Source organism: Methanomassiliicoccales archaeon (genome assembly GCA_026394375.1).
Classification (GTDB): domain Archaea; phylum Thermoplasmatota; class Thermoplasmata; order Methanomassiliicoccales; family UBA472; genus JAJRAL01.
In genome coordinates this window covers 1-55,001 of the sequence record JAPKYJ010000003.1, presented here as the reverse complement: position 1 = coordinate 55,001, position 55,001 = coordinate 1, and the positions used below count along the sequence as shown (strand labels likewise).

The 55,001-nt window shown below is 58.2% G+C and carries 65 protein-coding genes and 2 tRNA genes (1 of these 67 running past the window's edge); 37 read left to right on the top strand and 30 right to left on the bottom strand.

Translation table 11 applies throughout. The annotated features are described in order from the left end of the window. The 3 genes in view from cysE to NT137_00350 are tightly spaced (at most 51 nt apart) and all read right to left on the bottom strand, a layout consistent with a single transcriptional unit that may run on beyond the window. Positions 1-52: the start of a serine O-acetyltransferase gene (gene cysE / locus NT137_00360; GenBank protein MCX6651797.1), read on the bottom strand. The gene continues 599 nt to the left of window position 1, outside the view; 52 of the gene's 651 nt are visible here — the first part of the coding sequence; it begins with the start codon at positions 50-52; its stop codon lies off the left edge, out of view. A gap of 9 nt (positions 53-61) precedes the next feature. Continuing rightward, positions 62-976, bottom strand: a complete 915-nt coding sequence (gene cysK, locus NT137_00355) for a cysteine synthase A (GenBank protein ID MCX6651796.1) — start codon at positions 974-976, stop codon at positions 62-64. A 51-nt stretch (positions 977-1,027) separates the two neighbouring features. After that, entirely contained in the window at positions 1,028-2,704 is a 1,677-nt protein-coding gene (locus NT137_00350; GenBank protein ID MCX6651795.1) for a M28 family peptidase, read from the bottom strand. A 173-nt stretch (positions 2,705-2,877) separates the two neighbouring features. Between NT137_00350 and NT137_00345 the strand changes: the two genes are divergently transcribed. Further along, a complete protein-coding gene (locus NT137_00345; GenBank protein ID MCX6651794.1) occupies positions 2,878-3,300 on the top strand; it encodes a carboxymuconolactone decarboxylase family protein in 423 nt (140 codons plus the stop codon). A gap of 42 nt (positions 3,301-3,342) precedes the next feature. On the opposite strand, the gene NT137_00340 is transcribed toward NT137_00345, so the two are convergent. Both NT137_00340 and NT137_00335 read right to left on the bottom strand, forming a co-directional pair. Continuing rightward, on the bottom strand, positions 3,343-3,753 hold the full coding sequence (locus NT137_00340; GenBank protein MCX6651793.1) for a hypothetical protein: 411 nt from the start codon (positions 3,751-3,753) through the stop codon (positions 3,343-3,345). 62 nt (positions 3,754-3,815) lie between these two features. Next, a tRNA-Cys gene (locus NT137_00335) sits at positions 3,816-3,889 on the bottom strand. A gap of 109 nt (positions 3,890-3,998) precedes the next feature. Here NT137_00335 and NT137_00330 point away from each other — a divergent pair. After that, positions 3,999-4,877 (top strand): hypothetical protein, encoded by an 879-nt coding sequence (locus tag NT137_00330; protein MCX6651792.1) that lies wholly within the window; start codon positions 3,999-4,001, stop codon positions 4,875-4,877. Here NT137_00330 and NT137_00325 read toward each other — a convergent pair. Beyond that, on the bottom strand, positions 4,819-5,292 hold the full coding sequence (locus tag NT137_00325) for a hypothetical protein (GenBank protein ID MCX6651791.1): 474 nt from the start codon (positions 5,290-5,292) through the stop codon (positions 4,819-4,821). The genes NT137_00330 and NT137_00325 overlap by 59 nt on opposite strands. An 81-nt stretch (positions 5,293-5,373) precedes the next feature. On the opposite strand from NT137_00325, the gene NT137_00320 reads away from it, so the two are divergent. Next, positions 5,374-6,552 carry a homocitrate synthase family protein gene (locus tag NT137_00320; protein ID MCX6651790.1) on the top strand — a complete coding sequence of 393 codons (1,179 nt, stop codon included), beginning with the start codon at positions 5,374-5,376 and terminating at the stop codon, positions 6,550-6,552. On the opposite strand, the gene NT137_00315 is transcribed toward NT137_00320, so the two are convergent. From NT137_00315 to nifS, 4 genes are read right to left on the bottom strand one after another with little or no spacing between them, the layout of a single operon-like run. After that, positions 6,542-7,318, bottom strand: coding sequence for a dihydroorotate dehydrogenase electron transfer subunit (locus NT137_00315; protein MCX6651789.1), 777 nt, complete (start codon positions 7,316-7,318; stop codon positions 6,542-6,544). The genes NT137_00320 and NT137_00315 overlap by 11 nt on opposite strands. Then, the gene (locus NT137_00310) at positions 7,311-8,219 is read right to left on the bottom strand and encodes a dihydroorotate dehydrogenase (protein ID MCX6651788.1); all 909 of its coding nucleotides are present in this window, start codon (positions 8,217-8,219) and stop codon (positions 7,311-7,313) included. The genes NT137_00315 and NT137_00310 overlap by 8 nt, the downstream gene beginning before the upstream one ends. Beyond that, the gene (locus tag NT137_00305) at positions 8,216-8,635 is read right to left on the bottom strand and encodes an iron-sulfur cluster assembly scaffold protein (protein MCX6651787.1); all 420 of its coding nucleotides are present in this window, start codon (positions 8,633-8,635) and stop codon (positions 8,216-8,218) included. The genes NT137_00310 and NT137_00305 overlap by 4 nt, the downstream gene beginning before the upstream one ends. Beyond that, positions 8,632-9,831: a cysteine desulfurase NifS gene (gene nifS, locus NT137_00300; protein ID MCX6651786.1), complete on the bottom strand. Its 1,200-nt coding sequence runs from the start codon at positions 9,829-9,831 to the stop codon at positions 8,632-8,634. The genes NT137_00305 and nifS overlap by 4 nt, the downstream gene beginning before the upstream one ends. Before the next feature lie 112 nt (positions 9,832-9,943). Here nifS and NT137_00295 point away from each other — a divergent pair, with 112 nt between their 5' ends. Then, positions 9,944-11,155 carry a cysteine desulfurase gene (locus NT137_00295; protein MCX6651785.1) on the top strand — a complete coding sequence of 404 codons (1,212 nt, stop codon included), beginning with the start codon at positions 9,944-9,946 and terminating at the stop codon, positions 11,153-11,155. On the opposite strand, the gene NT137_00290 is transcribed toward NT137_00295, so the two are convergent. The 3 genes from NT137_00290 to NT137_00280 are packed head-to-tail and all read right to left on the bottom strand — an operon-like array spanning position 11,083 to position 12,507. After that, on the bottom strand, positions 11,083-11,535 hold the full coding sequence (locus NT137_00290) for a hypothetical protein (GenBank protein ID MCX6651784.1): 453 nt from the start codon (positions 11,533-11,535) through the stop codon (positions 11,083-11,085). The two genes, NT137_00295 and NT137_00290, sit on opposite strands and share 73 nt — an antisense overlap. 20 nt (positions 11,536-11,555) lie before the next feature. Next, entirely contained in the window at positions 11,556-11,993 is a 438-nt protein-coding gene (locus NT137_00285) for a hypothetical protein (protein MCX6651783.1), read from the bottom strand. Between the two features lie 40 nt (positions 11,994-12,033). After that, the gene (locus NT137_00280) at positions 12,034-12,507 is read right to left on the bottom strand and encodes a carboxypeptidase-like regulatory domain-containing protein (protein MCX6651782.1); all 474 of its coding nucleotides are present in this window, start codon (positions 12,505-12,507) and stop codon (positions 12,034-12,036) included. A 156-nt stretch (positions 12,508-12,663) separates the two neighbouring features. Between NT137_00280 and NT137_00275 the strand changes: the two genes are divergently transcribed. Beyond that, positions 12,664-14,055 (top strand): ATP-grasp domain-containing protein, encoded by a 1,392-nt coding sequence (locus NT137_00275; protein ID MCX6651781.1) that lies wholly within the window; start codon positions 12,664-12,666, stop codon positions 14,053-14,055. On the opposite strand, the gene thpR is transcribed toward NT137_00275, so the two are convergent. Next, complete coding sequence (gene thpR, locus NT137_00270) at positions 14,052-14,609, bottom strand: RNA 2',3'-cyclic phosphodiesterase (protein ID MCX6651780.1); 558 nt, start codon at positions 14,607-14,609, stop codon at positions 14,052-14,054. The genes NT137_00275 and thpR overlap by 4 nt on opposite strands. Positions 14,610-14,753: 144 nt before the next feature. Between thpR and NT137_00265 the strand changes: the two genes are divergently transcribed. Next, positions 14,754-15,692: an NAD(P)/FAD-dependent oxidoreductase gene (locus tag NT137_00265; protein ID MCX6651779.1), complete on the top strand. Its 939-nt coding sequence runs from the start codon at positions 14,754-14,756 to the stop codon at positions 15,690-15,692. A 99-nt stretch (positions 15,693-15,791) separates the two neighbouring features. Here NT137_00265 and NT137_00260 read toward each other — a convergent pair whose 3' ends face one another. Next, positions 15,792-16,031 (bottom strand): 4Fe-4S binding protein, encoded by a 240-nt coding sequence (locus NT137_00260; GenBank protein MCX6651778.1) that lies wholly within the window; start codon positions 16,029-16,031, stop codon positions 15,792-15,794. Positions 16,032-16,063: 32 nt separating this feature from the next. Between NT137_00260 and NT137_00255 the strand changes: the two genes are divergently transcribed. The 9 genes from NT137_00255 (at position 16,064) to NT137_00215 (ending at position 25,227) form a co-directional block, all read left to right on the top strand. Continuing rightward, on the top strand, positions 16,064-17,134 hold the full coding sequence (locus NT137_00255; GenBank protein MCX6651777.1) for an amidohydrolase family protein: 1,071 nt from the start codon (positions 16,064-16,066) through the stop codon (positions 17,132-17,134). After that, a complete protein-coding gene (locus NT137_00250; protein MCX6651776.1) occupies positions 17,131-17,577 on the top strand; it encodes a universal stress protein in 447 nt (148 codons plus the stop codon). Before NT137_00255 ends, NT137_00250 begins: the two co-directional genes overlap by 4 nt. Continuing rightward, on the top strand, positions 17,574-18,428 hold the full coding sequence (locus tag NT137_00245; protein MCX6651775.1) for a CBS domain-containing protein: 855 nt from the start codon (positions 17,574-17,576) through the stop codon (positions 18,426-18,428). Before NT137_00250 ends, NT137_00245 begins: the two co-directional genes overlap by 4 nt. Beyond that, positions 18,425-20,137 (top strand): glycine--tRNA ligase, encoded by a 1,713-nt coding sequence (gene glyS / locus NT137_00240; GenBank protein ID MCX6651774.1) that lies wholly within the window; start codon positions 18,425-18,427, stop codon positions 20,135-20,137. Before NT137_00245 ends, glyS begins: the two co-directional genes overlap by 4 nt. Positions 20,138-20,273: 136 nt before the next feature. Next, positions 20,274-21,467: a CBS domain-containing protein gene (locus NT137_00235; GenBank protein MCX6651773.1), complete on the top strand. Its 1,194-nt coding sequence runs from the start codon at positions 20,274-20,276 to the stop codon at positions 21,465-21,467. 55 nt (positions 21,468-21,522) lie between these two features. Further along, the gene (locus tag NT137_00230; GenBank protein ID MCX6651772.1) at positions 21,523-24,141 is read left to right on the top strand and encodes a valine--tRNA ligase; all 2,619 of its coding nucleotides are present in this window, start codon (positions 21,523-21,525) and stop codon (positions 24,139-24,141) included. Between the two features lie 62 nt (positions 24,142-24,203). After that, a tRNA-Gly gene (locus tag NT137_00225) sits at positions 24,204-24,277 on the top strand. Positions 24,278-24,414: 137 nt separating this feature from the next. Then, a complete protein-coding gene (locus NT137_00220) occupies positions 24,415-24,582 on the top strand; it encodes a hypothetical protein (protein MCX6651771.1) in 168 nt (55 codons plus the stop codon). A 318-nt stretch (positions 24,583-24,900) separates the two neighbouring features. After that, on the top strand, positions 24,901-25,227 hold the full coding sequence (locus NT137_00215; protein ID MCX6651770.1) for a hypothetical protein: 327 nt from the start codon (positions 24,901-24,903) through the stop codon (positions 25,225-25,227). Positions 25,228-25,662: 435 nt separating this feature from the next. Here the strand turns inward: NT137_00215 and NT137_00210 are convergent, their stop codons facing one another. From NT137_00210 to NT137_00190, 5 genes are read right to left on the bottom strand one after another with little or no spacing between them, the layout of a single operon-like run. Beyond that, on the bottom strand, positions 25,663-27,090 hold the full coding sequence (locus tag NT137_00210; GenBank protein MCX6651769.1) for a phage/plasmid primase, P4 family: 1,428 nt from the start codon (positions 27,088-27,090) through the stop codon (positions 25,663-25,665). Position 27,091: 1 nt separating this feature from the next. Next, on the bottom strand, positions 27,092-27,268 hold the full coding sequence (locus NT137_00205; GenBank protein MCX6651768.1) for a hypothetical protein: 177 nt from the start codon (positions 27,266-27,268) through the stop codon (positions 27,092-27,094). A gap of 17 nt (positions 27,269-27,285) precedes the next feature. Further along, the gene (locus NT137_00200) at positions 27,286-27,501 is read right to left on the bottom strand and encodes a hypothetical protein (GenBank protein ID MCX6651767.1); all 216 of its coding nucleotides are present in this window, start codon (positions 27,499-27,501) and stop codon (positions 27,286-27,288) included. Positions 27,502-27,505: 4 nt separating this feature from the next. Next, on the bottom strand, positions 27,506-27,700 hold the full coding sequence (locus NT137_00195) for a hypothetical protein (GenBank protein ID MCX6651766.1): 195 nt from the start codon (positions 27,698-27,700) through the stop codon (positions 27,506-27,508). Between the two features lie 40 nt (positions 27,701-27,740). Further along, positions 27,741-29,135 carry a ParB/RepB/Spo0J family partition protein gene (locus NT137_00190; protein ID MCX6651765.1) on the bottom strand — a complete coding sequence of 465 codons (1,395 nt, stop codon included), beginning with the start codon at positions 29,133-29,135 and terminating at the stop codon, positions 27,741-27,743. Positions 29,136-29,414: 279 nt separating this feature from the next. Here NT137_00190 and NT137_00185 point away from each other — a divergent pair, with 279 nt between their 5' ends. The 7 genes from NT137_00185 (at position 29,415) to NT137_00155 (ending at position 33,032) form a co-directional block, all read left to right on the top strand. Further along, the gene (locus tag NT137_00185) at positions 29,415-30,350 is read left to right on the top strand and encodes a hypothetical protein (GenBank protein ID MCX6651764.1); all 936 of its coding nucleotides are present in this window, start codon (positions 29,415-29,417) and stop codon (positions 30,348-30,350) included. 35 nt (positions 30,351-30,385) lie between these two features. After that, positions 30,386-30,880 carry a hypothetical protein gene (locus NT137_00180; protein MCX6651763.1) on the top strand — a complete coding sequence of 165 codons (495 nt, stop codon included), beginning with the start codon at positions 30,386-30,388 and terminating at the stop codon, positions 30,878-30,880. Further along, positions 30,877-31,407 (top strand): hypothetical protein, encoded by a 531-nt coding sequence (locus NT137_00175; protein ID MCX6651762.1) that lies wholly within the window; start codon positions 30,877-30,879, stop codon positions 31,405-31,407. The genes NT137_00180 and NT137_00175 overlap by 4 nt, the downstream gene beginning before the upstream one ends. Before the next feature lie 152 nt (positions 31,408-31,559). Next, positions 31,560-31,994 (top strand): hypothetical protein, encoded by a 435-nt coding sequence (locus tag NT137_00170; protein ID MCX6651761.1) that lies wholly within the window; start codon positions 31,560-31,562, stop codon positions 31,992-31,994. 2 nt (positions 31,995-31,996) lie between these two features. After that, the gene (locus NT137_00165) at positions 31,997-32,338 is read left to right on the top strand and encodes a hypothetical protein (GenBank protein MCX6651760.1); all 342 of its coding nucleotides are present in this window, start codon (positions 31,997-31,999) and stop codon (positions 32,336-32,338) included. Positions 32,339-32,343: 5 nt separating this feature from the next. Beyond that, positions 32,344-32,574: a hypothetical protein gene (locus tag NT137_00160; protein ID MCX6651759.1), complete on the top strand. Its 231-nt coding sequence runs from the start codon at positions 32,344-32,346 to the stop codon at positions 32,572-32,574. Continuing rightward, entirely contained in the window at positions 32,571-33,032 is a 462-nt protein-coding gene (locus NT137_00155) for a hypothetical protein (protein ID MCX6651758.1), read from the top strand. The genes NT137_00160 and NT137_00155 overlap by 4 nt, the downstream gene beginning before the upstream one ends. A gap of 437 nt (positions 33,033-33,469) precedes the next feature. Here NT137_00155 and NT137_00150 read toward each other — a convergent pair whose 3' ends face one another. Next, entirely contained in the window at positions 33,470-33,952 is a 483-nt protein-coding gene (locus NT137_00150; protein MCX6651757.1) for a hypothetical protein, read from the bottom strand. A 98-nt stretch (positions 33,953-34,050) separates the two neighbouring features. Here NT137_00150 and NT137_00145 point away from each other — a divergent pair, with 98 nt between their 5' ends. Then, a complete protein-coding gene (locus tag NT137_00145; protein MCX6651756.1) occupies positions 34,051-34,230 on the top strand; it encodes a hypothetical protein in 180 nt (59 codons plus the stop codon). Between the two features lie 445 nt (positions 34,231-34,675). Here NT137_00145 and NT137_00140 read toward each other — a convergent pair whose 3' ends face one another. Further along, positions 34,676-35,107 carry a site-specific integrase gene (locus NT137_00140; GenBank protein MCX6651755.1) on the bottom strand — a complete coding sequence of 144 codons (432 nt, stop codon included), beginning with the start codon at positions 35,105-35,107 and terminating at the stop codon, positions 34,676-34,678. A 90-nt stretch (positions 35,108-35,197) separates the two neighbouring features. Here NT137_00140 and NT137_00135 point away from each other — a divergent pair, with 90 nt between their 5' ends. The 4 genes from NT137_00135 (at position 35,198) to NT137_00120 (ending at position 37,697) form a co-directional block, all read left to right on the top strand. Then, on the top strand, positions 35,198-35,899 hold the full coding sequence (locus tag NT137_00135; GenBank protein MCX6651754.1) for a hypothetical protein: 702 nt from the start codon (positions 35,198-35,200) through the stop codon (positions 35,897-35,899). A gap of 19 nt (positions 35,900-35,918) precedes the next feature. Continuing rightward, complete coding sequence (locus NT137_00130) at positions 35,919-36,176, top strand: hypothetical protein (GenBank protein MCX6651753.1); 258 nt, start codon at positions 35,919-35,921, stop codon at positions 36,174-36,176. Between the two features lie 367 nt (positions 36,177-36,543). Next, positions 36,544-37,146, top strand: a complete 603-nt coding sequence (locus tag NT137_00125) for a UPF0175 family protein (protein ID MCX6651752.1) — start codon at positions 36,544-36,546, stop codon at positions 37,144-37,146. Between the two features lie 92 nt (positions 37,147-37,238). Beyond that, positions 37,239-37,697 (top strand): hypothetical protein, encoded by a 459-nt coding sequence (locus tag NT137_00120; protein MCX6651751.1) that lies wholly within the window; start codon positions 37,239-37,241, stop codon positions 37,695-37,697. Here NT137_00120 and NT137_00115 read toward each other — a convergent pair. Together NT137_00115 and NT137_00110 are read right to left on the bottom strand one after the other, a co-directional pair. Further along, positions 37,694-38,824, bottom strand: a complete 1,131-nt coding sequence (locus NT137_00115; GenBank protein MCX6651750.1) for a hypothetical protein — start codon at positions 38,822-38,824, stop codon at positions 37,694-37,696. The two genes, NT137_00120 and NT137_00115, sit on opposite strands and share 4 nt — an antisense overlap. A gap of 358 nt (positions 38,825-39,182) precedes the next feature. Further along, a complete protein-coding gene (locus NT137_00110; protein MCX6651749.1) occupies positions 39,183-41,150 on the bottom strand; it encodes an ATP-binding protein in 1,968 nt (655 codons plus the stop codon). Between the two features lie 327 nt (positions 41,151-41,477). Between NT137_00110 and NT137_00105 the strand changes: the two genes are divergently transcribed. Next, entirely contained in the window at positions 41,478-41,705 is a 228-nt protein-coding gene (locus tag NT137_00105) for a hypothetical protein (GenBank protein ID MCX6651748.1), read from the top strand. A gap of 1,007 nt (positions 41,706-42,712) precedes the next feature. Here NT137_00105 and NT137_00100 read toward each other — a convergent pair. Continuing rightward, positions 42,713-43,081: a hypothetical protein gene (locus NT137_00100; protein ID MCX6651747.1), complete on the bottom strand. Its 369-nt coding sequence runs from the start codon at positions 43,079-43,081 to the stop codon at positions 42,713-42,715. A 685-nt stretch (positions 43,082-43,766) separates the two neighbouring features. After that, the gene (locus NT137_00095) at positions 43,767-43,937 is read right to left on the bottom strand and encodes an AbrB/MazE/SpoVT family DNA-binding domain-containing protein (protein ID MCX6651746.1); all 171 of its coding nucleotides are present in this window, start codon (positions 43,935-43,937) and stop codon (positions 43,767-43,769) included. A 157-nt stretch (positions 43,938-44,094) separates the two neighbouring features. Here NT137_00095 and NT137_00090 point away from each other — a divergent pair, with 157 nt between their 5' ends. After that, positions 44,095-44,922: a hypothetical protein gene (locus NT137_00090; protein ID MCX6651745.1), complete on the top strand. Its 828-nt coding sequence runs from the start codon at positions 44,095-44,097 to the stop codon at positions 44,920-44,922. A gap of 5 nt (positions 44,923-44,927) precedes the next feature. After that, positions 44,928-45,434, top strand: a complete 507-nt coding sequence (locus tag NT137_00085; GenBank protein MCX6651744.1) for a zinc ribbon domain-containing protein — start codon at positions 44,928-44,930, stop codon at positions 45,432-45,434. Positions 45,435-45,661: 227 nt separating this feature from the next. Here the strand turns inward: NT137_00085 and NT137_00080 are convergent, their stop codons facing one another. Beyond that, positions 45,662-45,841 (bottom strand): hypothetical protein, encoded by a 180-nt coding sequence (locus NT137_00080; GenBank protein MCX6651743.1) that lies wholly within the window; start codon positions 45,839-45,841, stop codon positions 45,662-45,664. 615 nt (positions 45,842-46,456) lie between these two features. Then, complete coding sequence (locus tag NT137_00075) at positions 46,457-47,542, bottom strand: hypothetical protein (protein ID MCX6651742.1); 1,086 nt, start codon at positions 47,540-47,542, stop codon at positions 46,457-46,459. Between the two features lie 193 nt (positions 47,543-47,735). Here NT137_00075 and NT137_00070 point away from each other — a divergent pair, with 193 nt between their 5' ends. The 3 genes from NT137_00070 (at position 47,736) to NT137_00060 (ending at position 49,445) form a co-directional block, all read left to right on the top strand. Next, the gene (locus NT137_00070) at positions 47,736-48,524 is read left to right on the top strand and encodes an aquaporin family protein (protein MCX6651741.1); all 789 of its coding nucleotides are present in this window, start codon (positions 47,736-47,738) and stop codon (positions 48,522-48,524) included. Between the two features lie 377 nt (positions 48,525-48,901). Further along, complete coding sequence (locus NT137_00065; protein MCX6651740.1) at positions 48,902-49,225, top strand: hypothetical protein; 324 nt, start codon at positions 48,902-48,904, stop codon at positions 49,223-49,225. A gap of 46 nt (positions 49,226-49,271) precedes the next feature. Beyond that, a complete protein-coding gene (locus NT137_00060; protein ID MCX6651739.1) occupies positions 49,272-49,445 on the top strand; it encodes a hypothetical protein in 174 nt (57 codons plus the stop codon). Positions 49,446-50,294: 849 nt separating this feature from the next. Here the strand turns inward: NT137_00060 and NT137_00055 are convergent. Then, a complete protein-coding gene (locus NT137_00055; GenBank protein ID MCX6651738.1) occupies positions 50,295-51,170 on the bottom strand; it encodes a prenyltransferase in 876 nt (291 codons plus the stop codon). 550 nt (positions 51,171-51,720) lie between these two features. Between NT137_00055 and NT137_00050 the strand changes: the two genes are divergently transcribed. From NT137_00050 to NT137_00040, 3 genes are all read left to right on the top strand, one after another. Beyond that, positions 51,721-52,011 (top strand): hypothetical protein, encoded by a 291-nt coding sequence (locus NT137_00050; GenBank protein ID MCX6651737.1) that lies wholly within the window; start codon positions 51,721-51,723, stop codon positions 52,009-52,011. Between the two features lie 83 nt (positions 52,012-52,094). Continuing rightward, positions 52,095-52,619 (top strand): hypothetical protein, encoded by a 525-nt coding sequence (locus NT137_00045; protein MCX6651736.1) that lies wholly within the window; start codon positions 52,095-52,097, stop codon positions 52,617-52,619. A gap of 309 nt (positions 52,620-52,928) precedes the next feature. After that, entirely contained in the window at positions 52,929-53,486 is a 558-nt protein-coding gene (locus NT137_00040) for a TATA-box-binding protein (GenBank protein ID MCX6651735.1), read from the top strand. A 191-nt stretch (positions 53,487-53,677) separates the two neighbouring features. Here the strand turns inward: NT137_00040 and NT137_00035 are convergent, their stop codons facing one another. Continuing rightward, on the bottom strand, positions 53,678-53,959 hold the full coding sequence (locus NT137_00035) for a hypothetical protein (protein MCX6651734.1): 282 nt from the start codon (positions 53,957-53,959) through the stop codon (positions 53,678-53,680). Between the two features lie 129 nt (positions 53,960-54,088). Here NT137_00035 and NT137_00030 point away from each other — a divergent pair, with 129 nt between their 5' ends. After that, complete coding sequence (locus NT137_00030) at positions 54,089-54,589, top strand: glycosyltransferase family A protein (GenBank protein MCX6651733.1); 501 nt, start codon at positions 54,089-54,091, stop codon at positions 54,587-54,589. Positions 54,590-55,001 lie beyond the last annotated feature (412 nt).

Sequence of the window (55,001 nt, the reverse complement as noted above, 5' to 3'; positions counted from 1 at the left end):
TTGCCGCCGGATCCCGCTCCAGAACGGTGACGACGTCTTCCTTCCAGCTCATGGCGATACTTCATTTTGAAAACAGGTCCGTGCTCAAATACCTTTCTCCGGAGTCTGGCAGCAGTGTAACCACCGTTTTGCCAGGGCCAAGTTCCTTGGCCACCAGGACGGCCGCATGGACCGCCGCTCCCGAAGAGATACCGGCCAGGATCCCTTCCTCTTTGGCAAGTCGTCTCGCCATCTCCTTCGCCTCATCGTCGCTCACCTGAATGATCCTATCTAACATGCTCCGGTCCAGGACCTTGGGGACGAATCCCGCGCCGATGCCCTGTATGCCATGCGTCCCTGGGCTTCCTCCGGAAAGGACCGGCGATCCTTTCGGCTCGACCGCCACGATCAGACAGGATGAACGAGAGCGCTTCAGAACGCGGCCCACGCCCATGATGGTCCCGCCGGTTCCCACCCCGGCCACGAAAGCGTCCACCACCGGCTGGTCCTGCAGTATCTCTTGACCGGTGGTTCTCTCATGGATATCGGGATTCGAGGGGTTCTCGAACTGCATGGGCATGAATGAGTTCGTCTCTTTTCCGCAGAGTTCCTGGGCGCACGAGACCGCCCCTCCCATGCCTTCTGCCCGGGGCGTAAGCACGATCTCTGCCCCCATGGCCCGGAGCAGACGCTGCCTCTCCTGGCTCATGTTCTCTGGCATGGTGAGGATCAGCCTGTACCCCCTGACCGCACAGACCATCGCCAATCCGATGCCAGTGTTGCCGGAGGTGGGCTCGATGACGCACATGCCAGGCTTCAACCTGCCAGAGCGCTCGGCATCGTCGATCATGGCCCGGGCCACTCGGTCCTTGACCGAGGACATGGGGTTGAATGCTTCCAGCTTGCAGAACACTTCCGCCGAGCCCTCGGGCACGACGCGATTCAAGCGGACAAGCGGTGTCCGGCCTATGGTCTCCAGGATGCTGTTGCACTTCATCTCGCCACGCTCGGTCCAGAACGGAGACCACCTATTCTCCCGACGATTATTTTAACCCTGTTGCGGAGGACCGGGTCGATGCCTGCCCTTCCAGACCAGTGTACCGCTGATGATGACTGCCGCCAGGACGACACTGGCCCCTACCAGAAGGAGCGTATCGTCCCCGCTCGCCGCGGGCACGGGGGAGCCAGAGCTGATCCGCACCAAGCCCAGGAGCGCCACCTGCGTCTGCTGCTGCAAATATTCATTCGTCACCCAGCCCGTGGAATTCGCCCATGACCGACCGTCCCTTGGAGTGTGGATCCATCCCACTTCAGAGTCGTACCAGATGCCGTAATAGAGGATTGGCTGGGAGGCGAGCATCACGCTCTCTAGGACGGGGGGAACGGAGGCTATCTTCGCATCCAACCCCCAAGCTTGCTGATAGTAGCCCGCCGCCCATTCCGGGTCCAGGAACACGTCCTGGTCCGAGCCGCTGGGTTCCTCGGTCACGACGCTCACCCCCAGGTCCAAGGCGCACTGGAGCAGCACCTCGTCCAGGTCTAGCATGGAATCGGGCTCGGTGCGGGTGATGACCATGGTCCGGGCTCCTATGCAATCCAGGTTGATCACCGCCACCGCCTTGGATACCTCTGAAGGATGCATGCGCACGTAGTTGATCGATCCCACATAGCCCAACTCTTCCCCGGAGAAGGCCACGAATGTGATTGAGTAATGAGGATGGTAGCTGCCGTTGGCCTTAGCTTGGGAGAGGACCCGCGCGATCTCCAGGACCGAGGAGACGCCGCCGGCATTGTCGCAGAAGCCAGGCGTGAGCACGCTATCATAGTGCGCGGTCACCAACACCGACCTATTGGGCTCTATCTCGCCCTCGATCCTCGCGGCCACGTTGCACTGCTGAGCGTTGGCCAGTTTGCTTTCCACCTCCACGAGGGCTGTGGCATTTCCCTGCGCGATATCGCGCAGGAGCAGCCCCTCGGTGTAGTTCACCCCACCCACGGGCAGACCGAGGTACCAGAAGTATGGCCCGCTCTGGCTTCCCGGCTTCCCTCCGGCCGAGGAGCTGAACATGCCCTCCAACCCCGCCATCCAGTCATACCACCAAACGAAAACGACCGCCGCGGGACGTTGAGCGGTAATCTTGGCGATGAATGAGCTCTCCCAGGAAGAGACCCAGCGCACCTCCCTCCCGATGACAAGCACTCTTCCGGTGACGTCCACCTGATTCCATTCAACGGTGCTCAGAGGGTTCGCGCCGAGATCGGAATATGTTTCGGCTGGAGGGAGCGGAAGAACGGCCAGTGAAGCGTTGGCACCTCCCGAGGGCGTGGGCTTGCTCCAATGCTCGCAATTGAACGACATCAACTGCTCTCTGTCGTCCTGGGTCAGGTCCGAGCCGTCCCGGTCCACGACCAGCGATGGTCTGGAGGTCAGGTCCCAGGTCTTGAACGGGAAATACTCCTTGGCGGCAGATAGGCCAGCAGATACAAAGCTGGAAAGGATCCAGTCGGCGGTCTGGTTCGCTCCCAACGAGCCCGCCGAGCGAGAAGCGAAGTTCGCTTTGGCCAGGTTCTCCATGTGGGAGGCGTTGCGGGCGATGGATTCTCCTTGGATCTCATTCACCAGATCATGTTCGGCCTGGCTCATCCCTCCGGTCACTGCCAACGAGCCTGAGCTGGCCAGGGTGGACATGAAGCTCGAAATCGCTACCAGGAAGACGATGCTCACTACCAGCCCACGTCCAAGGAACGACACTCTCTTCCTCCCAAGCTGCTTCGAAGTTAAAATTGATGGGCGTCGATGCTATATGAAGCTCTTCGTTGCCAGCTTGCGAGTTCGCCCGGTCGCATGCCGAAGGAAGTGAGATAGGCTTTTATCATGGCTCGTCGAGTCTACCTACCATGGCCAAGTCGAAGGAGAAAGCCGAGAAGGCGGTCAAGGAACTGAGCGGCAAGATGTGCGGATTCACCCCGGCGACATTGCACCACATCAAACAGCACAATCCTGAGCTGGCCGTGCTCATCGGGGAGATGGACCGCATCATGGTGGAGGATGGCGCCCTAGACCGCAAAACGAAGCGACTTATCGCTCTTGCTTGCGTGGCGGTGCGCATGTGCGAGGACTGCGTCTATCCCCAGGCCAAGGTGGCCAAGAATTTCGGTGCTAGCAAGGATGAGATCGTGGAAGCGCTGCAGGTGGCCGTTTTGACCGGAGGAGTGCCCACCTGGTCAGTGGCCAAGAAAGGCATCAGCCAGCTCTTCGAGGAGTGGGACGAGGAACCGGCGGGCAGGTGCGCCCCCGGGAAAGGAAAGGGCAAACGCTGAGGTTGCATCACGTATGAGCCGTTCCCAGACCGCCGCGGATCACTAGGCGTAGCCTCGCTCTGGCAAGCATGGTCCAGGCTTTCCAAAATGCCTGATGTTGCCCTCCTGATCGTAGGAGAAGACTATATAATAGAAAAGCCACCAGTGGTTGAACTCCAGAAGACGCATGCGCGCCGAGCGCACATGCCTCTCGGGCACCACGATGACCAGCCGAGCCTTGTTGATGAGGGTGCGCAGGTACTCCTTCCTCCGCTCCTGTTTCTTCCATGACTCGCCGGTCTCCACGAACTCCTCACCGATCACGACCCCCTCATAGACGATGAGTATGTGAGCGCGGCCTTCTCCAATCATGGAGCAGGCGATCTCTGCGCCGGGAAAGGTCTCCTTGACCTCACCTTTGATCATCTCCACTCGCTTCCCGGCGACGAACTCCACCAATTCCCGGCCCTTCATGCGAAAGTGAGAACGCCCCCGCCGCTATTGATAGTTGAGCTTCCTTAGAACCGGATGGCGGATGGAGCCGGGACCGCGATTTGAACACGGGTATGCGGATCTGCAGTCCGCCACATGGCCGCTCTGTCATCCCGGCCTCGGCGTGGAACAGCCTTTACATCGTATATCAATCTTTTCCGTTGCGCCGACCTGCTGGTCCCCGAGGAAGGCAAGTATTTCCGTTGCTAGCGGATTAGAGGGCTTCGATGTTGCCGGACCACTGCAAGGACGTCTCGGTTCGGGAGGTCAATTTCGAGCTCACCCAGGAAAACATCGACAGACATGCCCTGGGAAAGAAGGCCTACACCCGCACCGATTTCATCATCCTGAGGAGCGGAGAGCAGCATGCCGTGGTCCGGGTGTTCAAGGAGGGAGGCACGGACCTCTTCCGACCCATCTGCGCGCATAAGGTCATTTCCCTGCCAGAGGACACGGTCTTCGTCAAGAACGAGGAATTGGATGTGCTGAGCCGATCGCAGATGGCCGGCGTGGCCCGACAGCACCCGGGCAAGACGGTGGTGGTGCAGGGATTGTTCAATCACGTCTCATTTGCGCAACAGACCGAGATCATCGAACTTCATGTGCTGGACGTCATTCCGCCTACTCCTTCCAAGCTCATGGTGCTGCTGGAGAAGGCCCTCTCCGCCGGTCTGGTGGACCTGCCTGTCGTTCCGGTCTTGGATGTGATCGATCTCAACCTGCTGGAGAAGCAGGTCGCCACTTCCAAGGTCATGTTCCCCTGCCGGGCGTCGGGCATCACCACCGCCAGAGAGGTGTTGTTCCTTGACGAGACACCGAGGTCGCCGAAGGATGTCACATTGGTCGGCTGCGACCTGTCCCGCCGCATCTTCCAATCGATCTACAAGGAGAAGCCGAAGTTCATCAACATGTGCGCCCGCGATCTAGCCCAGAAGGATGAGAGATACCGCATCATCAAGTGCTGCAAGGTTCGCGAAGGATTCGAACTGGAAGGCAAGACGGCGGTAGTCCCCTGGGGGGCGACGGTGAGAGAGGTGGCGGACGCGGTCAACGCGCTCTTGAAAGACGCCGAGAAGGTTGGCCAGAGGTCTTCATCGCCTTCCTAGCTCGGGCGAAGCACCGGAAGGCCTCTTCGCTCTCGCCCAGCATGAAAAGCGCCTTTCCCTTCAACTCCCAGGCGTCGACGTCTTCTTTGTATCTGGAGAGGTATTCGTCCAGCACGCCGAGGGCGGCCGTCGGCCTTCTCTCCTCCAGCAGCCGCTTCGCCCGACGAATCGACCCTTCCTCCAGCTCGATGATCGCTCTCATGGTCTCCTGGGCCTCCGTCCTTATCACCTCTATGGCACCTGGCGTCAGCCAGGGATATCGGCGCACCAGCGTCTGCATGAAATCGGATGCCTGGGGTTCGCGGAAGACGGCGGTATCGCGTTTGAATATCGACCGGGGCACGTTGATGACCAGCAGACCATGTTGGACCTGGATGAAATTGGGGTTGCCGTCGCTGCCAATGCGGAAGTCCACGGCGTCTCGTAGGCAGGTGGGGGGCATTAGCCTTGTCCCGGAACGGAAAGGTTATTTCGCACTAGGCAGTAAGGTCCACCCATGGAGCGATTCGCCCTCAGCCCCTACAATCCTAAGCTGGACCTTCACGATATCACCGTCTACGATTCGACCCTGCGGGATGGCGAGCAGATGCCTGGAGTGGCCTTCAGCCTGGAGCAGAAGGTGGCCATCGCCCGGAAGTTGGATGCCATCCGGGTCCCTCAAATAGAAGCAGGTTTCCCGGCGGTCTCGGAAGGCGAGAAGCGCACCATACGTGCCATAACCAAGCTCGGCCTGGACGCCGAAATCTTGGCCCTCTCCCGGCTGGTGAAAGGGGACGTGGACGCGGCGGTGGACGCGGGAGTGGATGTCGTCCTCCTGTTCATCGCCACCTCCGACATCCACCTGCGCTACAAGTTCAACAAACCGCAGGATTACGTTCTGGAGAAGGTCGGTGAGACCCTCGATTACTGCCGTTCTAGAGGTGTCAGGGCTGCGCTCAGCTGTGAGGACTCGACCCGCACGGAAATATCATTCCTGAAGCAGGTATACAGAGTGGCAGAGGAACGAGGCGCGGTCCGGCTGGGCATCACGGACACGGTGGGCTGCGCTTCGCCCGAGGCCATCTCCACCATAGTGAGCGAGATTACGTCCACCTTCAAGACCGGCGTCTCGGTGCACCTTCACAACGACTTCGGGCTTGCCTTGGCCAATGCCATCGCGGGTGTGAAAGCCGGCGCCAAGGCCGTGACCACGACCGTCAATGGGATAGGAGAACGGGCGGGCAACGTTCCCCTGGAGGAGTTCGTTTCCACGATGAAGTTCGTCTATGGTGTGGACCTAGGCATCGACCTGTCCGAGCTGAAGGAGCTCTCGGACATGGTAGCGGAGTACTCCAAGGTCCCGATCGCCAGGAACCATCCGTTGGTCGGGGAGAACGTGTTCTCTCACGAGTCGGGCATTCATGTGGCGGCGGTCCTGAACTGTCCCCTGACCTATGAGTCCATTCCCCCGGAGGTGGTGGGCAATAAGCGTCATCTGCTACTGGGCAAGCATTCCGGAGCGACCTACATCAGGAAGCGACTGGAGGACCTGGGGGTGGAAGCGAACGAGGAGCAGGTGGCGCGCATCCTGTTGAAAGTGAAGGCCTTGGGCGAGATCAAAGGCCGAGTGAGCGATGCGGACTTCGAGGAGCTGGTCAAAGAGGTTATGCATCCAGAGGAGCACTTCAAAGCTTGACCCGGCCGCCGCACTCGTCGCGCTTCCAGATGCCGAACTCGCTCAGATGGCGCAGCTTCTGACCCTGGAAGACCGGCCCGTCGGCACAGACCCGCAGGCCGTCGATCACACAGGAACCGCAGAGCCCAGAGCCGCATTTCATGAAGCGCTCCAGGGAGAGCTGACATGGCACATTCTTCTTCTCGCACAGCGCCAGCACGGCCTGCAGCATGCGCTCTGGACCGCAGGCGTAGACCATGTCGTAGCGCTCCTTTTCCAGGTGCTTGGCCGCCATCTCCACTACCGTACCTCTCATCCCCTTGGAGCCGTCGTCCGTGGACAGATGCACCTCTTCCGAGAGCGCTCGTGCCCTTTCCACGAAGATTAGCTCGGGGGCGGTCCTCGCCCCGATGAGGATGTCGACCCGCTTCCTGTCGCCGATGAAATCCGCCACCGGGAGCAGCGAGGCCATTCCCGTTCCCCCGCCGATGATCAATGCCCGGCCCTGCTCGACCTGGTAGCCGTTGCCGTAGGGCCCCCTAACACCCAGAAGCGAGCCTTTCTGGCATGCAAAGAGCGCTTTCGTCGCCATGCCGACCTCGCGCACCGTGATGCCCTTCTCTCCGTAGATGAAGGAGGCGGACATCGGTATCTCATCGACACCAGGTGCCCACACCATGAGGAACTGCCCTGGCATTACGGAACGGTCGAGCTCGAACCGGAGGGTGCAGACGCCCTGCCCTTCATGGGTGACGGATGTGACTGTGACCATATCTTGTCTAGCCATGGGCCACCCCCACGATGTCCCCGATATTCTCCAGGCCTTCTCTTTCCAGGTATTCCTGCAATCCCTGGACGATGACCTGGAACACGCTCAGGCCCTTTCGCCCGATGGCACTTCCGATCTGCACGGCTGTCGCCCCGGCCATCATATACTCGACGGCGTCCCTCCAGGACTCCACTCCCCCCACGCCGATGATAGGTATCTCCACCGCTTCATAGAGTTCGTATACGCAGCGCACCCCGATCGACCGGACGGCTGGACCCGATAGCCCTCCCACCTTGTTGGAGAGGATCGGTCTCTTCGCCTCGACCGAGATGACCATGGCCTTGAGGGTATTGATGGCCACGATGCCATCCCCTCCCGCCTCCTCCACCGCCTTTCCCACCTCGGTCAGACGGTGGGTGTTAGGGGTGAGCTTGGCCAGTACGGGGATCTTGACCGTCTGCTTGACCTCCCGGACGATCCTCCTCACCGCTGCGGGATCAACGCCTATCTCCATTCCCAGCCCCTTGGCGTGTGGACAGCTCAGGTTCAATTCCACTGCGGCCGCGCCGTAGTCCTGCATCTTCCAGGCCAAGAGGGCGTAGTCCTCGGGCGTCGCCGCGAACACACTTCCGATTATCGGCACCTTGGCCCCTTTCGCAACCAGCATCTCCTCCCTGTAGGCATCGATGCCTGGGTTGGGGAGACCCATGGCGTTCAGGTAGCCCTCCTCCAGCTCGACCAGGGTCGGGTTCTCGTAGCCCTTCCTCGGTTCCAGTCCCACGGATTTGGTGACGACCGCTCCCGCCCCCGCTTTGGCGATCGCCACCAGGGAGGCGCCGGTCTCACCCATCATACCCGAGGCGAGCATGGTAGGGTTCGCAAGCTCGAGCGACGCCACTCTCGTGCTCAACTGATTCATGATTTCGGATGAGGAACCTCGTACGTGGTATTGAATCCTCGTCCCTGCCTATTCCGATAATCACCCACCGCTTCCCGGAGGGCGTCCGGAGCGAGGACCGAACAATCCACCTTCTCCGGTGGCAGGCTGTCCAATGCCTCGGAAATGCCCTCCTTGGTGACCTTCAAGGCCTCCTCGATGCGTTTCCCCTTGACCATCTCCGTGAACACGCTGCTGGAGGCGATGGCCGCCGCGCAGCCGAAGACCTGGAACTTGATGTCGGTGATGATCTCGTCTTTCACTTTGATGGAGATGACCACGATGTCCCCGTCCACGTCATTGCTGAACTTGCCCACGCCGTCGGCGTCCTTCATCTCCCCCACGTTCCGGGGCTGGGTGAAGTGCTCCATTACTTTGGGGCCGTAGGCCAAGATCATCCTCCTCCCGAAGCTCCGAAGGTCATGGCACCCCGAGGAACGAGAAGCCTCAGCCTCTCCACTACCTCGGGAAGCTCTGCCAGAAACAGGTCCGCCTCCTCCATGGTGTTGAACTTGGACAGGGATATGCGCAACGAGCCTCGCCCCTCCTCGGGTCTGATCCCCAGTGCCCTCAGAACGTGGGATGTCTCTGTGCTGCGGGTGGAGCAGGCGGAGCCAGTGGATGCGGCGATGCCGCTTACGTCCAGGCTTAGGACCAGAGCCTCTCCTTCCACCCGATCGAAACGGAAATGCGCGTTGTTGCAAAGCCTTCTGTTCCTATGTCCGTTCAAGTGGCTTCCTTGGACCTTGGAGAGCGTGCCTTCGATGATCCTGTCGCGGATGCGCGACATTCTCTCCGCGCTCTCCTCCATCTCCGCCACGCCGATCTCTATGGCCTTCCCCAGGCCCACGATGCCAGGGACGTTCTCGGTGGACGAGCGAAGCCCCCTCTCCTGACCTCCACCGTACACCACTGGACGGAGCTTCACGTCCTTGCGGACGTACAGGGCACCTACGCCCTTGGGCCCATGGAACTTATGGGCGGAAATGGTCATGAGTTGGAGGTTGTCCTTGGATACATGCAAGGGAAGCTTGGTGATGGTTTGCACCGCGTCGGTATGGAATACCGCCCCCGCCTCTTGCGCAATGGCACCTATCTCCCTTATCGGCTGAATGGTCCCGATCTCGTTGTTGGCGGCCATGATGGAAACCATGATGGTCTCCTTGCTCATCGCCTCCTTCACCTTTTCCACATCCACCAGCCCCTGCCGGTCGATGGGCAGGTAGGTTACGCGGAACCCCTGGGCCTCCAGGAAATGGCAGGTGTTCAGGACGGCGTGATGCTCTATGACCGAGGTTATGATATGTTTTCCCTTGCCTTGGTTCGCATAGGCGGCTCCCTGCAACGCCAGGTTGTCCGATTCCGTCCCTCCGGAAGTGAATACTATCTCCCGGGCGGAGGCGCCTATGGCCTTGGCCGCTCTCTCTCTGGCACCTTCTAGGGCGTTATACGCCTCCCTTCCGAAGGAATGCATGCTTGATGCGTTGCCAAACCGCTCAGTGAAATAAGGCAGCATCTCCTCGAGCACTCTTGGGTCCACAGCAGTAGTGGCGCTGTTGTCGAAGTACACGCGCGGCGTTCGCTCCCTCCTCACCTGAATTCCATCTATTGCCTATTTATTGACGCCTAGGCTTTGCATTCCTTCCAAGCATCTTCGCAAGCGCGGCGAAATAAGATATAGGCAGGAGGGATGATTCAGACGTTACATGGATGTTGCGAGGATCAGGGAGGACTTCCCCATCTATTGCTCGGGGGAAAGAACGCCTATCTACCTAGATAGCGCATGCCAGACGCTGCGCCCCCGGCAGGTCATCGAGGCTGTGAACAAGTACTACACTGAATACCCGGCCTGCGGAGGAAGGAGCGTACATCGATTGGCGACGCAGGTCTCCATCGAAGTGGACGAGGCCAGGGAGAAGATGTCCCGCTTCTTGAACGCCAGCAGCCCTGACGAGATCGTTTTCACAAAGAATTGCACGGAGGCCCTCAACCTCGTGGCCAAAGGTCTGGGTCTGAAGAGAGGGGATGAGGTGCTGACCTCGGATATGGAGCACAACAGCAACCTCGTGCCTTGGCAGCAGCTCGAGCGTTTGGTGGGGATCAGAAGAGAGTTCGTGAGCACCCCTGAGACCGGCATCTTCGACCTGGAGGAGTTCAAGAAGAAGATGTCCAGGAAGGTCAAGGTGGTGAGCATGGTGCACACGAACAATGTGAACGGTGTCAGCATTCCCGTCAAAGAAGTGGCGGAGGTGGCCCACGACCATGACGCGCTGGTGCTCATGGACGGGGCTCAGGCCGTCCCGCACATGAAGGTCGATGTGAACGACCTGGACGCGGATTTCTATGCGCTCTCAGTGCACAAGATGCTCGGTCCCTCGGGCGTGGGGGTTCTCTGGGGCAAGAAGGAGCTACTTCGTCGACTGGAACCGCTCATCACTGGTGGTGGGGGAGTGAGCACGACCACCTTCGAAGGGGCGGAGCTGCTTCCTCCACCTGAACGATTCGAAGCTGGACTCATGAACTATTCAGGAGTGATAGGGACAGGAGCGGCCGTGGACTACCTTGGTCGGGTGGGCATGGAAGAGGTGGCCAGGCACGACCTGCATCTGAACCACAGGGTCACGGCGGCTCTAAAGGACGTGCCGGGACTGCAGGTGCTGGCACCCGTCGATGCCCGGAGCAGGGGAAGCATCTTCTCTTTCAACGTGAAAGGCATGAGCTCCCACGATGTGGCCATGATTTTGGATGATATGGCAGGGGTCATGATCCGCTCGGGCATGCATTGCTCCCATCCATACTTCGTTTCCAGAGGACTGAGCGGTTGCGCCCGCGCTTCCTTCTACCTCTACAACGACGACCAGGACTGCGACGTGTTCATCGGTGCGGTTAAGGAGATGGTCGCCACCTTCTCCAAATGAACCACGGTCAGAAGAGAATCGTTCTCGATCACCCGCTCCAATACCAGTTCATCGCCCGCGTCGGCGATGATCTCGTTGCCGCTGCCTGAACCCTCTCCCCGAAGGACGACGTCCTCGACGAGCGATGCTGATCTCGATACCCCTCCGTGCCTGACGATGACGATGTCCTTCTCGATGACCAGCAGGCAATCGTCCTCGGGTAGCATGTCCGCCACCCTAAGGCGGACCATGGCCGGATGATCGAGCGACCCTAGGGCGTTCATCCTTGCGGCAATGCCGTCTGCCGCATTTCGCATGGCTTGTTCCTTCGCTGTGGAATCCAGCGCCCCGAACGATGAGAGAACCAACGAGATGACGCCTACCCCCAAGACCGCCATCATCACCCGGGAAAGAAGGAATTCTAGCAGGAGCTCATCTCCATGGCGATGTAGGTGTCGTCCTCCACCTGCATGCACTCCAGGGTGATCTGGGAGTGCGCGGCGTCGATGCGCACGTTCCCGCCCGTCCATGGCACTATGGGCACCCTCGGGTCAAGGAGGAAGATGCTCCCCAATTCAGTGCCGCACCAGTAGTAACGGATGGCGGTCGATTCCACCGAATCGCGAGAGCCGCCCAGTTCTATCGCTGCACCTCCTCCAGATGACCCAACCGCAAGGTCCAAAGGCACCGTGCGAACGTTACCAGGGCCCCCCAGGAAGGCCGAGAGAGCGGCCGAGCGTATGCGCTGGACCTGGGCTTTCAGTTCCTCGATCCTGGCCGCCCTTTCATAGCCCTGGAGCGCACCCAGAACCGAAGGCAGGATGATGGAGATGAGAACGGAGGTGATCAGCAGCTTCATCGGCATCCCCTCCAGGGCTCTGCGGTCAACGGACATCGAATCACTCCGCTATGACCGGGATGGTGAGCGAGGCCGTGGAGACGAAGTTGCTCTTCACCACCGTCACGGTCACGAATGAAACGGACCGGCCGTATTTCGATACGCTCAAGGATGAGAAGCTCGCTCTGCCCTGTTGATCGGTGGTGGCGTGCGGGGTCTTGCCTTCATCCGTGGTCACCCCGCCCCCTTTGAGCACTACCGTGGCACCTTCGACGCCCTTGCCCTCGTTGTCCACGACGAAGATCACTATGTCCAGGCCATCATTGGTGTAAAGACCGTCACCGTTGGCATCGGCCACGATGATCTCCGACGGGTCCGAGTTCACGCTCGCAATCGTCCTCGGCGCTCCCAGCCCGCTGGTCCAGCCAAGGATTATCGCCATGCTTATGCCCGCGATCAGGACGATGATCATGAGCTGCAAAGGCAGCCCTTCGATCCCCCCGTTCCGATCGCTCTCGATCTGCTTCCGCCTCACCAACATAGTCATCGATGCCGATTTCGCATAACAGATGATATCCACCGCGGCTACTCGTAGCCTTACCGAGCCAAGCTACTGAAAAGCTTAAAAGCGGCGTCTATGATACCGAGAGAAACCTTACCATGCCACACCGTCCCCTGCAGAGGAATTGAAGTGTTCAAGAGATTGCTGGTCGCCAACCGAGGAGAAATCGCCATCCGGGTGATGCGGACGTGCAAGCGCCTTAACATCCCTACCGTCGCGATCTACACTGCCATCGATCAGCACTGCAAGCACGTCCACCTGGCAGACAAGGCGGTGGAACTTCACAGCGACAAGAACATGATAGGCTATCTGGACATCGACGCTATCATGGAGGTCGCCGAGAGAATGAAGGTGGACGCCATCCATCCCGGATACGGCTTCCTCTCCGAGAAGGCGGAGTTCGCCCGGCGATGCGAGGACGCAGGCATCACGTTCGTAGGTCCAAGCGCCCGAGCGATGTCTCTCTTGGGCAGCAAGCTCGACGCCCGGGAGTTCATGGAGAAGCACGGGATCCACACCACCCCCGGAACCCTCAAACCTCTGAATTCGGCGGAGGAGGCCAAGCGCGAGGCGATACGAATCGGCTATCCGATCATGCTCAAGGCCGCCGGCGGAGGCGGAGGAAGGGGAATGAGGGTGGTGGAGAAGGAGGAGGAGATGGACCAGGCCTTTGAGTCCGCCCGAGCAGAAGCGGACAAGGCCTTCAAGGACCCCCAGATCTTCATGGAGCGTCGGGTCGTGAAACCGCATCACATCGAATTCCAGATGGTTGGGGATAGCCAAGGGAACGGCTATTGCCTGGGAGAAAGGGAGTGCTCCGTCCAACGACGCAACCAGAAGCTGGTGGAGGAAACGCCTTCCTGCTCCGTGACCGAGGAGATGCGGCTGGAGCTCTTTCCCAAGATAGAAGAGGCATTGATGAAGGCGGGCTATCACTCGCTTTGCACCTTCGAGTTCCTAATGAACGCTGGCGGTGAACTCTACTTCATGGAGGCTAACACCCGTATCCAAGTTGAGCATCCAGTGACGGAGCAGGTGACCGGATTGGACCTGGTGGAAGTACAGCTCAAGATCGCCTCCGACAAGGATGTGGGAGAAGAGCTGCGTGGAGCGAAGCCACGGGGAGCGGCGATGGAGTTCCGGGTGAACGCGGAGAACCCGTTCAACAACTTCTTTCCCTCACCGGGCAGGATCGATAAGTACATCGAACCAGCAGGAGAAGGCATCCGGGTCGATTCCCACGCCTATGAGGGATATGTGGTGCCCACGGAGTTCGACCCCATGCTGGCCAAACTCATAGTCTGGGGTCAAGACCGCAACGAGACGCTCATCCGGGCGAGGGACGCCTTGGACCGCTTCACGCTGACCGGACTGAAGACCACCATCCCCTACCACCGTCTGGTGGTTCGCTCGAAGGCCTTCCGCTCTGGACACTACAGCACCGACTTCGTCAAGGAGCATCCGCCCTCGGAGCTGATAAAGCAGGAAAGCTTCGCCCTCTTCGAAGGCGATGAGACCTAGAGGCCGAGAAGAACGGTCGCCACGTCGCTATAGGTGGGGCCGCGAGGGCTGAGGACGCTCTTCTTCAATCGCAGTTCTTTCACTGGCTGCGTTCCGAACTCAATTTCCTTGTATAGGTCCGCCACCCGGGCCGCGTCCGCGGACGCTCGCGGGTCCTTGACCCTTGCCATGGTGAGGTGCGCCTTGAACTCCCGACCCTCCTTAAGGAAACCGAGGGGCTCGAGGCATGACTCCAGACGCTGCGTCATCAGTCGCAATGGCTCAGCGCCCTCCAGGCCGGCCCACACTACCTTGGCGTTCGAACGGGAGGGGAAGACCCCAGACCCCCGGACCCTGATTTCGAAAGGGGAGATGCCTTTCGCGGAGGAGCGCATGCATTCAACGATCCGAGGAACGAGCGCATCATCGATGTCGCCCAGGAACTTGAGGGTGATGTGCACCGACCCCATCTCCACCGGCTTGAGGCCACGACCTACGTCCATCAGCTCTCGGTTGAAATCGAGCAGGGGAGGCAAAGGGTCGATATCCACGGCGATGAAGGCTCGGAATCTCATGGGGAACCGGTCGATTGAGAATCGCATATCGGAGATAAGACCCTCTCGGCCCGCTGCACTGATCTTCACGAGACGAAAGGCGAGGTGAAGAGGAGCTTGTGCCAGACGACACTTTTTTAGGCGGGGGCTCCATACCGATGCTCAATGGACTGTGACCTGGTGATCCTCGGTGCGGGACCGGGTGGTCTGACCGCTGGCATATACGCCGCCATGCGCAAGCTCAAGGCCATAATCCTGGAGGCCGAAGAAGCCGGAGGCCAGCCCATGAGCATCTACCCGGGCAAGGGGATAGCCAACTACCCGGGCATAGAGAACCTGGAAGGCAAGGAGATGGCGGAGCGGCTCATCGCCCATGCCCGGGCAGCGGGGTGCGAGTTGAAGGTGAAGGAGCGCGCCATCAACATCTTGGACGAGGGAGAGGGGCTTCGGGTCTTCACTGAGAGATCATCCTACCTGACCAGAGCGGTGATCATTTCTACCGGTGCGGGCTCCAACCGTCCGAAGAAGCTCGGGGTGAAGGGCGAGGACCATTTCGTGAACCGGGGAGTGTTCTACAAGCTCCCAGACAAGAGCGAGCTCCACGGAAAGAAGATAATCTTCGTGGGAGGTGGCAACAGCGCCCTGGAGATGGCGCTCATGGCGTGCGAAGTGGCGAGTGTCTGCCTGGTGCATCGCCGCGAGTCGTTCCGTGCCGACGCCTGCTTCGTGGAGAGACTGGAGCCCTCGCATGTCCAGACCTATCTATGCTCTGAGATCGAGGAGATCAAGGGAAAGGACCGAGTGGAGAGCGTGGTCATCAAGTCTGGAGAGCCGCCCAAGTCCATAGAGATCCCGGCCGACATGGTCATCATCAACATCGGGTTCGCCATCGAGCACGAGGACGCCAAGAACTGGGGCGTGAGACTGGAGAACGGCCTGATCGTGGTGGATAGCGAGATGAAGACATCCAGGCGGGGGATCTTCGCCTGCGGGGACATTGCAGTCTACCCAGGCAAATACAAGCAGATCGTCACCGCCTGCGGGGAAGGGGCAACGGCCGCCAACAGCGCCTTCAAGTACATCCAGAAACCGTACTGGGCCTGAGTTGCCCGGGTTTCTATTGGACGCCCTGCTGACCAGATAGATGGCAAAACCTTGGGTGGGCGCATGGGCGCCCTTGATTCCCTAAGAAAACGAAAGAAATTACTTGTCGACCACGATGGCAGAGTTCGGGCACTCGTCGGCGCAAGCGCCGCAGTCCACGCAGTCCGTCTCGTCGATGACCGCGATCTCGTCCACTTTGATCGCACCCTGAGGGCAGGCATCCTCGCAGGCGCCGCACCCGACACAGTCCTCTGCCTTGACCTTTGCTGCCATTGGCATACCTCTTGCCCAGTGAGAAGAGGCATCATATAAAACCCTTTTGGGGAGCGCGGGTGGCAGATTGAAATATCCTGGGTTGCATGCATTCCACCATGCGCTGCGCCTCCGGGAAGGTCCTCACCCAAGAAGGCTTCATCGATGGGTATGTCGGCTTTGAGGATGGGGTCGTGGTGGAGGTGGCCAAGGGCCGGCCCGAAGCTTCCATCGTGGAAGGGGTCATCACCCCCACTCTGGTCAACGCGCACACCCATCTGGCGGATTGCATCGTTCCTATGGATCTCTCCATGTACCTCGAGGACCTGGTGGCGCCGCCGAACGGCCTGAAGCATCGAATGCTAGGCAGAGCGAGCGAAGATGAGATCTTACAGGGCTTTCTGCGAATGAGTGCGCTCATGCGTGGTCGAGGGGTTTCGCGCTACATCGACTTCCGCGAGGGCGGAGAGATGGGTGCCCGAATGCTCTCCCTCACCCGGGGAAAGCCCGAGCCGACCGTCATGGGCCGACCCAAGGACCTCTCATTCGACAAGGAGGAGGTGCGAAGGATACTGCAGGTCGCCGATGGCATCGGAGTGTCCAGCATCTCCGATTGGGACTATGGAACGCTGAGCGACCTCTCGTCCTTTGTTCGATCCCAGGGCAAGCGATTCGCCATCCATGCCAGCGAGAGAGTGCGCGAGGACATCGACAAGGTGCTCGACCTCGAACCTGCTTTCGTCGTGCATATGACCCAGGCTACGGGATCGGACATAGAGTTCTGTGCGCAGGCGAAGGTGCCGATCGTGGCCTGTCCCCGCTCCAACATGTTCTTCGGCAACCTGCCTCCCCTAGCCACCATGTTGGAAAAGGGAGCAATCGTGGCCCTGGGCACGGACAATGCCATGCTCGCCCTTCCTGATATCCTGGTGGAGATGGAGTTCGCGGCTAGGCTGCTCCGGATGCAGGGTGTCAAGGACGTCCGCTCGGTGCTCGATATGGCCATTTCCAGTGGCCGGAAATTATTAAATCAAAAGATACCCATAGGTATTGAACCTGGCATGCCCTGCGACTTCATGGTCACCCGGCCCCTAGGCGGTGATCCGGCCACGGACCTGGTGCTGCGAGGGAGCTCGGCCGACCCTCTCATGGTATGCATGGGACTGGAGCTATGGAGTGGACCGCGATGACACCCTTCAAGAAGATACTGATACCCACGGACGGAAGCGAGTACACCAAGGAAGCGATCAAGAAGGGATTGGAACTGGCCAAGACGAGCGAGGCCGATGTGACCGCGTTGTACGTAGTGGACCAGACCTCCTTCATCAACTTTCCCATGGATTCGACCATAGTGAGCGTCTATTCCCTTCTGGAGAATGAGGGGAAGGATGCGGTGGAGTACGTGCGCGCTCTTGGTGCAAGCATGGGCCTGAAGGTTAGCGTTAGGATCGAAGAGGGCTCGCCCTCGCGCAAGATCATCGACGCTTCTAAGGATTACGATCTGATAGTAATGGGAACGATTGGACGGACCGGCATCTCCAAGCTCCTGCTGGGCAGCACGGTGGAAAAGGTGGTGCGTTTCGCCTCCTGCCCCGTATTGGTGATACGCTTTCCTCGAGGTGAATCTATATGACCACAGTGGGCGAGGTCATGACCACCAATCCCATCGTGGCACAGGTGCCTGGCAGCCGGGACGAGGTGCTCCGCATAATGATCAAGCACAACCTCACCGGGCTGCCGGTGGTGAAGCGGACGAACGGGTCCCTTTCGGGCATGATTACCAGGCAGGACATTTTCGACAAGCCGGACGAGGACCAGCTGGCCATGCTGATGGCCCGCGATCCTCCGATAATCGGTCCGAAGGATTCGGTGGAGAAGGCGGCCAAGATCTTCTGCAATAGTCATATTCACCACCTTTCGGTGGTGGAGAAGAATCGGTTGGTAGGGATTGTCACCCCCACCGATCTGCTCGGTGTGGTGGAGAAGAGAAGCTTCGAGAAGGCGGTGGAGACGGTCATCAAGTCCACCTGCGTTCCCATCTACGAGGACACGCCTCTGGCGGTCGCCCTCATCACCCTGAAAGTGAGCAAGGTGAACGCGCTACCAGTATTGGACGATAGAGGGAGACTGGTAGGCATCCTGACCGACCGGGACATCTTCAACAATTCGTTCATCGACGGTTCGATGGTCGTGGCCGACATGGGCAGCGGGCAGGACGAGGACGAATGGAGCTGGGAAGGCCTTCGCAATGTGATGAAGCTCTGGTATGAGGTGTCCAAAATCGAGCTTCCCGGAGTGCCAGTGAGGAGCATCATGGTCAAGAACCCCACCACTGTCTTCCGCAAGACCTCGGTCTCCGAGGCGGCAAGGATCATGAGGAAGAACGACTTCGGGCAGTTGCCGGTGAGGGACTCGAAAGATCACCTCCTGGCGATGATCTACGACCTGGACGTCATCTCCGTGCTATGTGGTGAACGAGAATGAACTCAGCGGACATCCTCTCCCTGTGCAAGCGCAGGGGGTTCATCTGGCCAGCATACGAGATCTATGGCGGCATCGCCGGACTGTACGACTACGGGCCATTGGGCACGGCCATGAAGAACAACATCACCAATGCCTGGCGCAAGGCCTATACCCTGGGCGAAGGGTTCATCGAGATAGATTCGGACACCATCGGGCCGGAGGCGGTTTTCAAAGCCTCCGGGCACGTGGACCAGTTCTCGGACAAGCTGGTCACTTGCGCTCAGTGCAAAACGCCTTTCAGAGCGGACCATCTGCTCCAGGACCTGCACCCGAACCCTGGCACGCTCTCGCTGACCGGGATCGACCAGCATATCCTTGCTAAGGGCGTGAAGTGTCCAGATTGCGGGGGTGAGCTGTCCCCGGCGGAGGACTTCAATCTCATGTTCAAGACCACCATCGGCCCGGGTTCCGCCGGCCGTGTTGGTTTCCTGAGACCAGAGACGGCTCAGGGCATCTTCGTCAACTTCAATTCGCTCTACCGCCATATGCGAGAGAAGCTGCCTTTCGGGGTCATTCAGGTCGGCCGCGGCTACCGGAACGAGATCTCCCCCCGACAAGGCGTGATTCGCCTTCGGGAGTTCAATATGATGGAGGCGGAGCTGTTCGTCGACCCGAAGGACAAGACCTGGCCCCGCTACGACGCGGTCAAGAACGACCTCCTGCGATTGGTCCCCAATGATCCAGGGGACGCGGAGGTCCAGATGCCGCTTCGAGAAGCGGTGGAGAACCGCATCATCGCCAACCAGACCTTGGCCTACTTCCTCTGGTTCACGCAGCGCTTCCTCACAGTGGTAGGCGTGGACCCGGAGCGCCTCCGCTTCAGGCAGCATCTGAAGAACGAGATGGCCCACTACGCCGCCGACTGCTGGGATGCGGAAGCGCTGCTATCCTTCGGCTGGACCGAGATCGTCGGCATAGCGGACAGAGGCTGCTGGGACCTGTCCCGGCACATCGAGCATTCCAAGGTGAACATGACCGCCTTCAAGCGCTTTGAGACGCCGACGGAAGTGGAGAAGGAGGTCATCAAGCCGAAGTACGGCCTCTTGGGGCCGCAGTTCAAGGCCAGGTCGTCCCTGGTCGGCAAGGCTCTGGAGAGCGCGGACGTATCCCGCGTTGGCAGGGACGGCATCGAAGTGGAGGTCGAAGGACAGGTCATCGCCGTCGAAAGGAAATGCTTCGATGTGGTCAAAGTGAAGGAGAGGGTGGCGGGAGAGAGCTTCGTGCCTCATGTGATCGAGCCTTCCCATGGTCTGGACCGTATACTGTACACCTGCCTGGAGCACGCCTATACGGAGAAGGAGGACAAAGAGGGGAAATACCTGGTGCTCCGTCTCACAAACGTCTCCGCGCCGATCAAGGCGGGCGTGTTCCCTCTAATGGGCAAGGATGACCTGGTCCATGTGGCGGCGGAATTGGACGCTCAGCTGCGGCGGATCGGAGTGGAGACGAGCTTTGACGATTCCGGATCGATAGGACGGAGGTATGCGCGGATGGACGAGATCGGCACCCCGTACTGCATCACCGTGGACTACCAGACCCTTGAGGATGGCACTGTCACGGTTCGAGACCGGGACTCGACGGAACAGGTCCGGGTGAAACGAGAGCAGGTCGTGCCAGTCCTGATCGCCCTGCTCAATGTGGACAAGACATTCGCGGAGTTCAAGACCTGAGACCTCTGTGGAAGAGGATTCAGACCAAGCCAAAGTGCAAAGGATAATAAGGTGAAGGTCATGTCGCAACCGTCCGGGGAATCAAGAATCAGATTCATTTGTTCCGAGGACAAGAATCGCAAGGAGCGTGCATGAGATGATGGGCGAGAGCGTCGAAACGATGAAGAGGAGAGAGGTCCTGCGTTCCCAGATCGATGCCTTCAAGGTCGACGACCTGGTGGAGGAGAAGTTCGAGAGCGTGGACCCGGAGATGGGACTGAGCGACGTGGTGGCGAAGATGCGGGCCAAGGGCCTGCACGAGATGCCGGTCACCGAGGGCAAGAAGCTCGTGGGCGTGATCAGCTTTAGCTCCATAATCCGCCGCAAGAACCTGGTGTTGGGCATGAAGGTCGGGTCGGCCATGGACATGCCTCCGCCGGTCACCCTGACCGCCCCCATCACCTTGGTAGCAGAACAGTTCATCTCCACCGGCTACCGACAGATGCCGGTGATGAAGAACAAGAACATCGCTGGCGTGGTCACCCGGGCGGGAATGATCGCCCTCATCCCCAAGATCAAGGACATCCGCAACATGAAGGTGCTGGATGTCATGTCCACCAACGTCCAGACGGTGCGCGAGGACGACCCCGTGAAGAGGGCGGTGGAGATAATGCGCAAACTGGACATCCAGACCCTGCCGGTGGTCGACATGGACGACCGATTGAGCGGCATCATCGGGATCAAGGACATCGTCAACTACTCCTGGAACGGCGGTCCCCGTCGACAGACCAAGGGCGAGATCGTGGGAGAGAACGATCCGGTGGAGGTCAAGGTCGGGTCCGTGGCGGTCGACGCGGTCGTCAGCATCGCGCCCGGGAAGTCGCTCGGGGACGCGGTGAACGTCATGCTGGAGCGCAACGTCTCCACCCTGCCGGTGTTGGAGAAGGACACTTTGGTGGGCATAATCACCATGTACGACCTCATCGAGCTGTTCGCCTCCTTCGGCAAACGGGACTATGTTTACACCCAGATCACCGGGTTGGAGGCGGAGGACCGTTTCTCCTTGGAGGTCATGGAGAGAGAGATCCAGAACGGGCTGGCCAAGACGGCCAAGGTGACCAAGCCTATGCTGTTCACCATGCACGTCACCAAGTACCACGTCACCGGCAACGCGGCCAAGTACAGCCTGAACGCCCGGTTGATCACCGAGCATGGAACGTTCATCGGCAGTGCGGTGGACTGGAACCTGGCCAAGGCCACGGTGGACCTCATGGACCGGCTGGGCGCCCGGGTGATGGACAAGAAGGAGGAGCGCATCTCCAAGAGGAAGAGAAACCGCCGGGAGACTTGAGCTTCCAGCGCATCCAATCCTTTTTATTCCGTCTCCCCATTTCCCTTCCCCACCTATGTCCTATGACCACGTGATCTCGGAGAAGAAGTGGCAGTTGAAGTGGAAGGAATGGAAGATTCACCACTTCGATCCGAGTTCGGACAAGCCGGTCTATAGCGTTGATAATCCCCCTCGCTACACCTCCGGCTCCCTGCACCTCGGCCATGCCACTGGCTATTCGCTCATCGATTTCGCCGCCCGCTATCATAGGCAAAGAGGATTCAACGTCTTCTTCCCCCTGTGCTTCGATGTGAACGGCACGCCGACGGAGGTCAAGGTGGAGAAGAAGTACGGCATCACCAAGCTCTCCATCCCCCGGCAGGAGTACATCAAGCTGTGCTCGGAGTTCGCTCAGTCGTTCATCACCGAGATGACGAGGCAGTTCGAGGTCCTGGGCACCTGCATGGACCCTACCATCTACTATCAGACGGACGCTCCCTCCTACCGTCGCATCACACAGATAACCTTCCTGCGCATGCTTGACAGAGGGTTGGTCTACAAAGGCACCGCGCCGGTCAACTGGTGCCCCCGCTGCATCACTGCATTGGCGGATGCGGAAGTGGAGCACGATGACAACGTCACCAAGCTCAACTACATCCGCTTCGGACGGAAGGACGGAGAGGGAGTGTTCATCGCCACCACTCGGCCTGAGCTGCTGAGCACATGCCAGCTGGTGGCCGTTCATCCGGATGATCTCAGGTTCAAAGACCTTGTCGGCCGCATGCTCACAGTGCCGATCTATGGCCGAGAGGTCAAGGTGGTCGCAGACGACAAGGTGGACCCAGACTTCGGCACCGGGGTGGTGATGATCTGCACCATCGGTGACAAAGGGGACCTGGATTGGGTGCGCCAATACAACCTCGCTCTGGAGCAGGCGATCGATGAGCAAGGTTACATGACCGAGCATACCGGCCAGTACACGGGGTTAAAGGTGAAGGAGGCAAGGGCGAGGGTCATCGAGGACCTGAAGGCACTCGGACTGGTCCTCAAGCAGGAAGACCTCGAGCAGAACGTCTCCATCTGCTGGCGCTGCCATGAACCCATCGAATACCTATCCCGCCCGCAATGGTTCTTGAAGACCCTGGATTTCAAGCAGGACGTGCTGCGCCTGGCCGACGAGCTGCACTGGTACCCGGAGTTCATGAAGGTCCGCCTGCAGGATTGGGTCAACTCGCTAGGATGGGACTGGGTCATTTCCAGGCAGCGGTACTTCGCCACGCCCATCCCCGTCTGGGAATGCGAGAAATGTGGTCAGGTCATACCTGCAAGGGAAGAGGATTGCTATATCGATCCCACCGTTTCCAAGCCGCCGGTGGAGAGCTGCCCGAAATGCGGCGGAGAGTTGAAGCCGTGCCAGGATGTCTTCGACACCTGGATGGATTCCTCCATCTCTCCTTTGTACAACACCTTCTGGATGCGCGATGAGAAGAGATTCCAGAAGCTCTATCCCATGTCGCTCAGGCCGCAATCCCACGACATCATTCGCACTTGGGCGTTCTACACCATACTACGGGAGCATCTCATCACCGGGCTGAGGCCCTGGAACGACATCATGATCCATGGCTTCATCATGGCGCCGGACGGCACGCCCATGCACACCTCGTCGAACAACGTCATCGACCCCATGCCCATCCTGGAGAGCTTCGGGGCGGACGCCCTGCGCTATTTTGCGTGCACATGCGCTCTGGGCGAGGACAACGCCTTCCGGGAGAAGGATGTCTTGCATGGAAAGAAACTCTGCACCAAGCTCTACAACATGGGCAAGTTCGTGGGAACGGTGGTCAAGCACAAGCCTTACATGCGCGACGACCTCAAGGCCACGGACAAATGGATGCTCAGCCGCTTCTCCAAGACGCTGAAGCAGGTCTCGATCTATTACGACAACTACCAGTTCGACAAGGTCATGCGAGAGGTGGAGCAGTTCGCCTGGCATGAGTTCGCTGACCACTACATCGAGCTGGTGAAGCATCGCACGCAAGACCTGAAGGACGAAGCGGTGCGCTACACCCTCTACACCGTCTGCCTGGGCATCATGAAGATGCTGGCGCCCCTGCTGCCGCATGTGACGGAGGAGGTATACCAGGAGAACTTCGTCCGCATGGACCGGGCGAAGAGCATCCATGTGAGCAAGTGGCCCATCCCGGTGTTCTACGACGACACCTCGGAGAGGAAGGGCGTCCTGGCCAAGGACATCGTAGCGGCGATCCGCAATTGGAAGGCGGAGCGCGGGCTGCCTCTGAATGCGACTCTCGCCTCAGTAGAGATCATCGGCGCCAACGAGGAGCTCATGGCCGATGTGAGCAACGACATCCTTCAGACGGTGAAGGCACAGTCCATCAAGCTCGCCAGCAAAGCGGACCTGGAGGAGAGGGTGCTGGGCGTGAAACCGGTGCTGGCCAAGATCGGGCCGACCTTCAAGGCGCAGGCGAAAGAGGTCACGGAGGCGCTCAAGCAGTTGCGCCCAAACGACATAGTCGAGCTGATGGAGACCGGTTCTATGCTGATACCTCTCTCCGATGGAACGAGCGCCAAGGTCACCTCCGATTTCGTGCAGCTCCTGAAGCAGCTCACGTTGCACGGACAGGCGGTGGAGACCGTTCAGCTCGGCGAGATGCTCATCGCCATCTCCAAATAGGGAAGCATGGCTGGCCGTCTGAAAACTTTATTATACTCTAGCACATTCGGGCAGATGCTCGAGCGGGCGTAGTGTAGACTGGTTATCACTCAAGCTTGCCAAGCTTGAAACTCGGGTTCAAATCCCGACGCCCGCACTTCCCTGCTCAAGCCAGACGGTCCGTTTCTAGAATTCAATGTTGGCGGTTTTGCGCCCGGAGGCAGCGGCGCGTTCCACAGCGCCTGAGCCTCCCTGATCGCTACGTCCGATCGCTTGCGGCAATAGTAGCTCTCCGTGGTCTTGGTGGTCGCGTGCCCGAGGAGGACCGAGACGCCCTCGATCGACATGCCCTCGTCGACGCAGCCCTGTCCGAAGGTCCGCCTGCAGGCCCGGAGCTCGAAGCTGACCTTCAGCTCGTCCTCGACGATGCCCTTGACCTTGGTGAGGCTGTTGGAGGCGTAGAACCCATCCCCGCCGGCGTCGCCTAAGGCGGGGAAGAGCGCCGGGTTGCCCGGGGCCTTCTCGGCCACGATCTCGTCCCTCATCCTCATGTAGCGCTCGATCGTGGCCCATCCCTCCGGACGGATCGGGACCTCCCGCGGCCGCCCGTACGTGCCCTCGCCCTTCACGTGCTTCGCGCCGAGCGTGTGCAGCTTGAGGTCCATGTCCTCCGCCTCCGCCAGCCGGAGCTCCTTCGGTCGCAGGCCGGTGCACAGGGCCAGGACGACCAGGGCGTAGGCCTGCAGGCGCCTCCAATCGCTCGCGCCCGCGGCCGCTTCGATGATCCTTGCCGCCGCGTCCTGCCTGATCGGGTCCTTCCTCACCGTCTTGCGCTTCGGGAAGATCTGCGGGAAGCGCTTCCGGGTCCGCTCGACCGCCGTGTTGTTGTTGTACATGAGCAGCCCGGACAGCGCCGACAGGTTGTGCGCCATCCCGCTCTCGGCCAGCTTCCTGCCTCTCATCAGGCCGATGTACGCCAGGACCTCCTTCTCTTTCATCAGGTCCGGGCGATCACTCTCGACCTTGCCCGCCTCCATGAGGGTCCTGAAGTCCTTCGCCATGCGCCGAAACCTCCGCTCCAGTTCCTTGACCGTCGCCTCCGAATAGGCCGGCCCCACCTCGTCGAGGTAGCGGTTCGCGCAGGCCATGAACGGGTACCGGCTCACGTCCAGCACGCCCCGCTTCGGCCCGGGCTTGCGCCTCTCGACCACGGGGAGCAGCTCGCCGCGAACTCCGATCGCGGCATAGCTCCTCCTTTCAGGGAGAAGATGCGCCTGCAGCGTATTTAACTGCAGTCCGGCGGGCACGGCGGCGGAGCTCGTCATCCCTGAGAGTCCGCCCCCTCGATCGGTGAAGCTTTGATGAGGTCCGCGAATCCGGTCCAAGGGCCAGCAGTCGGCAGGACCGGATAACCCACCTTCCCGCCCACTATTACTCTAAGTCCTTTCTCTCTCTTGCGCGTGCAGTGTGAAAGAGGGTGGGATACCTGGTCCTTTGAACGTCTGGCTGTTGGACCACCTTTGAGACTCGATCGGCGGCGCATCATGGGAAGTCCCCCATCTCGGACTGTCGCGCCTTCTCGTCCTCCGCGATCTCGTCGGCCCCCTTGAGGCGGACATCCTCCCAAACGTGCACCTTGTGCCCCTCCTCGTCCCTCTGCCGCCCCTCCGCGACGGAGGGGATGTTCTCAAGCAGGCGGGCCTTGAACTTGCGCTCCTTGACGGCCGGGACGCGCGTTGAGCGGCACCACTCAAGGTATCGGGCGTAGAGCTCGCGCTTCGATACCCACGCCCCGGGGAGGGCCTCTAGCTGCTCCTCAGCGAAGCAGTAGACCGAATCGGACATGCGGACGTACTTCTGCCTGACCGCGTCCGTCGTCTCCATGTTGGTGAAGCCCTTGCGCTCTAGGATCTTGGGGATGAGCTCCAGGCACTTGTTCAGCAGGCCGGAGAACTCGGGGCCAGTGGTAATCTCCGCGAGCTTGTTCAGGTTCAGGTTGCTCCCTTCGAACCTGAACGGGAAGTCGATGAGGATCCACCGCCGGTAGAACGCCTCGGTGTCGTCGACGCTCAGCGGGACCTGGTTCATCGAGAAGAAGAGCTTCGCCGAGTTCTCGAACTCGAAGGCGTCGACGTGCTTGAACTCGGCACGGACGCGGTCGCCGCCGGTGAGGGCCTTGAACATCGCTGTCCTGTGCAGCTCTCGGCTGCTGAGGTCGGCGCAGATGTTCGCCTTCTTCCGGTAGAGGGCGGAGGCTGAGAAGCGGTTCTCGTCGAGGTCCTGCAGCGAGTTGGTCGAGATGTTCCCCGCGCCGAGGAAGGCCCGGACAAGGCCAAGGAAGGTGCTCTTGCCGTTGTTCCCGGATCCGACTAAGGCGAAGGCCTTCTGGATTGGGTAACCGGGCACGAGGGTGTAGGCGATCATCTCGTAGGCGAGCTCGCGGTCGGGTTCGGCGAAGACCTGGGAGATGAACCCGTCGATCCTCGGGCACGTCGCCTGGGGATTGTAGGTCACTGGCATGTGCATGAAGAAAACGTCGTCCGGAGTATGGTCGCGCCATTCCCCGCTCAGGACGTCGAGGATCCCGTTGGAGAGGCAGAGATGCTTCGTGCCATCGAGGGCGAGCGCCCGGTCGAACGGCGTCGACCGCTGCACATGCCCGAGGACCTCTTTTACGATATGGTTGGAGGCGCCCTCACCGAGCATCATCTCGCAGGCGTTCTGCACCAGGGCCTCCGCGCCGCGAACGTAGGCGCCATCCTCGTAGCAGAACATCTCGCCGGAGTCGATCAGCGTGACCATGCGGTACCGGTCGAGGATCACGTTGGCGACGCCCTTGGGGTTGACCTCGAGCTTCGCCTTCCTGTCCTCCCTTGCGACGGTCCTCGGATCCGGGAAGTACAGGTTCTCCTTGAGCTCGGGGATGTTGAAGATCTCGCCATTGAAGTCGCGGTCTCTCAGGATGACCATGCTAGAATCCCTCCTCCTTGATCACGAGCTTATGGCACGTCGTGCTCGCGGTCTTCGTGTACACGATGAACACCCTCGCCCGGAGGAGCTCTAGGATCTCCTCATAGGCCCGATCGTCAGCCAGATACACGGTCGCCCGGGGCTTCCGCGTCCTCGTTTTCTCGATATTCCCGTCCATCTGATCGCCTCCGAGAATCAGTCGGGCCGCGTCTTCCCGCAGGATGGCCGTCCATCCTTCAACAGGCACGCGGCGGTGATGTCGCGGCGCAGGTCCTTGTCGACCGCCCGGATCAGCAGCTCCCTCGCGTAGTCGCCCGGGTAGACGCCGAGCTGAGCCGCCCTCTTCCTAATTCGTCCGCCGAGCGTCTCGCCGATGAGGATCCGCAGTTCTTCACTTCGCTCTGGCCTCAACGGATCACGTCCCCTCGCGTCTCTCGCTGTCAGGCGCAATGCAGATCTCAGGCAACTCCGGAGCCCGCCCTCCAAGGAACGCAACTACGAATCGCATGAGGACCCCCACATAGTGATCCATGCTCATGTTGCCCTCCTTGCAGGTCTTCTCGATCACCGCGTAGTCCTCATCCTCCAGCTCGATGATGAGGCGCTTCATCGCCGCACCCCTTGGGGTTCGAGGTAGACAGCCATCGCCATCAGAGCACCTCCGGCAGTTCCTCGAACTTCGGTGGCCTCTCATCGCCTGGATTCAGGAAGAGCCTCCGGCCTTGCAGGGCATACTGCGCTCGCGTGACGATGCGGCGTTCGTTGGGGTCGGGTTCTTCGGCCGTCTCCTTGGGCTTCCTGCTCTCCGGCGTCAGATGCTCGGAGCACCAATGGCCGCCGGGCTCGGTCTGTTCGCCGCAGCTGAGGACATGGCACTCGGTAGGTAGGTCCGTAGGTAACTCAGTAGGTAAGACTGACTCCCTGGGAGGCATCGCGGATGCTGGCTCGGGCTTTTCATATGAATTTTCATATGATTCAGATCTGCTGTCGATCTGGGCCAGCCTCTCCTTCTCAACTAGCTCCGCTTCTGAGTCGGCCTCCTTGTCCTCCGCAGGCTCGGACTCCTTCACTATAGGGGGCGATGGCGCTGTCGGGATCGTTCCCTTGATCAGCTCCCGGGTCCTTGCTTGCGTTACCTTGCCGTGCTGTTCAGCCTCCTCTCGCAGTGCCTGAATGAGGGTCGGGAAGGCGGGATCGTCGCGCTTGCCCAAGACGTCGGCCGCGGCCGAAGGCTCTACGAGGCGCCTCGTAACGAGGGAACGCAGCTCCTCGGGGCATTCTAAGAGGCGAAGCCGAAGGGAGATCCAATCCTGGCTCTTGCCGAGACGCCTTCCGAGCTCCGTCTGCGTGAGATGACCATCCTCCAACAATTGCCTGATCGCCTCCGCCTCCTCGATCGGATCAAGGTCCTCGCGCTGCAGGTTCTCGACCAGCATCACCTCGAGCAGCTGCGCGTCGGAGAACTCGCGGACGATGACCGGGATCTTCTGCAGGCCGGCATCCCTAGCGGCTAGGACGCGCCGCTCGCCGATGATGAGCTCGTACTTCGAGCCCTTCCTCCTGACCACTATCGGCTGAACGACGCCATGCGCCCTGATCGACTCCTCCAGGTCATGCAGCCTGTCCTTGTCGAAGTGCTTCCTCGGGTTGCGGCCGCTGATCACGATCGCCGACAGGGGGAGCTCGACCGGGACTTGATCCACGGTCGGCGGTGGTGCGGGCGCCGGCGCTGAGATGATCGGCTTCTTCTCCGACGTCGCCGCAGTGCTGATAGTGATGCTGTGCCCGCAGGTCCCTGGGCGGCTGCCTTCCGAACACCCCTTATTGGGATTCCAGGCCCGGCATGCATCGCAGAGTTGCGCGTTCGGCAATTCGGTGGAGGGCTTCCGCGCACGCTCGTACGAGATGGTCCACGTGCCCCGGCCGTCCTTCTTTATGCTAAGGATGGTGAACTCGTCTTTCGTGTGCCCGTACTTTGCGACCGTGTTATAGAACCGTTCGAGCGATTCCTCCTCGGTGGCGGCCGTGCTTTTGTGCGTGATCATGGGGACGCCCCCTTCGGCCGCACTTTAGATCGCGCGTGCGGCTCGATGCATCCCCCCGCCTCGTCTTCCAATGCTTTGTCGAGGAGATGCTCGATATATCTTGAGCGAGGAATCAGTCCTCTCCCAGCATCCACTCTAGCCAGCAAGTCCGCTCTCAAGGAACATCCGAAGGAGACTCTTCTTTCTGTCATTTGCCCGCCTCGACGGACCAATCGGACAAGGGTTTATTATAGGACGAATCACTAACGAAAACGTTAGTCAAATGCAGGGGGCCGGCCTTTGAAGAGGACATCTGACAAAGTGGAGGAGGAATGGAATTGGGTAAAGCGACTGTGTCCGATCGGATGGCTCCATGGGAACGGAGAGCGCGAGTTGTTCGAGCTATTCAAGATGGATAAGGAGGCCCTCATCAAGAAACTGACGGACTTCGAGGAAGGGAAATCTCCTGGAAAGGCTCCATCCCGCTGCAATCTCCCAGGTCATGCTCTCGTTGTTCGGAGCACCGATCGATGGAACGCCACGACGCAGACATGGGAGGAGGTCGATAATGCATTCGCCCGCTGCGTGCTCCTTGACCGCAAGCTCGAGAGATACGAGTCTGAGACCTCCCGCGGACAGAAGGAGAGGAAGAAGGATGTCAAGCTGGCTAGGATCATCTTCAAGGAATCGCGGACAAGGACACCACCAGAAGGCGTTTCACCGACAATGCGGACCATGCTCTATGATGGCTGGGTGCCCCGGACTCGCCTCTATTCAATCTCCAGGATCCATGAAGCTCAGGCAATGATGAGGTCAGAATTTGCGTCCGACATGCAGTTCCAGCGAGCGGTCGATGCATTGGTGGAAGTCGGTATTCTCAAGGTCACATCCAGGCGAATTGAACACGCCAGAAGCAAGAAGGGAAGGGCGAGGTGGATGACATTCTACCGGCTGATCCTGGGCACTTACGAAGAGGGGTGGTCTCCCGAGCCTTGGGAGTTGCTGACGCCTATGATCCTCTTGAAACGGACGCGCGCCGCTCTGTGCAAAGAAGTCCTCTATTGGGCGGGCAAGGATGTGGTTGACTCCTACTCAGCTATGATGGCAGTGGCATCGTCGCCGGAGATACGCGATCACGTCGAGGGACGACTGATCGAGATCTTCGGAGCGGAGTTGCTGGAGAAGGAGCGAAATGAGATGTTGATCCAACGAGTCGATAACAACCAGGCTCGTTAGTCTCCATTTATCCCAATGCCTTTCAATGCGTTGGCATGGGACAAATCAGCCTTACGCTCGCGTCGAGCGACTACAACCGCCTTAAGGAGCAAGCTCAGAAGAACGGCCTGAAACCACTGACTAATGCCAGTGCCTCGCTGGCTCTGATGATCAGGGCGTCGAAGCGCGTTCCTGGATTGGTCTGCGCCATCAACGCCGCAATGAACGCGAACAGGACTACGGAGGCTTCGCCGTCCAGCAAGCGCGGGGTCAGTGTCTCGGTGACGATCTCCGATGACGATCTCGCCGCCCTATACGCGCAGGCGGAGTTGAACGTGTTGCGGCCGGCGACGTATGCGGCATCGCTGATCTCCGCTGCGGTGAACGGCCAGATGAGCAGTCCCGCGGCGTGGGAGGATCTCAAGCAGACTGTCAGTTCACAGAACGGCCTCCCCCTGGACAGGGAATCGATCGAGAAGGAGTTCGGGCCGAGGACGGTCATGGCCTGGAACGCTCGCACCCAATCGTTGGAGGAGCGTGATTCCGAATGATCAGGGCGACCGATACCCAGGTCCTCGACCAGATCCTGAAGGAGAAGGGGATCACCCGGGAGCAGGTAGGGAAGCAGCGGCTCGACGAGGCGCAGGCGGCCAGGGAACGCATCGAATGGGAGAAGGAAGCGGCCTTCGAGAAGAACGAGCGGGAGAGGGTCAGGCTCATCAAGGAACGGCTGCTGAACGCCTACAACGCCAGGATGCTGTTCTTCATCGATGGCGAGATGCAGCGGCCCGGGATCAAAGACTTCGACGAGATCCGGTGCCCTGCGTGCCAGAAGACCATCCCCGAGTTCAGGCAGATGATCGTGATGGCCGAGCAGGAAGAGGCTCGCATCTACTACACCAGCACGGAGTCGACCGTCATCCTGATCACGAACCCCTATCCAACGGTCGAAGGAAAGTATGGTTGCAAGTGCGGGGCACGGTACGAGATCAAGCTCACGATGGGCGCGCCGATCAGGCAGCTGATCGCACAGAAGGCGAGCGCCGAGACCGCCGAGGACGAGGAGGCAGGGGCGTAGATCTGAAGACCGTCCGCCTCCGGGAGACAGTGGGGAGGGTACAGCTTTGAAAGGTCTTGGCCGGTCATCGCCCCAGCGCCATGGCCCTCGTGCTCCTTCCTTTCCTCTTGACGGGGGCGGCGGCCTCATCGAGCTAGATGGATGGTGAAGACGTGGCAGATCAGGACCCAGGGGACGACGCGAGGAAACCGCCACTTTCAGAGCCCCAGAGGAAGCGCTGTTCCCACGTCTCCGCTAATGGCGCTGGCTGCCGCGCCTACGCGCTCAAGGACTCGGCCCTCTGCTACTACCATGATAAGCGGCCGGAGATCGTGGCGCAGCGCGTGAGGTCGTGCAAGAACGGCGGGCGGAAGGCGAACTCGCACGACGGCCTGGCCGATTGGGTCGACCGTCCGATAACGTCCCTCGAGGAGCTCCGCAAGGCCGCCTCGATCCTCTTCAATGCGGGCGCGGCGGGCAAGGTCTCGGCGAGGAAGCTGTCTGCCCTATCGAGCATGGCCAACGTGCTGAGGACGACGATCGAACATTCCGACCTCGAGAAGAGGATCTGCGAGCTCGAGGAGATGGTGAAGGAGTTGAGGAGATGAGCATGGAGTACAGGGTCGGGAGCGTGGAGCGCGTGTTGCGGGACGAATCGGAGCGGCAGGACGTCGGAGCGGCCCGCCGGCTCGAGGAGGAGCGGGAACGCGCCTTCCTCGAGGACCCGGAGGCGAGGGAGCTAGCGAGGCGGGCGTTCGACGATCCGCAGGCCCACGAGGATCTCCTCAGGCTCGCCGGATGGACGGGCAAGGAAGACCGATCGAAGGTCGACGCCTCGAGCAGGATCTTTCGGCTGATCATCAACGACAAGGAACTCGCTGGCCGCGCCTGGGACGCATTGGAAGCGCCTATCGGAAATTCGACAACCGCGCATCGCGGACCCGGAGACTGATCGCGATGGGGCTGAAAGAGAGGATCGGCCGCGTCGAGGAGGAGCTCGCGCCTGGGGATGGGCGCTGCGTCCTGTTCGTCGACGAGGCCGAGGACGGACATCTCACCGAGATCCCGAAGTGCCCGAAAGGCAGGGAGCTCTCCGAGGACCTGCATGAGTGTGGGGACTGCCGCCTCGTGCCCGATCGGGACAAGACGCGGATACGCATGATCGACGTGGACGGAGGGAAGGCATGAAAGGGATCGAGATGCGCCTCGAGAAGCTGGAGACGGAACTGCACGCGGGCGAGAAGACGGACGATCACCAGTGCACCGTGATCTTCGGACTGGATCAAGCACCGATCTACCTAGGCAGCAGGGGAGAGGAGCATCATCTCGCGCCCCCGTGCGGCAGGATCCGCGACGCGGAGACCTGCTTGAGCTGCGCGCTCGTGAAGGGGGAGGACCGCCACGTCCTCACCGGGCGGCGCGAGGAGCTCCATTCGCCGGAGTGGAGACAGGAGGACCCGCGCGCCTGGTTGCTGGGCTCGTGCTACCTCATCGTCGTCAAGGACAAGGAGGGGAGGATCCTCTCGGCCGACGGCTGCGGGAAGGGGCTCGAGCTCGGCGGCGACTTGAGGGAGTGCGAGAGCGAGGAGTGCAGGGCGAAAGGATCGCGCTGCCGTACCATCCTGACGCTGTCCCCTCCATCTTGAAGATCCAAGGCACGGTTTACACGGCGCCGTGTAGAAAGAGAGGTCGAGGGCGTCCGATAGGCGGAAAAGGCCCCTAGGAACGACGAGGGCCGCCCCTGATCATCCGACAGGACCATCCGGACCGCTCTTGATTATTTGCGCGCAAATAACCACATTTGTGCATCGAGGAGGGGGTCGATTACGCGGCGCCGCGTAAGCGCCTCCTGCAGTTCATAGACTCCATTTGTAACATCTCCTTGGCGATGCTCGAATCCTTGCGCTTAGGCTCTTGAGGCGCGTCCGGACCCTCGCCCTGCTGTTGCGCATCGTTCATGAAGAAGACAGCCGCAGGGATGGTGAAAAAGGCATCGCAAACCCTGAGAGGAAAATTGGCGTGCCGGCGTGCATCCCGTGCCGGCGCGGGGAAGGTCGTCGTTGGCGTACACTCGGAGGTCGGGCTAGTTGCGCTCTTCGCAGCCATTGCACTCTGCAGGGCGGATTTGGAACTCCACGGCGAGATCGTGGTTCAGCCGCTCCCTGAGCTGCTCCTTGACGTCGTAAAGCATCTTGATCACCGGGCACTTCTCCGCCTTGTCTGCGCCGATCGAAACGGTCCCCGCGTCGATCAGCATATCGAGCAGCTGCATGGCCTTGAGATCGGTCATGTCAATCCTCATCGGGGTTTCCTCTTCCGCCATGATCTCACTTCTTTGCAGGGTGGTTGCATACTCGGGCGCGTAGGGCGCTTCTTGCACCTCGAACCCGATCACATCTGGGAACCGCGCCAACCGCTCCTCAGAGATGCTTCCCCTCATGTCCATCAGCATATCGCTCAGCTTGTTCAGCTCCTTGTGTTCCTCGATCCAGCTATAGACGAAGTTCGCGCAGTCCTCAACGCCCTGCAGATACTCGTCGCTCATGTCCTCGATCTCCTTTTTCATGGTTCCACGTCCGTAGCGATGGTGCTACGAGTAACACAGGCGCTACCGAATACTTATATCTGGTGATACCGTTGACACTTGTAAGGGTTGGGAGAGAAGTGGCACCGAGCAAGGATAGATTAAGGTTCCTGGGAACCAGCAACATCAGCGAGAAGTACCGCGTCACGTTGACCAAGGACGTCGTGAAGACCTTAGAGGCGGAGATCGGGGGCAAGGCGATGTACTACCTGAACGAGGCCGGCGACGTGATCGTGAAGGCCGAGAAGAGGGTCCTTTAAGCGCGCCTCGCAGATTATTTTACTTCTTCGAGGCCGCATCGCGCGCGCGAGGAGACGTCTGGCTATCGAGGGCACAATGACCATCTGGCCTTCGCTCGGCTTCGGTCGGCTCAATGCCTGGCTATGAAAGGCACAAGGGATGCCTGGCTCGCTCTCTCTCATTAAGAAAGGGGGGCTGTCAGTCCCTCAAGGCTAGCCAGACGAGCGCCCATTGGAACTCGATGGCCGGAGCACGCCTCTTACGATGCTTCGTATCACAGGGGCAGGGTAGCATCCGTTTCGAGTTTTCTGAGGCCATAAAAAAGGAAGAAGGAAAAAGAGAGTAAAGCGTTTCCCTCAAGATCGGGAACGGGTTTGCTGGACGTATCGAGGGCGGAAAACCATTTATTGAATTCAAGAAATGTATTTCTGGATTGAGTCGGAATCGCGGGCCGACGCCCGCACTTCAGCAATATCCAGGCAACCAAGATTTTTTCTCAGAAGGGGTATAATTCGGCTCCTGACATCTGGCTATCTCTTGGGGCTTGCTTGCATTTGCATATATTTTTTGAGCCTCAAGGATCGCCGAGTCGTTCGTTTTCCGACAGTAGTACTTCTCAGTGGTCTTAGTGCTAGAATGCCCCATCATACGAGATACCGCGTCCAAAGGTACGCCCATATTGACATTCTCTTGTCCGAAGGTACGGCGACACGCCCTCAAGTCGAAGATGATGCCCGAATCCTCGGTAACCCTCGCCCTCAGTTTGGTCAGGCTGTTGCATGCGAAGTAGCCATCCCCGCGTTTCTGAATGTCCTGGATCGCGGGAAATAATGCTTCAACGTTGGTCAAGTACTCAACAGCCAACTTTTCGTTCCTTGCCTTGACGTACCTCTTCAAGAAAGGGATACCGTCAGGCTGAATGGCGGTGTCCCTTGCGGTTCCGTACGATCGCTCGCCCTCGGCCAAAAAATGGAATCATCCGAAGGGATGAAGGTCTACAGAAGGCTGGCAAATCTCAGGCGAGGGTTCGAGATTGTTGTGCTCAACTTCAAGTCCCTTCGAGACCAGTTAGCCTCCTTCTCAAATCCTGAGGTGGCAATTCCCTTGCTCGATCGAAACCACCCGGAGAGAATGCAATCCTTCTGGCTTTTTACCCTGCGACACCTGAACAACTATCTCTGGGCGACGAGGGCATTGAGGTATCAGATCCAGCGCTTCTCTGAGAAGGAAACAGATGCCAGCCTGCTGAAGGTCTATGAAGAAGAAACGGGCCGTCTGTCGGAATCCCCTCTGTGGGCCTTCGTCAAGGACCTGAGCGATTTCTGCATGCACCGGGACATCCCTCCGATTGGCAGTGTCATGAAGTTCGAGAGGGAAGGGAACCAGACAACTACAGACCTCGTGCTGAGCGTGGAGGGGCTGCTCAAAGCGGACAGTTGGAACGCTGGAAGCAAGAAGTTCCTGCGAAACGCTGGAAAGGAAGTGAGACTGCTCGAGATGGCCGAGGAGCATTTCAAGTTGATTGGAGGTTTCTTCACCCGCTTCCATGACAAGGTGGTCAAGACCCATATGTCTGAACTAACGGAGCTCGAGCGACTCCAAGAGGAGATCAATAGATTGGACGGAAGGATACGGATGGAATTGAGAGACGCGGCCACAGGGCCACCCATCAATCGGCATCCGAAATGAAGAATGCATTTCTAGCAGCATGGGCATGATAGCCAAGGGTGACTATTTGGCAAATCCTACGGAAGATGTCGATGCAAGACTGCAAAGAGCGCGAGAAGGGTTCAATGCCGCACTTGCCAAGCTCGTGCAGCAGCAACGCAAGGAAATAGAAGAGAAGGGGGAGGCCTTGCGCAGTGAGATGGCGCAAAGAAGAGGAGAAATCCAGAGGGAACTTGAGAGGAAGATGGCCAAGCAGTTTGAGGAGTGGACCTCACAGATGGAGTCATTGCTCAAATAGTGGTTTCATCTGAAGTGCCTCGAGGAGAAGCCTAGCGCCCTTCCGAACTCATCGTCGCTCCCTCCGCTACAACCAACCTCCCTATCGTCGACGTCCTCCTCTGGAGCTTCGGCCGCCAATCGCGTGGCCCTCCATCGACATTTACTCGCGGATTGGCAGCCAGGACGCGGTTCCGGGCTGTTCCTGAGCGCGAGACCCTGGATTGTCGGGGCATATGCGAATCAGGAGATGATCTCATGACTTGCCCATGGTGGTCGGCTTGAGGTTGGCTGTTCGCAGGTTTGTCCTTCATATTGCCATGGCCCGTATCATTCCCGTGCGGGTGAGTCACTTTCGGCCTCCCCAGAGTTAAAATCTAACCCAAGTCATGACCTATATTGTCGGGAGTGGTACGATAGCGAGCAATTACATTGAGCAACTGAACGACGAGGATAAGGTTTTGCTCTTCGCCATCGGGGCTCTCGGCGAGCCCCTGAGGAGCAAGGTGAAGCTGCAGAAGCTCCTTTTCCTGGTTTCAAACGTGTTCGAAGATCTTGGCCAGCTGCTGGACTATGAACCGCATCTCCTAGGCCCCTACAGCGAAACTGTGGAGAGCGTCCTGGAAGAGCTGGTTTCGGCGGGTCTCGTCTCGCGAAGCGGCTCGGCGTACAATCTCACTGTGAATGGGCGGGAACTGTTCCACCAGTTGAAGCCAAGAAAAGAGCTCGTGGGGACGATCGAGGACTTCAAGCAGTTCATCAATGACCTCCCCGACGAAGAGATCATGACCTTCGTCTATGCCTGCTATCCAAAGTACATCGCGGAGTCCACGAAGTGGGACGAACTGAAACGTAGCCGGAAGGACTACGCCGCGGACCTTCTCCGGAAAGGCAAGATCAGTATCGCGAAGGCGGCGCAGATCGCTGACATGGATCAAGACAGTTTCGCCGCCCTCATCGAGAAGAAGGGGATCTGCTGGCGGTCTCAATAACAGCCAAGGTCGTGGATGCCACCGTCATTTCGGCGATGACTCGCGAAATCAGGAGCGTCGCGCTTTTGCCTCCTTGCACTCGACGCTATCGGGTGGTCATCAGCGAAGAGGTCCGAGAAGAACTCGGGCGGGCCAAGTCATTTCATGCTGAAACATTGCTTCGGGGGATCGCTGTGCTGCGGAACACCCATCCAGCGCGTGAGCATCTTCTGACCTATCTGAGCAACAGATACCCTTACCTGCACACGGGCGAGCTCTCCTCGTTTCTCCTTGCAGTGACCGTCTTCTCAGCTGAGGGTCATCGCTGTTTCTTCGTCACGGACGACGGCAGGATGAGGAGATCCTTGCCGAAGCTGCTTGAAGATTCGGAACTCAAGGGAGCTTTTGGCGTGAGGGGACTCTCCCTTGAGCACACGGGGACAATCGGTCTGATTTTACGCCTCGCAGAGACTGGCTCCATAACCCCGGAGGAGAGACTATTGGTCTGCTCTGACCTCAGAAGAAGTTCCTTCAGATGTTCGAAGGACATACTAAACAGGCTGGCCAACTAGATGTCGAAAAGGCTGGTTTGCTTAATCCGTTCGCTCTCGAGCGTCTCCCTCCTGAATTTCTTGAGGGACTCCAGGAGCTTCGCGGTGACCATCTTCTTCTTTCCTATGTGTGGAAGGAGCGTCCCCGCCTCAGCCAGCGCTTGCTGCATCACGAGGGTCTCCCCATATTGTTTTGATATGTTCCTGCCTTTGATCAGGGCTCGGGCCTGATCGATCGAGACCCCATACTTCGCTGCCACGGGGTTCAGGGGGATTCTCCTGTATCCGTATGTTGCCGATGAGAACTCTCTCCACGATGGCGGCGGCGGAGGGGGTCTCGGTTTCCGTGAATCGGCTATTCTAGCCATCCCAGGCGGTGCGACGTGGTTGTGACCTATCACATCGACGCTGTATGCAGGGGTGATGAAGTCTTTGGCGAGAACCTCCTCGGCCTTCTGTGAGAGCATCCCCTCTCGGGCATTGATCAGATAAAGCATCGAGGTGTCCGTAAGCAGGTGTGCTTTCAGTATCTTTAGGAAAGCCCTCATCCAGGTATCCTGAAAGACCCTGCCTTGCATGTCGATGGCGAAATGAACGACACCCCGATCTACAAGGGCGTCTACGACCGTCTTCAGAACGAAGCGGTTGGCGAAGATCGGTACCGTTCCGACTATCGTCTTGTTATTGAGAGTCTCCACCTCGTCGATGAACCTTGAGTTCCATAGGACCAAGTCATCGCTGATGGCGTCTCCGACGCGAGTTCTGCCGATACCAGGAAACAGAGGTGTGATCACAACGTCGCTGCGTTGGTACTGTATGTCGGCCAGCGCCCCCATTTCCTTGACAGAGGGTGCGATGAAATCAGGGTATTGCACGAAGAAGAGGTTGAGTCCAGGTCGCTGTTTCCTGAGAATCTGGTCTGCCACGAGGGTTTCTGTCTTTGTGCTGTTTACGATGGCATCCAGCGTTGCCTTGTCCAGCTCCCTGAATATCTCATTGACTGGGCCCACCGACGCCTCGGCTCTTGAAGCCTTGATCGGCGTCGCAAACTCTGTGTCTCCCAGCGTGACATTCATCGACCTGAATGCCATCTCGGCATCAAGGGATTCCACTTTCGTACGGACTTTCAAAATGCCCCACTCCAACATACAACGCATCTCGCCTTCCCATCAAATGCCCGGGCGAAGTGACGCTGATCCTCTCCTGCATCATGCATGGCGAAGGCATCCGGTTGGCAATGCATCGCCACAGGGCAAACTATCCCGTCCAGGCTATTAATATTTGCTCGTCGGTTCCCATCGGGTAACATTGGTACTGCATCTCTTAGTCATTCGCGGCCACCTCAGCGTTGGAAACCACAGATGATATTGAGGGTTCTGCGACATTATGAAGGAAAGGCTGTAACGTCGCAGAGGCCGACCCACCGTATTGCTCCGGGGAATACGAGGCCTCCAGAATTCCAGCCGGTGATTGTGTTACTCATCGCCGGCATCTACCCGCGGATCGTCAGCCTGCCCGCCGCTCGACGGTCTCGTGGATGACCTTGGAGAGTTCCTCCATCCGGAACGGCTTGGGCAGCGCGGCGGCGAACCCGTACTCCGCGTGCCGGGACATCACCGGGTCGTTGCAGTAGCCGCTGCAGACGATCGCCCTCACCTCCGGGTCGATGGCGCGCAACATCTCGATGGTCTCCCTGCCCCCCGTCCCGCCCTGCACCATCAGGTCGAGGATCACCGCGTCGAAGGGCGCGCCCGAGCGCCTCGAGTCCTCATAGATCCTCACGGCCTCGGCGCCGTCGGGGGCGGTCCGCACCTCGTACCCCAGGACCGTGAGCATCTCCCCGCCCATGTCCAGGATCATCTCCTCGTCGTCCATCCAGAGGATCCGGCGCCTCTCCGCGGCGGGGAACATCTCCGGCGCCCCCTTGACCTCGGGCGCCCCGTCCGCGGCCGGGAGGGTGATCGTGACCTCCGTGCCCGCGCCCACCGACGATTCGATGGCGATGCGCCCCCCGTGCCGGGTGACGATGGAGTGGCTGACCGCCAGCCCCAGCCCCCGCCCCTCGCCCTTGGTGCTGAAGTAGGGGTTGAAGACCCGCGGCAGGGCGTCCTTGGGTATGCCCCCGCCCCGGTCCCTGAACGACAGCTTGACGTACCGCCCCTCGGGCAGGAGGGCCTGCGCTCCCGGACCGGCGGTGAGGTTCGCGGCCTCGATCATGACCACGCCGCCCCCGGGCATCGCCTCCCTGGCGTTGATGAGCACGTTGCTCAGCGCCTGCGCCACCTGTCCCCCGTCGCCCAGGATCGGCAACAGGCCCGGTTCGACTCCGACCTTGCACTTAACATTGGAGCCCGAGAGGGCGAGGGCGCAGACCTCCTTTAGAAGGGCGGCCGTGTCGATGGCCTCCGCGACCGGCTCCCCGCCCTCGGAGAAGGTCAGCAGCTGCTTCGTCAGGCTCCTCGCACGCTCGGCCGCCCTCTCCGCCTCGGATATCCTCTCCTGGGCCCTCGCGGGATGCCCGGCGAGCCGGGACAGGGCCAGGTTGCCCTCGATGACTGTGAGCAGGTTGTTGAAGTCGTGCGCGATCCCTCCCGCCAGCAGCCCGATGGAATCGAGCCGGCTGGCGCGCTCCATCTCCTCATTTCTCCTCAGCTGCTGCGTCATGTCGCGGAACACGAACACCGTGCCCACGACCGCACCGCCGCCGTCCCTTACAGGAGCGGCGCTGTCCGCGATCGGCACCTCCCTCCCGTCGCGCGCCAGCAGGAGAACGTCGCTGGCCAGCTCCACGTTCTGGCCCGACGCCAGGACTTCGACCATCGGGTTGGCGACCTTATCCCGCCGCCGGGAGTCCACCAATACGAGGACCTCGGCGATGTCCACGCCCATCGCTTCCTCGGCCTTCCATCCGGTCAACGATTCCGCCACGCCGTTCATCAACGTGACCCGTTTGGCGTCGTCGGTGGCGATGACCCCGTCGCCCATGCTCGCCAGGGTTATGGCCAGCCGCTCCCTCTGCTCCGAGAGGGCCGCGTTGGCATTGGTCAGGTCTGCCGTCCGCTCCGCCACCCTCTGCTCCAGCTCCGCCTTGGCCTGGGTCAGCTGGGCCACCACCTCCCTCAGCTTGCGGCTCCGCACCTCCACCCGGCCGCGCAGATCCTCGCTGGTCCGGAGGAGCTCGCTCTTCGTCTCGAGCAGCCGCGCCGACGCCCGCTCGGCCGTGTACGAGAGCTCGGCGGTGACCCAGATCGCGCCCAGTATGACCGCCCGGTTGACCTCGGCGATGAGGACGGCGTTCGGAAAGGTCGCGGACTTGAAGAAGAATGCGGTGATCACCATGGAGGACGAGAGGACGCAGACCGCCAGGAGAGGCCTCAGGCGGCCCAGGCGCGACACGATCAGCACCGGCGCGATGTAGAGCATGCTCACGCCCAGACCGAGTGGCGTGACAAGGTCTATCGCGAAGATGACCACGGAAGCGGCGACGGCAAATGCCAGGGATAAGCCGTGACTAAATCTGGATGGACTCAATGCCGCCTTCGCGCTGGGTTGCTCCCCGACCCCTTCGCGGTCCGGATTGATGATTTCGCCAGCTTTCTCTTCAAATTCGCCTTCCTAGGCCGTGAAGACCTCCCCCTAGCAACTAATGAATCCTTCTAGAGCATGCTATACATATCCTTATATATTCGAATACCCGCGGCGGGAGGCTGGCAAGGCTCATTTCCGTTTCCGGTGGAAAAATCGGCAGTGAAACGTACAAACGAAGAGTCGTTCATTGCGGCAAGAAGAGTGCTGGCGTTGATGCGAATTCTGAAGGGCATGCTGGAGGCTCTCCCACCCGACGGAATGGTACATCGAATGGGGGTCGGTCTCCGGACGAAGGAAGGGATCGACCAGAAGTTCTTGGTCAGCCTCATGAAGATATCCATCGATGAAGGCGAGTTCTTATTCTTCATGGTGCGGGGGAGGGCGGAGGAGGAGATGCCCACGATCGCGCAGCTGTTCGCGGAGATGGATGGGGGCGATTAGCCATCCTAGTCATTGGAGGCGCGATCCCCGGCGGAAGACCTTTGCCTCATAGGTCCATATTTTATCTCGGGCCCGTAGGTAAACGAGTTCTGAGAATGCGGCATCGAGACCTCTACGTTTGCATACGATCATTCCGTTCCCAAGAGGCTTAAGATATAGTTTGCGCTCCTCGCGCCCGCTAGCTGCACCCTTGGGAGTCATAGAAAAGCAGCAGAGTCAGACAATCATGACGATGCGAGCGCGGGTCGTTCGTCCCCTACCGCCAAATTCAAACACGCATCGTTCGATTTCTCAGGTGAATTTCTTCTGATATCACAGGAAGCCCGAGAACGGTTTCGCAGAGCGCTGCGCAGGAGAGCCGAGATGTGTCGAACAGAGAACCGAGCAGAGAGGAAAGAAAAATCGAGAAAAGAACCGAGAACTCTAAGAATCGAGAAATACCGAGAAATACCGAGAACTTACCGAGCAGAGTGGAGAACATCGGCCTGTCCGATCGCTCTCGATCGGGGCTCAACTCCTTTCGATACTTTCGTTACCGAGACCTATGGAGAAGTGAACGGAGGCTAACGGCCCTGTCTAGGCTTCAATTCTGCCGCAACAGCCGGGTTCTTGGAGCAAGGTCCCTTGCTCAATGAACAAGAATGTACATCTGCCTGCCTGAGCGGGCGGGCGGGCTTAAGCCTCAAATGCAGGCAAGAAGGCGCTCTGATTGCTTGCCGGTGAACAATGAACGCTGCTCACATTCTGTATGCTACCCCCGAACTGCAGTGCGCTGCTTAACCTCGTTCGGCGGGGCCGAGGGTGCTTCCTCCTGCTTAAGCGGCGCTTGCTCGGGTTTCGGAGCCGCTTCCTTGTAGCTCGGAACTTCGACGGGTGCTATAATTCCTCCATGTTTGATCGGGGTTGCCGCCGTCTTAGACGGTCGAGTACGCTCGGCATTCTCAGGAACCCCGCGTCCCTGAGAGAGAATCGAGGCGCTCCTGAGAGATTTCCCCCGCATTGCACTCTCAGGTCGCTCTCAGGGATTTCTCAGGTTCTCTCAGGTGGTCTGCACTCTCAGGAGTTTTCTCAGGCTTTCTTTCAGGAGAACTCTCAGGGGTGGTGCGGGCCGCTTCTATCCGCGATACGAGCGCAGGAAGGTCTTTTTCCCAATCCGCGTACAAGATGATCGCATCAAGAAGCTCACTCGGGCGAATCTCTGCGTCGATTGCTCGGTGCGCGAGCCTTTTGTACGCTTCGGTACTGAGTTTCATCGTGCCTTGCACGGGCAATTCCCTTCCTTCTTGGAGCACCGACGAACCGTAGTGCGAGGGCGGCGATTTGAAACCAATCCTTCGATCGCCGAAGATCATGCTTACATTCTGTTTTGAGTTCATGAGCTGTCACGTTTGAATTGTAAGCTCTTAGGGGCATTCACTCTCAATAGACGTGCCTTAAGCAGACGGGATTCGCTTTCTTTGACGTCTCTGTCCTTGTCTGGGAGCTACAACACGGCAAGATGCTTATCCTATGCCCCTTGAATGTAGCCGCGCTTACAGGTTTCTTGATCATATCCTCCCTTGATTCCACTGCGGGCACCGGCGCACGAGCGGGGTGAGCAAGCTCGGGAATAGAAACATTCGTTATGCCGGGAGTACCTGAGAGGAAGCCCGAGAGTCCTCCCGAGAGTCCGAAGCTCTCTGAGGAGGCCGGGTTGCGCCGGGAGGGGGCCGGGAATCATGTAACGCGCCCCGGGATGCAAGAAACCCAGAAAAGGCTCGATGGACTCCCGGGGCTAGGGGGTTCTTGAGAGTCCCGGGATGCCAAGTGACAGCGATATCCACTTAACGTCACAAGATTTGGCTCTTATTCCTGCTCTTAAGTCACTTTTTTCGTTATCAAAAAAGAAGGGAGGGGTTCACTGCTTCGACGCAAGCAGCTGTGCTTAAGGGAGCAGCAGAGTGCGGGCGGGTCCATCTGAATTTTGCAGGCAAAGAATCATCTCGGTCATGGATGATGTGTTGTGCCGCTCAATGGTGATCTGCGATTGAAAGGTGGGGAGCGGAAGACAGCATTCTACCCTCACTTCTTAGCTTCCCTTTTCTGCTTGCTCGCGAGCCGGCCCGCCTCTATGGTTACCTTCCCGCCTTCCTGGAAGAACAGGAGATAGTCGCCTTCCTCGGCTCCGATTATCTCCATTATCTTCTTCGGGATCGTCACCTGGCCCTTCGCCGTGATCCTGGCTTCCGCCACATGCCCATCGCTCATGCACCATTGATATCTCGATTCCAAGCATAATAATAATCAAGGAAACAATGAAGTAAGGATACAGGAATACCCCTAATCACATTGTCTAGAGGTCGGTAGTATGGAGGAACGGGAACGGAGGTCGGGTTCGATTCATAGAGGCATGTCCAGATGTCTCCCGATGATCGCCAGCGTCGTACTGGTGGCCGTGTTGCTTGTCCCTGGTAACGCCAGCGCAGCAAGCATCACGTCGACATTCACGACGCCCGAGGTGAGGGGGGTCAGTGCGTCGTTCGGGCTCGTGATGGACTATGGCCCGCAGCATTCCCTGGTGAGGAAGGGGGATCAGGTGGAGATACAGTTCGCGCCTTCCCCTCTGCCGATGTCATTGCACGTGAACCTGCTTAAGCTCTTCAGCGAGAGCGGTGCTCCGCTTCCCAGTGTAGTCACGAGCATCGTGAATCTCACCGCGGGTACTGGCGTCTGGGTTGTCACCATCCCCGCCTACGACACGCCGATCGGAAGTCGCACTATCACCTCCTTCAGCCTGTTCCAGAACATCGTCTTCCTGGACGTCAACGTCGTCGGAACTCTGCAGGCGAGCCTGACATCCACGTCGGGAAACCTCGATCGGACGTCTCTGTCCTGGACCGAGTGGGGCGGGGAGCAGGTGAAGATGACGGTGACCGGTACGGAATCGGCCTCCGTCTCGGCCAGTCTGAGCTACGCGATCTCGTGTGGCTACGTGCTCAGATTCGCCGAGCCCATCGCCTACGCTCTCTCCCTCATCGGCCAGCCGTCGTCCTACGTCGTTGCTTCGTTCTCGCTCGGCACGTTCCCGCTCGAAGGTACCCCGACGGCGAACGTGGAGGTGGTCGCCCAAACTGCCCCCGCATCCGATCAGACCGCGACGATCCTGGGCGTCGGCGGCGGGGCGGCGGTCGTCGGAATCGCGGCCGGCATTTTCCTAGGTCGGAAAAGCAGGAGGTGAGCGGTTTGAAGGTGGGCAGGGCATTCGAGGCGGAAGGGCCTGGGAATGCGATCTACGAGGCCGTGCGGGCGTTCTACGCCGGGGAGCGATTCGTGCTCGATTCATCCGCCGCTCCAGTCCGCCTGACGGGTTCAAGAGGCAACGTGGGAGGAACGGTCCTCGGTCTGAAGACCAATGACGTGAGCACCAAGCTGAGCGTGACGATGAAGGATCTGGGCGGCAGGGTTTCTATCTACGTGGAGTACGACATCGTTGCCAGCGTTTGGCTGGGCCTGGGCGATGCCCCGGAGAAGCACAAGGCGGTGCTGGAGTCGGAGATCTCCCGCCTGCAGCAGCAAGTCGCTGCCAGCGTCGCTTCGATTCCCAAGACCAGGGTGCAGCAGGTGGCCGGGTCTGGGCAAGACAAGCCCCGGCCTGGAAGATTCTGTCCCTCGTGCGGTGCGAGCATGGCCCTTGGTCGCTTCTGCTCATCATGCGGGAGCGAGCATCCTGAAGGCGATTCCCAGAGCTAGCAGTGGAGCTTCCAGGTTTTGGACGGGTTGTCAAGAACCCATGACAGTGGAATTGACTGGCGGTTCAGTATGGCGACCAGATCGTCGACGTGGAGGAAATTCAGCGCCAGAGTTGCATTCTCTTGCGGTTTCCATGCAGCTGTGCAAGCGTTTTGTCTTTGTCACGGATGAAGAAAATGAAAACAGCCAGCCGTCGCTGGCAGTATACAAAGCGAGAGGTCTGCCTACTATTCTGAGTCTTCATCGTCCTCGGACTCGTCTTCGAGCTCATCCGAGGATTCGAACTCCTCCCGATAGCGGAGCAGGATGTGGGTCACCAGCTCCTGGAGGGTCACTCCCATCGTATCAGCGTAATCCTTCAGCCACTCGGCCATAGGGGGTCTCAGTTCGATGCGTTCCGTCGCCATTCCTTATCACCTCCTTTTCTTTGATTGGACAATCTGAAAGCGCCACAGTTGAAAAAGGAATCCAACGCAAAATTTCCTTCGATTTTCTTGAGTCTGCAGGCTGAGTATTAAGATATCCGAAAGCGACTGGCCAGAATCAGAAACAGACTATTGGATCTGTCCTAGCCTCTAAAAACGCGTGATAAGGTGCGCAAATCCTTCCTTTTTATGAGAAAAAGGAATCCCTTGCACGCCTAACATAAAGTCACTTGTGCCGCCTGCCGTTCTTGGTATTTCATCTACAATGAACCAGGCTCACACTCCAATTTGAACCGGGTTGAAGAAAATGATTTTTTTCAGTGAAATTGGATAAAGTCGGTTCTGTGTTCCGCAGAATAAGTCAGACTCATTCATTTTCAATTGAAATCATAAAATGAAAGACTGGATAGTTAAGATAGTGGGCCCGGACAGACCCACCACTATCCGTATCCAGTGATTCCACTCCTGAAATTGATCCTGGGGAATCCTGTTCGTCTATGCGATCAGAGAAAGGGAGGGAAGAGGTTTCGTCCTATTCCGATGTCCTCAAAAGTGAGCATATACCCGAAATAGGGCAAGTTCCATGGGCCTCCGCCCTCAGCTCCCTCCCTTCTTGGTAATGCGGTAGTAGGGCTTGGGCGGGGAGGGCGAGAAGCAGTCGTCCTTATACTCGCTCGCCACGAGGTCTTTCTCCTTAAGCGTGGAGTTGACTGCCTCTCGCACCGAGTCCCTGAGCTTCTCAGGCGAGGAGACGACGCGGGCGTTGACGAACATCTCCACCTTGCCCTCGGCGTTCCTGGAGCCCTTCACCTCGTCAACGCTGAGACTAGGCCCCACCTGGCTCATCTTGACGGCGTTGGTTTCGGAGACGATCATCACTTTAGTATGGGCTATGTCCGAGGGAGAGTAGTTGGAAGCGACCCGGCGAAGTATCTTCGTGGTCAGGTCGTAGGCGTCGACCTTCCCCTCCGCCATGAACGCGACCTTGCCGTTGTACCAGCCCAGCTCCGCCTCCGCTTTGGCGTAGGTATCATAGTCGATGTCCTTCGGCGAGCGGTTGCTCGTCTTCTTCGAGTTCACGATGGCCAGGATCTTGTCGAAACCCTCCCCGCTCACCGAAGAGTAGGGGATCACCTTGGCCGTGGGATTGATCTCATGGATGGCCTTGCTTATCTGCTTGACCTCGGGCCCCTGGACCAGGTCTACCTTGGAGAGCACGACGAATTCCGCCTCCTCGATCTGATGGCGCCGCAGGTAGCCACGGAGCGACTCCGGAGAGAAGCCCTCCGTGACCGCTCTGGAGGCATCCATGACGATGATCAAGGGCGCGACCGAGAAGGCTTCGGCGTAGACCACCTTCAAAGGACCGATGACCGTGGCGAGGAGGTCCGTGCAGCTGCCAACCGGCTCCGCGATGATGATGTCGGGGTTGGACTTATTGATCAGGCCTTTGGCGTCGTTCATGAAATCAGGGAAGCGGCAACAGAAGCAGCCACCCTGCACATCGCAGGTGTCTATGCCCTGAAGGCACGAATACTGGCTGTCGACCAGGTCCGTCCCCTGGTCGTTCATGATGATGCCCACCTTCTTCCCGCCCTCGATCATGGTCTTCGCTATCTTGGTGATCAAGGTCGTCTTCCCAGCTCCCAGGAACCCCCCGACTATCGTGATCCTCGTTGTCATGGAAATCTCCTCTGCCCTTAAATTGAGTGTATTTATTAATATTTTATTTCGTTCTCAAATATTGGATAGATTGCATGATGGGATACACATTTCCTTCGAATCATCAATTATTTGAGTTTATTATCAAATATTTATATTCAAACTACATTTTGGCCCCTCAGCGGGCATGAAGGCCTGCCGAGGAGGAGAGAATATGCCAACGCTCAAACAGAATTTATTGGCCGAGTTTATGGGTTCGTTGTTCCTGGTCGTGGTGGCCATCGGCTCAACCATCCTTCCCATGACATTGCCTGGTGCCACGATCGCGCTCGCCGTATTCATCAACGCAGTCGCCGTGGCCATGGTCCTTTTCGCATTGATAGAGACGTTTGGTTCCATTTCGGGGGCTCACTTCAACCCTGCGGTGACGCTGGCATTGCTCTCCGCCAAGCAGATTGCCCCGAGAAAGGCGAGCTATTACATCATCGCTCAATTAGCGGGCGGTTTCATTGGGCTATTGGTCGTTGGGCTCATGTTCTTCGATTATGACTCGACCATCATCACCGTCTCTGGGAATGTCAAGAACTACGGTCAGGTCTTCGCCGAGTTCATTGGCACGTTCATCCTGATCGGGGTCATCATCGGATGCGTGAGAGGGAGCTCCAAGCATACCGGGCTCTCAGTGGGATTCGTTGTCGGTGGCATGCTAATCACCACAGCTAGCACCATGTACGCCAACCCCATGGTCTCCTTCGCACGTATGTTCACCTATGCCATCTGCGGGATCGCCCCCTGCTGGGCCGCGCTGTTCGTGATCGCCGAGGTCATTGGCGCGCTCGGCGCCGCCTACGTGTTCGGAATCATGTTCCCAACCAAGCTGAAGGAAAAGTGCGACCCGTTCGAGTGCCCACCCAAGAAGCCTATCGCGATTGCGATGGAGGCTGGCCCGAGGACGGAGAAGTGCTCTCCCTACGAATGCCCGAAGGATTCGACTCAGAAATGAACTCGCCGAGAAGCTCCTCCTATTCTCGCTCCTGGCCCAGCCTCCTTCCATCCGAGAGATCCTTTAGGACCGCCAGGCCGATTCCATCAGGATGAGGGGGCTCTGCGGTTCCACCCCAAAGGCGTCGGCGGATTCATGCTGTTTCGCAGAAAGAAGAAGTCATGACGGTAACCGCTTGAAGCCAACATCCAACAACGCACCACCTTCTCCCGATGGACAAGGAGCTGGTGGTTAGTACCTTCAACGGCAAAGCAAAAGGGAGGGGCTGATTGACTACCCTCCCTTTGTCGCAAGCCAGTATTGTTGACGTGAAGTGGGGGGATTATATCTCAAAAGGAATCCTTTTTAGCCCACATCCATTCTATATCACGATGCCTATGGCAGATAAACCCCAGGAGAAACAGCAAGAACCGGCTGAGGACATCATCCAGCTAAATGTGAATGGTGTCATCAAGGATGCCGTCGAGGTATTGGTGGAGCAGAAAAACGACCCATGGATTATCGCCAAGCTAAGCGACGGAACCGAGGTCAGGATGCGGATCACGCTCATGAGGGCGTACCGAATCCTGAATGAGAACAACCCCATGTCCGGCGAACCGGCTTACAACTTTGAGCCGAATGTCCAGTTCAGCATAAGGTCGCCTGCGAGGTTGAGGAAGCTTCCCCAGGCGAAAAAGCCCGACAACAGGGAGATCACGTAGACGACCCAATCGTCCGCTATTCTCAGATGAAGCGAGAGATGATTGAATGACCCATGAGGTCTCGGGCGATGTCGTTGAGGTCCTCAAGGCAATGGAGAAGGAGTTGATGGACCACAGGTACTTGCTCCAAGAGGTGATAATTTGTCAAAACATGTCCGATGGACGCGCCATTGCCATCTTCGTTTCGGGCATCGGGACCGCCATGTCGGGGCTCGGCTAGAACCGCTTGGATCGAGCCCGAATACGAGGTCATCGGGGGAGTGATTCGGGAGTGGTGCTCAGCCGTTGGGCCCTGTATGCCCTGTATAAATCAAGTACCAGATCACTCCTATGACGATTAGAGCGACGGCGAGGGCACCGAGTAGCAGATACTTGCTTGTTCTCTTCACGCAATCGCCTCAGCTCATGAAGCGTCTGCATTGATTATCTCGTTTGTGGCCTTGCTTGCCATCATTCTGTACCTTGGAGGAGATTACCGAAACCGGCATCTCAAGGGTTTCCTTTTTCGCGTTAGTTTTCGGAGCATTTGACTGCTCATCTAACTAACGGACGCACTCCCTGCCCAGACGATAGATAATGATGATTAGAAGTTAGATTGGTTAGAAGAGTTAGAAAGAAGAGAAGGGGTAAGGGGTTTCCTGAAAATGTCCAGTAATCAGTTTCGGTCATCTGGGAGTTGACAGGATTTCCTCCTTAATTCCGAGCAGAGAATCGTCGTGCTGGATGGGTCTGTCTGTTGAGTTCGGGCAGACCCACCATCAACCATATCCAGTACTTTCACTCTTCTGAGCGACTGAGAATGTGGATTCTCTTCAACATGGTGCGGGTCAAAAGAGGGTAATTAAGCGTCTGGACACGCTGGTCCTCGGCCTCCGCTGGTCGGGCGGTCGCCGCCTCCGGCTATCTCGGGCGTTCGCCGCGCGCTATGCATAACGATCTGCGGCACTAAGGGAGCGCCTAGGTACATAGATGGGCTTCACATTGCGACGTCGCTAATCACCATATTGAGACTGAACGCTGCTGGTAATGATATTAGCAATCGTGTACGGCTATAGCCGCTTGGCCCAACTCAGACCGCGAGAGCGACTGCGAACCCGATGACAAACAATATCTGGGTGATCAGCACGACTTGGACATTAGCCTTCTGCGCGTGCAGGAAGGTCGATGTCTGCTCAGCCCCCCCGAACGCCCCCTGGACTGCCTTGAAGGCGAACGGCAGAGTGAGGAGGGCGATGGCCGCGAGCAACGGAAACACCGAAAGTGCAATTCCAGCAAGGATTATGCCGTAAGCACCGACCGTCCCGGCGAGGTAAAGCCAAGCTGCTTTCTTGCTGCCCAGTGATATGACGAGGTTCCTCCTTCCGCCGATCTTATCCGCTTCCACGTCAGGGAACTCATTGAGAAGCAGAAGGTTGAATGTAAGGATACCTGAAGTGATCGCCAGGAGCATCAGGGACAGAGGGAAATCCTGTATTTGGACGAGGTATGCCCCGATCACTGGAAGGAATCCGAGACCAAGACCGGCTGCGACCTCTCCAAGCATGTTCCTCGCGAAGATCTGCGTATAGAAAAGCACGAACAGCATCCCTGGGACGATTATCAGCATGAGGAGCCAGGATACCGCAACGATAAGGTAGGCGCTCAGCAGCGCGGCGAGCACGAAACAAACGAGGGCGACGGTTAATACCTCCTGTGGCTGGAGCGTTCCTGCCTGGAGAATCCCGCTCCCACCGTTGAACATCGTCCGCCTGGTATGCATGTCGATCTCCGTCTTGTGGTCGAGATATTCGTTCAGCGTGTTGACACTGATGTGAAGCAGGACGAGGATAGATGTGAATATGGTAAAGTTCAGGACATCGAAATGACCGTCATCTATGGTAAGGACGCTCCCGACCGCCGCCAATATGACAGGCAATAGGAGGAACGGGGCTCTGATCTCGATCATCCAGGTCTTGAAGCGCACGGGGATGTAGATTTCCATCCCTCTATAAATCATCATTCCCAGCAGAACGCATGGAATCCCATAGGAGAACAGGCACTTGCCTTGCGCAAGCGGTTACGCAAGACGTCCTAGGGCCGAAGGGAGGTACAGCAGGACCGCCGATCTCGTTGCTTCTGTTGCTAAACTCTGAACCGGTCTCTTGAGCATATTTATCCTTTGTTATCTATATTGTTATCAAAATCTATATATGTGGGCCAATCCATATCGCCAGTTGCTTAGAAAGGTGAATGGATTGGAAAGGTCGCTCGAAAAAAGGCCGGAAAAACGAGGTTCGAGTCAAGCTCGCTCTGTTCGACCTAATTCAGCTGGCTATGCGTAAGGAATTCTGGTCCTGAGAGTTTTGCAACAGGGCCTATGTAGTATTATTATTAACTTGATAGGTCTATGTTATTAACTAGGTATGTCGATTGAACTACAATGCGGGAAATGCGGACACGCCTGGAAATCCCGGAAGGAAAGAACTTCGGACGGGAGGCGGAGATGCCCTTCCTGCATGAGTCGAGACGTCACAGGATCGGACGCCGGCTCGGGCGCCCTAGGCAGCTTCGTGAAGGTCGATGCGCTCTACGACCTGCTTGTAGAGATAATCGCGGTCCTCGGGGACGATGGTTTCATAGACGACGAAGAGGTGAGCCGGCTGATGTCCACTTGTCTGATGTGCGGTGCCTCGGACAAGCAGGGCGCGTTGTACACCGAAGGCAGAAGAAACGGGCAATTCACTGGCTGGATGCACTGTCAGACCTGTGGCCACCGTAGGCTGACGAACCGCCCCGGAACTGGCTGAGGGAGCGCAGGGAGCCCGCTTTCCCGCCTCGTGGGGGTCGGGAACGCGAAGTCTTATACGCTTCGGGGATTCTGTGACGTCCCATGAGGAGATTCAAGCTGGATGAAACGCCGAGCCCCGAAATAGTCGCCGCGATGATTGAAGAGGCCGCGGCGGCGCGACCGTCGCGGCCTGAAAGTGCGGCGGAAAAGGATGTGCGTTTGCAGTTCTGGATCCCCGTGGGCTTGCGCCGCTCGCTCAGCGAAGAAGCGGCGAAAAATGGGATGACTGTGCCCGCCTGGACGGCCTACGTCCTCGCTGCGCGGCCGCCTCTGAAGATCGTTGAACAGACCGTCCTTCCGGCCGGAATCACCGAGGAGCTGGCGAAGATTCCGACCTTGGAAAAGCGAGTGGCCGAGCTGGTCGGGCAGTACAACGCCCTGGTCAAGAAGTACAACGCTCTTGAGGCCGAGCGGGACACGCTTAATGGAAGCCTGGCCGACCTTAAGAAGCGCATCGGGACCGGAGTGTTCAAGGGCAAGTGTCCGGGCTGCAAGCAGTCGGTCGAGTACGACTTAAGCAAGGAATTGGGCCTGCTTAAGCAGCCAGACAAGCGGCTTTGCACCTAAAGGGATAGGTTGCACCTAAAGTCGCGGGGATGAACCTCTTAGCAGTAATACCTTCGAGTTCATACCCTCATGATAGCCAGTAGCAGGAACCCCGACGAGAGCTTCCTCGCCTTCTTGCTAAACTCCGCGCCCTGCACCTAAAGTGGAGTGCCAAACGGGATTTAGGTGCAAAGCCTTCGTTATCCCAAATGCCTTATCGCCATCCCAGGCGATAAGGCGAATGCCGCACCCTCCTTTCACTGGCATTAATGCAACACGCTTCACATAGCTATTTCTTCGTACCGTCAATAGGTATTCTCTTGGAATATCATGAATGCAATCGAAACCAGACCACGAGTAGTAAATATTGTGGCTTCGACGCAATTTGCGAAAGAACTTGATTTATGCACGGTCGCCGAGAAACTTACAGGATCAGAATACGACCCTGAACGATTCCCTGGCCTCATTTACCGACTCAGCGACCTGAAGACTGTAATTCTCCTTTTCGGAAGCGGGAAGGCTAATTGCGTCGGTGGTAAAAGTCTGGAAGAAGTCCGAAGAGCAATACGAAGATTCGCTATTCTTTTAAACAAGTTAGGCATCCCTGTCGATTCTGATCCCGAAATCATCGTACAAAATCTGGTTGCGGTATACGATGTCGGTTGCGCCTTGAATCTAACAAATCTAAAAGTATCTTTGGGTCTTGAAGACACAGAGTATGAGCCAGAACAATTTCCAGGCCTTGTCTATAGATTGAGAGATCCTAATGTTGTCTGTCTCCTGTTCAACTCCGGGAAGATGGTAATGACGGGGGCAAAGAATTACAAGGACCTTGAACGGGCCGTAGATAGGGTCGTCCAGGATATCCGCCAATTCGGATTTCTTTGACTTTGCAACGGGAATTTGGATTGATACAATATCGGATTCATACAGTTGGGGGGTCATTGAAACAATAAGAACTACCTATCCCATTGCAATGGAATCAGGCTTTGTTGGCCCTGTTGCAAAACTCTCAGGACCAGAACTCCACTCGCATAGCCAGCTGAATTAGATCGAACAGAGCGATCTTAGACCGAACCTCATTTCTTCGACCCGTTTTCCGACCGACATCGAAGAGGATATCCGAGCAGCGCTCCAATCATGCTGAAGGTCGTCTCAGCATGATTGCGCTTGCCGTACAGTTCGGCAGCACGATTCGGCCAGTGCTGCCAGAACGAGGCCATCTTCTGATACATTGTCTCCGGTTTCGCGAAATGACGAGCGTTCTTCTTGATGCCATGGAGCGGCGTCGCTCCATGCTGCCTGGCGGCGGCCAGGCACGCTTCGCCGTGATAAGCGGAGTTGGCCAGACTCCGCTTCACTTGCACGTTCGAGGGCAGACCGCTCCATACCTAAGCTCCTCTATTTCTAATTCGGCTGTGTCAAAAAGAAAATCAAAATAGGGAATCTCCCCATTTATTAATTGGTCTTTGACTTTGGTGGATTGAATCATGTCAGATATTGCTTACGCTAAGGTTGCAGTCGTTATTACTTCGTATAATAGGCCAACCTTATTGAAACGAGCGATAAAAAGCGCGGCATCGCAAACTTACAAGAACATCGAGATAATTGTCGTGGATGGTGGTTCAGACTCGGATATTGAGGCATTGGTTCATGAGCTTAATGACAATAGGCTAGTATTCCTTCAAGCAGGAAGGAAGAGCAATGTATCTATTGCCCGCGATTTGGGAGCAAAACTGACGACTGCTGATTATTTGTCATTCCTCGACGATGACGATGAATTATTGCCAAAAAAAATCGAGCAGCAAATGGAATTGTTCAAACAAGCAAGTAACGATATCGGCGTCGTCTATTGTGGTCAGATTGATGTCTTGGAGGACGGCGCGGAGATATGCCATCCTGCTTCAATAAGAGGGAATGTGCTCGGCCAAATTCTATCAAACAATTTCGTGGCTATGGGCAGTGCAAATATTAAAAGAGATTATATTTAAAAGGTCGGTGGTTTCATGGAAGACCAGGTAGAGGATTGGGACCTGTGGATTTCATTGGCAAAGGTATGCCAATTCGATTTGATCAGAGATTGTTTATTCGTCTATCACCGTCATTCAGGTCAGACAACATGGCAATTTTCAAGAATAGTCAATGGGCTTATTCGAATTACTGAGAAACATCGTTCTCTTTTCGAACGATATCCAATTGAACTCGCGGCCTCTTATTACCGTATCGGAACGCTATACTTGAGGCTGGGGGAGCGAAAAGCAAGTAGGCTATACTTGCTTAAGTCGCTTACATATGATTGGAAACGTTGGAAAGCATATGTGTGCCTTATCCTGGGCATACTGCCTAAATGTCTGGCATCGGCGGGATTCAAGATAGTAAACCCTAAGGTCTAATCTATTTACC

Bases quoted from the DNA above. Each gene is read 5' to 3' on its own strand.
- cysK (MCX6651796.1), bottom strand. From the start codon at position 976: ATGAAGTGCAACAGCATCCTGGAGACCATAGGCCGGACACCGCTTGTC.
- NT137_00345 (MCX6651794.1), top strand. From the start codon at position 2,878: ATGGCCAAGTCGAAGGAGAAAGCCGAGAAGGCGGTCAAGGAACTGAGC.
- NT137_00340 (MCX6651793.1), bottom strand. From the start codon at position 3,753: ATGAAGGGCCGGGAATTGGTGGAGTTCGTCGCCGGGAAGCGAGTGGAG.
- NT137_00330 (MCX6651792.1), top strand. From the start codon at position 3,999: ATGTTGCCGGACCACTGCAAGGACGTCTCGGTTCGGGAGGTCAATTTC.
- NT137_00320 (MCX6651790.1), top strand. From the start codon at position 5,374: ATGGAGCGATTCGCCCTCAGCCCCTACAATCCTAAGCTGGACCTTCAC.
- NT137_00315 (MCX6651789.1), bottom strand. From the start codon at position 7,318: ATGGCTAGACAAGATATGGTCACAGTCACATCCGTCACCCATGAAGGG.
- NT137_00310 (MCX6651788.1), bottom strand. From the start codon at position 8,219: ATGAATCAGTTGAGCACGAGAGTGGCGTCGCTCGAGCTTGCGAACCCT.
- NT137_00305 (MCX6651787.1), bottom strand. From the start codon at position 8,635: ATGATCTTGGCCTACGGCCCCAAAGTAATGGAGCACTTCACCCAGCCC.
- NT137_00295 (MCX6651785.1), top strand. From the start codon at position 9,944: ATGGATGTTGCGAGGATCAGGGAGGACTTCCCCATCTATTGCTCGGGG.
- NT137_00290 (MCX6651784.1), bottom strand. From the start codon at position 11,535: ATGATGGCGGTCTTGGGGGTAGGCGTCATCTCGTTGGTTCTCTCATCG.
- NT137_00285 (MCX6651783.1), bottom strand. From the start codon at position 11,993: ATGAAGCTGCTGATCACCTCCGTTCTCATCTCCATCATCCTGCCTTCG.
- thpR (MCX6651780.1), bottom strand. From the start codon at position 14,609: ATGAGATTCCGAGCCTTCATCGCCGTGGATATCGACCCTTTGCCTCCC.
- NT137_00265 (MCX6651779.1), top strand. From the start codon at position 14,754: ATGGACTGTGACCTGGTGATCCTCGGTGCGGGACCGGGTGGTCTGACC.
- NT137_00255 (MCX6651777.1), top strand. From the start codon at position 16,064: ATGCGCTGCGCCTCCGGGAAGGTCCTCACCCAAGAAGGCTTCATCGAT.
- NT137_00250 (MCX6651776.1), top strand. From the start codon at position 17,131: ATGACACCCTTCAAGAAGATACTGATACCCACGGACGGAAGCGAGTAC.
- NT137_00245 (MCX6651775.1), top strand. From the start codon at position 17,574: ATGACCACAGTGGGCGAGGTCATGACCACCAATCCCATCGTGGCACAG.
- glyS (MCX6651774.1), top strand. From the start codon at position 18,425: ATGAACTCAGCGGACATCCTCTCCCTGTGCAAGCGCAGGGGGTTCATC.
- NT137_00235 (MCX6651773.1), top strand. From the start codon at position 20,274: ATGATGGGCGAGAGCGTCGAAACGATGAAGAGGAGAGAGGTCCTGCGT.
- NT137_00230 (MCX6651772.1), top strand. From the start codon at position 21,523: ATGTCCTATGACCACGTGATCTCGGAGAAGAAGTGGCAGTTGAAGTGG.
- NT137_00215 (MCX6651770.1), top strand. From the start codon at position 24,901: ATGATCCTTGCCGCCGCGTCCTGCCTGATCGGGTCCTTCCTCACCGTC.
- NT137_00210 (MCX6651769.1), bottom strand. From the start codon at position 27,090: ATGGTCATCCTGAGAGACCGCGACTTCAATGGCGAGATCTTCAACATC.
- NT137_00205 (MCX6651768.1), bottom strand. From the start codon at position 27,268: ATGGACGGGAATATCGAGAAAACGAGGACGCGGAAGCCCCGGGCGACC.
- NT137_00195 (MCX6651766.1), bottom strand. From the start codon at position 27,700: ATGAAGCGCCTCATCATCGAGCTGGAGGATGAGGACTACGCGGTGATC.
- NT137_00190 (MCX6651765.1), bottom strand. From the start codon at position 29,135: ATGATCACGCACAAAAGCACGGCCGCCACCGAGGAGGAATCGCTCGAA.
- NT137_00180 (MCX6651763.1), top strand. From the start codon at position 30,386: ATGGGACAAATCAGCCTTACGCTCGCGTCGAGCGACTACAACCGCCTT.
- NT137_00175 (MCX6651762.1), top strand. From the start codon at position 30,877: ATGATCAGGGCGACCGATACCCAGGTCCTCGACCAGATCCTGAAGGAG.
- NT137_00165 (MCX6651760.1), top strand. From the start codon at position 31,997: ATGGAGTACAGGGTCGGGAGCGTGGAGCGCGTGTTGCGGGACGAATCG.
- NT137_00160 (MCX6651759.1), top strand. From the start codon at position 32,344: ATGGGGCTGAAAGAGAGGATCGGCCGCGTCGAGGAGGAGCTCGCGCCT.
- NT137_00155 (MCX6651758.1), top strand. From the start codon at position 32,571: ATGAAAGGGATCGAGATGCGCCTCGAGAAGCTGGAGACGGAACTGCAC.
- NT137_00150 (MCX6651757.1), bottom strand. From the start codon at position 33,952: ATGAAAAAGGAGATCGAGGACATGAGCGACGAGTATCTGCAGGGCGTT.
- NT137_00135 (MCX6651754.1), top strand. From the start codon at position 35,198: ATGAAGGTCTACAGAAGGCTGGCAAATCTCAGGCGAGGGTTCGAGATT.
- NT137_00130 (MCX6651753.1), top strand. From the start codon at position 35,919: ATGGGCATGATAGCCAAGGGTGACTATTTGGCAAATCCTACGGAAGAT.
- NT137_00125 (MCX6651752.1), top strand. From the start codon at position 36,544: ATGACCTATATTGTCGGGAGTGGTACGATAGCGAGCAATTACATTGAG.
- NT137_00115 (MCX6651750.1), bottom strand. From the start codon at position 38,824: ATGTTGGAGTGGGGCATTTTGAAAGTCCGTACGAAAGTGGAATCCCTT.
- NT137_00105 (MCX6651748.1), top strand. From the start codon at position 41,478: ATGCGAATTCTGAAGGGCATGCTGGAGGCTCTCCCACCCGACGGAATG.
- NT137_00100 (MCX6651747.1), bottom strand. From the start codon at position 43,081: ATGAACTCAAAACAGAATGTAAGCATGATCTTCGGCGATCGAAGGATT.
- NT137_00090 (MCX6651745.1), top strand. From the start codon at position 44,095: ATGTCCAGATGTCTCCCGATGATCGCCAGCGTCGTACTGGTGGCCGTG.
- NT137_00080 (MCX6651743.1), bottom strand. From the start codon at position 45,841: ATGGCGACGGAACGCATCGAACTGAGACCCCCTATGGCCGAGTGGCTG.
- NT137_00075 (MCX6651742.1), bottom strand. From the start codon at position 47,542: ATGACAACGAGGATCACGATAGTCGGGGGGTTCCTGGGAGCTGGGAAG.
- NT137_00070 (MCX6651741.1), top strand. From the start codon at position 47,736: ATGCCAACGCTCAAACAGAATTTATTGGCCGAGTTTATGGGTTCGTTG.
- NT137_00065 (MCX6651740.1), top strand. From the start codon at position 48,902: ATGGCAGATAAACCCCAGGAGAAACAGCAAGAACCGGCTGAGGACATC.
- NT137_00060 (MCX6651739.1), top strand. From the start codon at position 49,272: ATGACCCATGAGGTCTCGGGCGATGTCGTTGAGGTCCTCAAGGCAATG.
- NT137_00055 (MCX6651738.1), bottom strand. From the start codon at position 51,170: ATGATCGAGATCAGAGCCCCGTTCCTCCTATTGCCTGTCATATTGGCG.
- NT137_00050 (MCX6651737.1), top strand. From the start codon at position 51,721: ATGAGTCGAGACGTCACAGGATCGGACGCCGGCTCGGGCGCCCTAGGC.
- NT137_00045 (MCX6651736.1), top strand. From the start codon at position 52,095: ATGAGGAGATTCAAGCTGGATGAAACGCCGAGCCCCGAAATAGTCGCC.
- NT137_00040 (MCX6651735.1), top strand. From the start codon at position 52,929: ATGAATGCAATCGAAACCAGACCACGAGTAGTAAATATTGTGGCTTCG.
- NT137_00030 (MCX6651733.1), top strand. From the start codon at position 54,089: ATGTCAGATATTGCTTACGCTAAGGTTGCAGTCGTTATTACTTCGTAT.